At 63.2% G+C, this 56,703-nt stretch carries 51 protein-coding genes and 1 riboswitch (2 of these 52 only partly in view); of the genes, 30 read left to right on the forward strand and 21 right to left on the reverse strand.

All coding sequences use genetic code 11. The annotated features are described in order from the left end of the window. From LNV08_RS05535 to LNV08_RS05580, 10 genes are all read left to right on the forward strand, one after another. A protein-coding gene (locus LNV08_RS05535) for a hydrogen peroxide-inducible genes activator (RefSeq protein ID WP_263532671.1) crosses the window boundary here: on the forward strand, window positions 1-906 show its 3' portion. The gene continues 15 nt to the left of window position 1, outside the view; 906 of the gene's 921 nt are visible here — the last part of the coding sequence; its start codon lies beyond the left edge, outside the window; the stop codon is at window positions 904-906. After that, the gene (locus LNV08_RS05540; protein ID WP_263532672.1) at window positions 903-3,737 is read left to right on the forward strand and encodes an ATP-binding protein; all 2,835 of its coding nucleotides are present in this window, start codon (window positions 903-905) and stop codon (window positions 3,735-3,737) included. The genes LNV08_RS05535 and LNV08_RS05540 overlap by 4 nt, the downstream gene beginning before the upstream one ends. A gap of 47 nt (window positions 3,738-3,784) precedes the next feature. Further along, complete coding sequence (locus LNV08_RS05545; RefSeq protein WP_263532673.1) at window positions 3,785-4,261, forward strand: DUF1203 domain-containing protein; 477 nt, start codon at window positions 3,785-3,787, stop codon at window positions 4,259-4,261. A gap of 16 nt (window positions 4,262-4,277) precedes the next feature. Next, window positions 4,278-5,120: a methylated-DNA--[protein]-cysteine S-methyltransferase gene (locus LNV08_RS05550; RefSeq protein WP_263532674.1), complete on the forward strand. Its 843-nt coding sequence runs from the start codon at window positions 4,278-4,280 to the stop codon at window positions 5,118-5,120. 124 nt (window positions 5,121-5,244) lie between these two features. Further along, window positions 5,245-5,931, forward strand: coding sequence for an OmpA family protein (locus tag LNV08_RS05555; RefSeq protein WP_414858685.1), 687 nt, complete (start codon window positions 5,245-5,247; stop codon window positions 5,929-5,931). Between the two features lie 33 nt (window positions 5,932-5,964). Continuing rightward, entirely contained in the window at window positions 5,965-6,609 is a 645-nt protein-coding gene (locus tag LNV08_RS05560) for a DUF3011 domain-containing protein (protein WP_263532675.1), read from the forward strand. A 12-nt stretch (window positions 6,610-6,621) separates the two neighbouring features. Next, window positions 6,622-7,524: a transporter substrate-binding domain-containing protein gene (locus LNV08_RS05565; protein WP_263532676.1), complete on the forward strand. Its 903-nt coding sequence runs from the start codon at window positions 6,622-6,624 to the stop codon at window positions 7,522-7,524. Between the two features lie 31 nt (window positions 7,525-7,555). Further along, the gene (locus LNV08_RS05570; RefSeq protein WP_263532677.1) at window positions 7,556-8,023 is read left to right on the forward strand and encodes a hypothetical protein; all 468 of its coding nucleotides are present in this window, start codon (window positions 7,556-7,558) and stop codon (window positions 8,021-8,023) included. Window positions 8,024-8,068: 45 nt separating this feature from the next. Further along, window positions 8,069-9,037, forward strand: a complete 969-nt coding sequence (locus LNV08_RS05575; RefSeq protein WP_263532678.1) for a hypothetical protein — start codon at window positions 8,069-8,071, stop codon at window positions 9,035-9,037. A gap of 115 nt (window positions 9,038-9,152) precedes the next feature. After that, window positions 9,153-11,885: a diguanylate cyclase domain-containing protein gene (locus LNV08_RS05580; RefSeq protein WP_263532679.1), complete on the forward strand. Its 2,733-nt coding sequence runs from the start codon at window positions 9,153-9,155 to the stop codon at window positions 11,883-11,885. 75 nt (window positions 11,886-11,960) lie between these two features. Here LNV08_RS05580 and LNV08_RS05585 read toward each other — a convergent pair whose 3' ends face one another. Beyond that, complete coding sequence (locus tag LNV08_RS05585) at window positions 11,961-13,646, reverse strand: pre-peptidase C-terminal domain-containing protein (protein WP_263532680.1); 1,686 nt, start codon at window positions 13,644-13,646, stop codon at window positions 11,961-11,963. 152 nt (window positions 13,647-13,798) lie between these two features. Continuing rightward, a riboswitch (cyclic di-GMP riboswitch) is annotated at window positions 13,799-13,887 on the reverse strand. Between the two features lie 184 nt (window positions 13,888-14,071). On the opposite strand from LNV08_RS05585, the gene LNV08_RS05590 reads away from it, so the two are divergent. After that, complete coding sequence (locus LNV08_RS05590) at window positions 14,072-14,572, forward strand: Dps family protein (protein WP_263532681.1); 501 nt, start codon at window positions 14,072-14,074, stop codon at window positions 14,570-14,572. Between the two features lie 115 nt (window positions 14,573-14,687). Here the strand turns inward: LNV08_RS05590 and LNV08_RS05595 are convergent, their stop codons facing one another. From LNV08_RS05595 to LNV08_RS05605, 3 genes are all read right to left on the reverse strand, one after another. Further along, entirely contained in the window at window positions 14,688-18,614 is a 3,927-nt protein-coding gene (locus LNV08_RS05595) for a CHASE domain-containing protein (RefSeq protein ID WP_263532682.1), read from the reverse strand. A gap of 130 nt (window positions 18,615-18,744) precedes the next feature. Then, complete coding sequence (locus tag LNV08_RS05600; protein ID WP_263532683.1) at window positions 18,745-19,734, reverse strand: GNAT family N-acetyltransferase; 990 nt, start codon at window positions 19,732-19,734, stop codon at window positions 18,745-18,747. Continuing rightward, a complete protein-coding gene (locus LNV08_RS05605) occupies window positions 19,731-21,788 on the reverse strand; it encodes a S9 family peptidase (protein WP_263532684.1) in 2,058 nt (685 codons plus the stop codon). Before LNV08_RS05605 ends, LNV08_RS05600 begins: the two co-directional genes overlap by 4 nt. A 156-nt stretch (window positions 21,789-21,944) precedes the next feature. Here LNV08_RS05605 and LNV08_RS05610 point away from each other — a divergent pair, with 156 nt between their 5' ends. Together LNV08_RS05610 and LNV08_RS05615 are read left to right on the forward strand one after the other, a co-directional pair. Further along, window positions 21,945-23,573, forward strand: coding sequence for a peptide chain release factor 3 (locus tag LNV08_RS05610; RefSeq protein ID WP_263532685.1), 1,629 nt, complete (start codon window positions 21,945-21,947; stop codon window positions 23,571-23,573). An 81-nt stretch (window positions 23,574-23,654) separates the two neighbouring features. After that, the gene (locus LNV08_RS05615) at window positions 23,655-23,840 is read left to right on the forward strand and encodes a hypothetical protein (RefSeq protein WP_263532686.1); all 186 of its coding nucleotides are present in this window, start codon (window positions 23,655-23,657) and stop codon (window positions 23,838-23,840) included. A 4-nt stretch (window positions 23,841-23,844) separates the two neighbouring features. Here the strand turns inward: LNV08_RS05615 and LNV08_RS05620 are convergent, their stop codons facing one another. Next, window positions 23,845-24,420: a hypothetical protein gene (locus LNV08_RS05620; RefSeq protein ID WP_263532687.1), complete on the reverse strand. Its 576-nt coding sequence runs from the start codon at window positions 24,418-24,420 to the stop codon at window positions 23,845-23,847. A gap of 186 nt (window positions 24,421-24,606) precedes the next feature. On the opposite strand from LNV08_RS05620, the gene LNV08_RS05625 reads away from it, so the two are divergent. Further along, entirely contained in the window at window positions 24,607-24,828 is a 222-nt protein-coding gene (locus LNV08_RS05625) for a heavy-metal-associated domain-containing protein (protein ID WP_263532688.1), read from the forward strand. Between the two features lie 188 nt (window positions 24,829-25,016). Here LNV08_RS05625 and LNV08_RS05630 read toward each other — a convergent pair whose 3' ends face one another. Together LNV08_RS05630 and LNV08_RS05635 are read right to left on the reverse strand one after the other, a co-directional pair. After that, entirely contained in the window at window positions 25,017-25,796 is a 780-nt protein-coding gene (locus tag LNV08_RS05630) for a substrate-binding periplasmic protein (RefSeq protein ID WP_263532689.1), read from the reverse strand. A 47-nt stretch (window positions 25,797-25,843) separates the two neighbouring features. Continuing rightward, on the reverse strand, window positions 25,844-26,818 hold the full coding sequence (locus tag LNV08_RS05635; RefSeq protein WP_263532690.1) for an MBL fold metallo-hydrolase: 975 nt from the start codon (window positions 26,816-26,818) through the stop codon (window positions 25,844-25,846). Window positions 26,819-26,932: 114 nt separating this feature from the next. Here LNV08_RS05635 and LNV08_RS05640 point away from each other — a divergent pair, with 114 nt between their 5' ends. Both LNV08_RS05640 and LNV08_RS05645 read left to right on the forward strand, forming a co-directional pair. Then, complete coding sequence (locus tag LNV08_RS05640) at window positions 26,933-27,451, forward strand: GNAT family N-acetyltransferase (RefSeq protein WP_263532691.1); 519 nt, start codon at window positions 26,933-26,935, stop codon at window positions 27,449-27,451. 27 nt (window positions 27,452-27,478) lie between these two features. Beyond that, window positions 27,479-28,378, forward strand: coding sequence for a hypothetical protein (locus tag LNV08_RS05645; RefSeq protein ID WP_263532692.1), 900 nt, complete (start codon window positions 27,479-27,481; stop codon window positions 28,376-28,378). Between the two features lie 18 nt (window positions 28,379-28,396). On the opposite strand, the gene LNV08_RS05650 is transcribed toward LNV08_RS05645, so the two are convergent. Then, window positions 28,397-30,601 (reverse strand): D-(-)-3-hydroxybutyrate oligomer hydrolase, encoded by a 2,205-nt coding sequence (locus tag LNV08_RS05650; RefSeq protein ID WP_263532693.1) that lies wholly within the window; start codon window positions 30,599-30,601, stop codon window positions 28,397-28,399. Between the two features lie 120 nt (window positions 30,602-30,721). Here LNV08_RS05650 and LNV08_RS05655 point away from each other — a divergent pair, with 120 nt between their 5' ends. From LNV08_RS05655 to LNV08_RS05680, 6 genes are all read left to right on the forward strand, one after another. Continuing rightward, window positions 30,722-31,330 (forward strand): helix-turn-helix transcriptional regulator, encoded by a 609-nt coding sequence (locus LNV08_RS05655; RefSeq protein WP_263532694.1) that lies wholly within the window; start codon window positions 30,722-30,724, stop codon window positions 31,328-31,330. A gap of 244 nt (window positions 31,331-31,574) precedes the next feature. Continuing rightward, a complete protein-coding gene (locus LNV08_RS05660; protein ID WP_263532695.1) occupies window positions 31,575-32,345 on the forward strand; it encodes an ABC transporter ATP-binding protein in 771 nt (256 codons plus the stop codon). Next, entirely contained in the window at window positions 32,345-33,058 is a 714-nt protein-coding gene (locus LNV08_RS05665; RefSeq protein ID WP_263532696.1) for an ABC transporter ATP-binding protein, read from the forward strand. Before LNV08_RS05660 ends, LNV08_RS05665 begins: the two co-directional genes overlap by 1 nt. A 75-nt stretch (window positions 33,059-33,133) precedes the next feature. Further along, entirely contained in the window at window positions 33,134-34,336 is a 1,203-nt protein-coding gene (locus LNV08_RS05670; protein WP_414858690.1) for an ABC transporter substrate-binding protein, read from the forward strand. 39 nt (window positions 34,337-34,375) lie between these two features. Next, window positions 34,376-35,263, forward strand: a complete 888-nt coding sequence (locus LNV08_RS05675; protein WP_263532698.1) for a branched-chain amino acid ABC transporter permease — start codon at window positions 34,376-34,378, stop codon at window positions 35,261-35,263. A gap of 2 nt (window positions 35,264-35,265) precedes the next feature. After that, on the forward strand, window positions 35,266-36,273 hold the full coding sequence (locus LNV08_RS05680) for a branched-chain amino acid ABC transporter permease (RefSeq protein WP_263532699.1): 1,008 nt from the start codon (window positions 35,266-35,268) through the stop codon (window positions 36,271-36,273). Between the two features lie 8 nt (window positions 36,274-36,281). Here LNV08_RS05680 and LNV08_RS05685 read toward each other — a convergent pair whose 3' ends face one another. Further along, window positions 36,282-36,656 carry a response regulator transcription factor gene (locus LNV08_RS05685; protein ID WP_263532700.1) on the reverse strand — a complete coding sequence of 125 codons (375 nt, stop codon included), beginning with the start codon at window positions 36,654-36,656 and terminating at the stop codon, window positions 36,282-36,284. Between the two features lie 186 nt (window positions 36,657-36,842). Between LNV08_RS05685 and ubiA the strand changes: the two genes are divergently transcribed. Then, on the forward strand, window positions 36,843-37,748 hold the full coding sequence (gene ubiA, locus LNV08_RS05690; RefSeq protein ID WP_263532701.1) for a 4-hydroxybenzoate octaprenyltransferase: 906 nt from the start codon (window positions 36,843-36,845) through the stop codon (window positions 37,746-37,748). Window positions 37,749-37,762: 14 nt separating this feature from the next. Here ubiA and LNV08_RS05695 read toward each other — a convergent pair whose 3' ends face one another. From LNV08_RS05695 to LNV08_RS05740, 10 genes are all read right to left on the reverse strand, one after another. Further along, window positions 37,763-38,779 carry a Gfo/Idh/MocA family protein gene (locus LNV08_RS05695; RefSeq protein ID WP_263532702.1) on the reverse strand — a complete coding sequence of 339 codons (1,017 nt, stop codon included), beginning with the start codon at window positions 38,777-38,779 and terminating at the stop codon, window positions 37,763-37,765. 27 nt (window positions 38,780-38,806) lie between these two features. After that, window positions 38,807-39,343 carry a hypothetical protein gene (locus LNV08_RS05700; protein WP_263532703.1) on the reverse strand — a complete coding sequence of 179 codons (537 nt, stop codon included), beginning with the start codon at window positions 39,341-39,343 and terminating at the stop codon, window positions 38,807-38,809. 43 nt (window positions 39,344-39,386) lie between these two features. Beyond that, a complete protein-coding gene (locus LNV08_RS05705) occupies window positions 39,387-39,959 on the reverse strand; it encodes a chorismate--pyruvate lyase family protein (RefSeq protein ID WP_263532704.1) in 573 nt (190 codons plus the stop codon). Between the two features lie 15 nt (window positions 39,960-39,974). Further along, window positions 39,975-40,790 carry a pyrroline-5-carboxylate reductase gene (proC, locus tag LNV08_RS05710; protein ID WP_263532705.1) on the reverse strand — a complete coding sequence of 272 codons (816 nt, stop codon included), beginning with the start codon at window positions 40,788-40,790 and terminating at the stop codon, window positions 39,975-39,977. 18 nt (window positions 40,791-40,808) lie between these two features. Continuing rightward, window positions 40,809-41,258 carry a hypothetical protein gene (locus tag LNV08_RS05715; protein ID WP_263532706.1) on the reverse strand — a complete coding sequence of 150 codons (450 nt, stop codon included), beginning with the start codon at window positions 41,256-41,258 and terminating at the stop codon, window positions 40,809-40,811. Window positions 41,259-41,287: 29 nt separating this feature from the next. Beyond that, the gene (locus LNV08_RS05720; RefSeq protein WP_263532707.1) at window positions 41,288-41,893 is read right to left on the reverse strand and encodes a DUF4136 domain-containing protein; all 606 of its coding nucleotides are present in this window, start codon (window positions 41,891-41,893) and stop codon (window positions 41,288-41,290) included. A 97-nt stretch (window positions 41,894-41,990) separates the two neighbouring features. Then, window positions 41,991-44,273: a patatin-like phospholipase family protein gene (locus LNV08_RS05725; RefSeq protein ID WP_263532708.1), complete on the reverse strand. Its 2,283-nt coding sequence runs from the start codon at window positions 44,271-44,273 to the stop codon at window positions 41,991-41,993. Window positions 44,274-44,291: 18 nt separating this feature from the next. Next, entirely contained in the window at window positions 44,292-45,347 is a 1,056-nt protein-coding gene (locus LNV08_RS05730) for a DUF4105 domain-containing protein (RefSeq protein ID WP_263532709.1), read from the reverse strand. Between the two features lie 66 nt (window positions 45,348-45,413). Further along, window positions 45,414-46,010 carry a hypothetical protein gene (locus LNV08_RS05735; RefSeq protein WP_263532710.1) on the reverse strand — a complete coding sequence of 199 codons (597 nt, stop codon included), beginning with the start codon at window positions 46,008-46,010 and terminating at the stop codon, window positions 45,414-45,416. Window positions 46,011-46,140: 130 nt separating this feature from the next. Then, entirely contained in the window at window positions 46,141-46,941 is an 801-nt protein-coding gene (locus LNV08_RS05740) for a c-type cytochrome (protein WP_263532711.1), read from the reverse strand. A 219-nt stretch (window positions 46,942-47,160) separates the two neighbouring features. Between LNV08_RS05740 and LNV08_RS05745 the strand changes: the two genes are divergently transcribed. Together LNV08_RS05745 and LNV08_RS05750 are read left to right on the forward strand one after the other, a co-directional pair. After that, window positions 47,161-48,186, forward strand: coding sequence for a hypothetical protein (locus tag LNV08_RS05745; RefSeq protein ID WP_263532712.1), 1,026 nt, complete (start codon window positions 47,161-47,163; stop codon window positions 48,184-48,186). A gap of 68 nt (window positions 48,187-48,254) precedes the next feature. Next, entirely contained in the window at window positions 48,255-49,211 is a 957-nt protein-coding gene (locus LNV08_RS05750) for a sulfite exporter TauE/SafE family protein (RefSeq protein ID WP_263532713.1), read from the forward strand. A 69-nt stretch (window positions 49,212-49,280) separates the two neighbouring features. Here the strand turns inward: LNV08_RS05750 and ppk2 are convergent, their stop codons facing one another. Both ppk2 and LNV08_RS05760 read right to left on the reverse strand, forming a co-directional pair. Beyond that, entirely contained in the window at window positions 49,281-50,093 is an 813-nt protein-coding gene (gene ppk2 / locus LNV08_RS05755; RefSeq protein ID WP_414858691.1) for a polyphosphate kinase 2, read from the reverse strand. 137 nt (window positions 50,094-50,230) lie between these two features. After that, window positions 50,231-50,560, reverse strand: coding sequence for a hypothetical protein (locus LNV08_RS05760; protein WP_263532714.1), 330 nt, complete (start codon window positions 50,558-50,560; stop codon window positions 50,231-50,233). 91 nt (window positions 50,561-50,651) lie between these two features. Between LNV08_RS05760 and LNV08_RS05765 the strand changes: the two genes are divergently transcribed. From LNV08_RS05765 to LNV08_RS05785, 5 genes are all read left to right on the forward strand, one after another. Then, window positions 50,652-51,230 (forward strand): DUF3302 domain-containing protein, encoded by a 579-nt coding sequence (locus LNV08_RS05765; protein WP_263532715.1) that lies wholly within the window; start codon window positions 50,652-50,654, stop codon window positions 51,228-51,230. Further along, a complete protein-coding gene (locus LNV08_RS05770) occupies window positions 51,230-52,450 on the forward strand; it encodes an HlyD family secretion protein (RefSeq protein WP_263532716.1) in 1,221 nt (406 codons plus the stop codon). The genes LNV08_RS05765 and LNV08_RS05770 overlap by 1 nt, the downstream gene beginning before the upstream one ends. Window positions 52,451-52,464: 14 nt before the next feature. After that, complete coding sequence (locus LNV08_RS05775; protein ID WP_263532717.1) at window positions 52,465-53,850, forward strand: TolC family protein; 1,386 nt, start codon at window positions 52,465-52,467, stop codon at window positions 53,848-53,850. 133 nt (window positions 53,851-53,983) lie between these two features. Further along, complete coding sequence (locus tag LNV08_RS05780; protein ID WP_263532718.1) at window positions 53,984-54,661, forward strand: DUF4386 domain-containing protein; 678 nt, start codon at window positions 53,984-53,986, stop codon at window positions 54,659-54,661. Window positions 54,662-55,183: 522 nt separating this feature from the next. Beyond that, on the forward strand, window positions 55,184-56,703 hold the 5' end (the start) of the coding sequence (locus tag LNV08_RS05785; RefSeq protein ID WP_263532719.1) for an EAL domain-containing protein. 1,603 nt of this gene lie beyond the right edge of the window; the window shows 1,520 of its 3,123 coding nt (coding positions 1-1,520); it begins with the start codon at window positions 55,184-55,186; the stop codon falls past the right edge of the window.

Consider the following 56,703-nt stretch of genomic DNA (forward strand, 5'->3'; position numbering starts at 1 on the left):
TTGCGCTACATCGTTGCCGTTGCCCGCGAACGCCACTTCGGCCGCGCCGCCGAGGCCTGCCATGTGTCACAGCCTACGCTCAGCGTGGCGATCAAGAAGCTCGAGGAAGAGCTGGATGTGCGCATCTTCGAGCGCGGGGCCAATGAGATCAGCGTCACGCCGCTGGGCGACGAGATCGTGCGCCAGGCGCAGTCGGTGATCGAGCAGGCCAGCGCTATCAAGGAGATTGCCAAGCGCGGCAAAGACCCCTTGGCAGGCACCTTGCGGCTGGGGCTGATCTACACCATCGCCCCCTACTTGCTGCCGGCGCTGGTCAAGGGCGTGATCGAGCGCTACCCGCAGATGCCGCTGATGTTGCAGGAGAACTTCACCTCCAAGCTGCTGGAGATGCTGCGCACCGGCGAGCTGGACTGCGCGGTGCTGGCCGAGCCCTTCCCCGATGCGGGCCTGGCGATCGCGCCGCTGTATGACGAAGACTTCATGATTGCTGTGCCGGCCGGCCACCGCTTGGCCGAGCGCAGCGAAGTCAGCGCCGAGGAGTTGAAGCAAGAAACCATGTTGCTGCTGGGCGCCGGCCACTGCTTTCGCGACCATGTGCTCGAGGTCTGCCCTGAGTTCGCGCGCTTCTCCAGCGATGCCGAAGGCATACGCAAGAGCTTCGAGGGCAGCTCACTGGAGACCATCAAACATATGGTCGCCTCGGGCATGGGCGTGACCGTGGTGCCCAGCTTGAGCGTGCCCAAGGAAGCGCAGCCGCATCTGCGCTACATCCGCTTTGCCGCGCCGGTGCCGACGCGCCGCGTTGTGCTGGCCTGGCGCAAGACCTTCACCCGCTACGAGGCGATTGCCGCGCTGCGCAATGCGGTCTATGGCTGCGAGCTGGCCGGTGTGAAACGGCTCTCATGAACGAGCACGACGAGACCCCTGCGCTGTATGCGCTGAACAGCACCGTCGAAGCGCTGGCCGCAGCCCTCCCGACGCTGCCCGCGCCTGAGCAAACTCGCCAGCTGGCGAATCTGGCCTGGCACCAGCGGGAGCGCAATTCGGCTTTGGCGCTGACCCTGGCGGACCAAGCCGAGCTGGGCTTGCAGCATTTGCCGGCCCATCAAGCCTTGCGCAGTGCTTGGCGCTTGCAGCTGACGCGTATTGACGTGCGCCGCCTGCGCAATGAAGCCGCCCAAGGCGAAGCGCTGGCCAGCGCTGTCTTGAATGCCGCCGAGGCAGCGGGTGACTGGATCAGTGCCGCCGACAGCTGCTGGGTTTTGTCGCAACTGGCCACTGCGGCCGGCAACACCCCAGGCTGCTGCACCTGGCTGGCACGCGGCGTGGGCTACGCCGCCCGAGCCGGGGACAGCAGCCGAGAGCAAATTCTGCAATGCAGCCAAGCCCGTTTCGCCGGCTTTATCGACTCCGATGCGGCGGAGCAGCAGTGGGGCGACGCCTTTAACCAAGACAGCGCGGCACAGCCGGCGCCGGTGGCCGCCGCCATGCAGCTCTACACAGCCTTGCGCGCCATGCGGGCCAGCAAGCCCAGCGAGTCGGTCCAGGCTTTCTCATCCGTGATCGAGCCGCTGCTACAAGCCGGCTACATCCGTGAGGCCATCATTGCTCAGGTCAATCTGGGCAGCATCTTCAACGATCTGAACGACCCACAGGCCGCGCTGGTTTGGATGGAGCGCGGGCTTGATCTGGCCCAAACCCATGGCTGGCCCAGTAGCATCGCGAGTTGCCAAATGCAGCTCGGCGAGACCCTGCGCCTGCTGGGCCGCCTTGATCTGGCCGAACAGCAGTTGACGGCCGCCAAAGACTGTCTGGCCGCGTGGCCCGAATCACGCAATTTCGCGGTCGTCTTGAACTATCTCGGCAAGCTGGCCCTCGCCAAGCAGCAGCCCGAGGAAGCACGGCGGCTCTTCACCGAGATGCAAGTGCTGGGCACCCATGTCGATCTGCGCCTGACCGCACAGCGCGGCCTCGCACATGCGCTGCTGGATTTGGGCGACTTGGCACAGGCCGAGCAATGCGCGCAAGACGCGCTGAACAATGCCGTCGCCCGGGGTGCGGGTGAGTCCGAGGTGGAACTCTTGCTGCTGCTGGCACGCATTGCCCAATCTCGACCCGGCGCGCCCGAAGGCGCGGGCTTGCCGCAGCTTGAACTGGCGCGGGAACGCGCCAAAACCATCGTCGGCTACAAGAACACGAGTGAGCTGCTGAACGCGCTGGCCAAAGCCTATGCCGCCGCCGGACGTTATAGCGAGGCCTTCGAAACCAGCCAGCTCGCGGCCAACTCGCGCGCCCAGTCGCTGAGCCGCGAATCTGCCAATCGGCTCGAATCGATTCAGCTGCGCAATTTGAGCGAGAGCGCACGCGCCCAGGCCGCACATTTGCAGCAACTCGCCGAGGCCGAGCGGCAAAAAGCAGCGCTGATGCAAAGCAATAACGCGACGCTGGAAAAGCTCGGCGTGATCGGCCAGCAGCTGACGCAACATCTCGATATGGCGTCGGTGTTTGCGGCCTTGAGCCAGCACATTCCGGCGCTGCTGGACGCGCGTGCCTTTGAGATCTATTTGCTCGACGAAGAAGGCCAGGGCCTGCAATCGGTGTTTGGCCTGGAGGACGGTGAGCCTATCCCGACCAGCCATATTGCACTCGATGCGCCCAGCTCCAACGCCGCCCGTTGCGCGCGCGAACGCGCCGAGCTGTCTATGCAATTGGCTGCCGACGGCAGCGACCCCAGCCAAGTGCCCGGCACCATGCGCACGCTCAGCGCCTTGTTTGCGCCGCTTTTGATCGGCGAACGCCTGCTGGGCGTGGTGACGGTGCAGTCGCCGCAGGCCGAGGCTTACGGCGAACATGAGCGCATGGTGTTCCGGACCCTGAATGCTTACGCCGCCATCGCACTCGATAACGCGCGCGCCTACCGGCACTTGCAGCTGGCGCAAAGCCAGCTGCTGGCGCGCGAGAAGCTAGCTGCCCTGGGCGCGCTGGTGGCCGGCATCGCGCATGAGCTCAACACACCACTGGGCAACAGCCTCTTGATGGCCAGCACGCTGGAGCAGAGAACCGTCGAAGTAGAACGTGCCGCCACCAGCAAAGCGCTGAGGCGCAGTGAACTGGAGAGTTACTTCAGCGAAGCCAAGGCGATGACGAGGCTGATCACCTTGGGCCTGGAGAATGCTGCGAGGTTGATAGGCAGTTTCAAGCAAGTGGCGGTGGACCGCACGGCCGAACAGCGCCGGCCCTTCGACTTGGCTTTGTTATGCGAGCAGGTTGCCGCGACGCTGCAGGCCAGCATACGCAAGCGCGGCCACAGTCTGACGCTGGACATCCCACCCGACATCCTGCTCGACAGCTTCCCCGGCCCCTTCGGCCAGATCTTGAGCAATTTGATCGAGAACTCGATGGTGCACGGCTTCGGTGAGCGCCGCGACGGCGAGATGCGCTTGAGCGCGCGGCTGTTGAAGTCGGAGCAGGTCGAGCTGCGTTTCCAAGACAACGGTCTCGGCATCAGTGCCGCCCATGCCGCGCGCATTTTCGAGCCCTTTTTCACCACCAAGTTCGGCCAAGGCGGCAGCGGGCTGGGGCTCTCGGTCAGCCACAACATCGCCAGCAATCTGCTCGGCGGCAGTCTGACGCTGGACAGCTCGGCCGCTGCAGGCAGCTGCTTTGTGCTGAGTTTGCCCTTGCGGGCGCCCAGGCTGGCCGAAGAACAGGCGCAAGAAGCGGGTGGGCAAAGTTAGCCTTGTTTTTGACAATGCCGACACTTCAACAGCCCTGGACTTCCGCCATGTCAGCTCGCCAATTCCAAATCGACGGCCTGCCCGCCGCCAACTTCTCAGCCTTGTTCGCCTTGCCCGATACAGAGCTGCAAAGCCGCCACATTCAACGCCGCATCGTTGCCGAGCTGCATGACGCACCTTGCCGTGTCAGCCTGATGGACGCCGAGCCGGGCGAGGAAGTGCTGCTGCTGCCCTTTGCCCATCACACTCTGGCCACCCCTTACCGCAGCAGCGGGCCGATCTTCGTGTGCCAAGACGCCAGCGAGGCCATGCTGCAGCCCGGCGAAGTGCCCGACTCGCTACACCGGCGCTTGCTGGCATTGCGCGCTTACGACGCGGCCGGCTGGATGCTGGCCTGCGATGTCAGCGAAGGCCAGCAGGTGGAGGCCTTGATCGAACGCCTGCTCCAACTGCCGGGCAGCGCCTTCGTCAATATCCACTATGCGCGCGCGGGCTGCTATGCCGCCCGGGCCCGTTGGGCCTGAACTCAGCACCGCCATCATGGACGAAACAAACAGCGGCTATCGCCGCATTCGCAGCGCCATTGAGCGTTTGGCCGGGGCCGATGAAGCGCCCCCCTTGCAGACTCTGGCCGACGAAGCCGGCCTCAGCCCTTTCCATTTCCAGCGCAGCTTCGTCAGCCTGGCGGGCGTCACGCCCAAGGAATTCAGCCAGGCGCTGGCGCTTGAGCGTGCCAAGCAAAGCTTGAGTCAAGCGGCCTCGGTGATGGAGGCAGCCTGGGGCGCGGGCTTGTCAGGCCCGTCGCGACTGCATGATTTGTTCATAGGCGCTGAGGGCATGACGCCGGGGGAGTTCAAGCAAGGCGGCGCCGGCCTGCGCCTGCGCTGGGCCATGGCCGAGACCTTGCTGGGAACAATCTGGCTGGCGGCCAGCGAGCGCGGCGTGACGTCCTTGGTATTCAGTCACGGCGCCACGGCCACGCAGCTGATCGCCTCGGCTTCCGCAAAGCTGCCGCTAGCGCAATGGAAGGAAGACGCCGCCGGGCTGGCGCCCGTCATCACCGAACTGCAGCGCCGCATGCAAGGCCTGGGCCCGAGCCGGCCCCTTGGCTTGGCCTTGTCGGGCACAGCGCTGCGTTTGAAAGTTTGGCAAGCCTTGATGACCGTGCCCGAGGGTCAGGTCTTGTCCTATGGGCAGTTGGCCCAATTGGTCGGCGCGCCCAAGGCGGTGCGCGCGGTGGCAAGCTGCGTGGCAGCCAATCCGATTGCCTATCTGATCCCCTGCCACCGGGTGATACGCGCGAATGCGGACTTTGGCGAGTACCGCTGGGGGCCGCAGACCAAGCGGGCGCTGCTGGGGCTGGAGCTGGCAAGAGCTGGCTAGCTGAGGGCGGCGTCGGGCGCATCAAGTTCGCGCATCGAGACCGTCATCTTATGGCGTTACGTTGGTGATATGCTGAACTCGCCCCGGTACCCATAAGTGCAAACCAGCCAGATTGGACTCAGCGATGCAGCACAAAACGCGCCCCTTTACCCTCAAGGCCGGTTTGCTGGCCTGCTTGGCTGCCGGCGCAGGCAGCTTCTCAGGCTGCGCCAATATGGATCAGCAGCAGCAAAGCACGGCGCAGGGAGCGGCGATAGGCGCCGTGGCCGGCGCCATCATCGGCTCGGCCACCGGCGGCAAGGCCGGTACCGGGGCGGCAATTGGTGCAGTGGCAGGTGCAGTCGGCGGCAACCTCTGGTCCAAGCATATGGAAGACAAGCGCCGCGCGATGGAACAGGCCACAGTAGGCACCGGCGTGCAGGTCACGCGCACACCGGACAACCAACTCAAGCTGCAAGTGCCCAGCGACATCTCCTTCGCCACCGGTAGCGCCGCACTCGAGCCCAAACTGCGCCCGGTACTCGAAGCATTTGCGAACGGACTGGAGCGCGATCGCAACAACACCAAAATCCGCATCGTGGGCCATACCGACAACACCGGCAACGACGCCATCAATGACCCGCTGTCCTTGCGCCGCGCCGAAAGCGTGCGCAGTTTCCTGGAGGACCGCGGCATCAAGGGTGAGCGCATCGAGGTGGCCGGGCGCGGCGCGCGTGAGCCGCTGGTGTCCAACGATTCGGCCGAAGACCGAGCACGCAACCGCCGGGTTGAGATCTTCTTGCGCGAGGTCCAGCCCAGCAACGGCTACTGAGGCTCGGCTGCAAACGATTCATTGGAGAGGCAGATGATTCGACATTTCCTGACGCGGCCCTTGAGCGGGCTGATTTGCGTGGCGATGGTGGCGACGCCGCTGCCGGCGCGGGCCGAACAAACCATACGCTGTGAGTCGCGTGGCTACAACTACCGCTATTGCCGGGTTGACACCGATGACCGGGTCGAGCTGACGCGGCAGTTATCCAGCATCAGCTGCCGCGAAAACCGTTCATGGGGCTATGACCGTTATGGCGTGTGGGTGGATCACGGCTGCGCGGCCGAGTTCCGTGTCGGCAAGGATGATCGCCGCCACAGCCGCGACAAGGCGATTGGCATTGGCGTGGCAGTGGTGGGCTTGGCAGCCCTCGCGGCCATGGCTTCCAGCCGCAATCAGCAAGCCACGCAAGAAGGCAGCGAGGTACAGAACTGGTCGGTCGGCAGCTTCAGCGGCTATGACGAGGTCGAGCGCACCAATGTGCAGCTGACCATCCTGCCCGGCGGGTCGGTGAAAGGCCGCGCCGGCAACAACGAGTTCACCGGCCAGCTCAGCGGCGACCAACTGCAAGCCGGCCGCCAGCGCTTCAAGATCAGCCGTCAGGGCCAGGGCTTTCTCGCCGTTGACGTCAACAACCCCCAGCACCGCGTCCAGTTCAATCTGGCCGGCGGCGGCTACTGAAACGAGGCCAGCATGCTGAACAACTTTCTACGCAAAGCTGCCTTGCTATGCATCGGTCTGAGTCTGGCCGTTCAGGCCCACGCTCAAGCGCAAAGTCAGCCCGCAGCGTCGGCACCCGAAGCTTCCGCCTTCTTTGACCCCACCGGCCTCGCCCCACGCCCTGCGATGCAGGAGCTGGCGCCACCCGTGATGCGCCCGCCCGCAGTCGACACCCTCGCCACCTTGCGCCTGCGCGGCGTCTTGCGTGTTGGCGTGGTGCCGGTGGTGCCCATGGTGATGCGCAATGCCAAGGGTGAATTCAGCGGCTATAGCGTCGACATCGCCCGGCGCTTGGCCGATGACATGGGTGTGGCGGTCGAGTTTGTGCCCACCACTTGGGCCGACATCATCCCGGATTTGATCGATCAGCGTTTTGATCTGATTGCGAGCGGCTTGTGGGTCACGACGCCCCGTGCGCTGGTGGTTAATTTCACCCAGCCGACGGCGACCGAGAGCGTGCATATCGTCGCCAGCAAGCGCCACGCCAACAAACTGAACAGCGTCCTCGACGTCAATCAGCCCAGCGTGACGGTCGCCGTCGGCGCGGGCACACCCGAGGTCGCGCTGGCCAAGCGTTTGTTTCCGCGCGCCAAGCTCTTGCAGGTCGAGGGCGAGCCCTTCGGCCCGGTGCTCAAGGGCCAAGCCCAGGTGGCGCTGCTGGCAACCTTGACGCCAGCAGCGATTGCGCGCGCCGTGCCCGAGCTCTATTTGCCTTTCCAGCTGCCGGTCGGCAGCACGATGGCAGCCCTGGCGGTGCGTAAGGGCGACCCCGATTTCCTGAGCTTTCTGAACACCTGGATCGCCATCCAGCGCCAAGCCGGCTGGCTCGATGAGCGCCTGCTGCACTGGAGCCTCGCGCCCGAACCAACACCCTGAAGACCCAATCCATTTCAAACGAGAAATTGCAATGAACACGAAACCATTTGCATTGGCCATCTTGGCCCTGTCCATTCAGTCCAGCGCCTTCGCCATCAGTGCCAAGTACGCGCAGCAGCTAGATCGCTCCGGCTGCACACAGATCTCTGAAGGCCAAGGCTGCGACATCACCAAGACCAAGGCCGAGAACGCCAAAGCCGGCTTCGTCAACGAAGCTGCCGCGCCTGCACCTCAAGCCAAGCCCACTGCCGCCAACCCCTACGCCGGCCAATGGGTCGCCAAGTCGGACAGCGGCGCCACCGTGGCCGCCATACGCATCGATGCCAAAGAGCATGTCTGGGTCAACGGCAAAAAGGTCAAAGCCAAACGCAGTGACGGTGGGCTGATGTTCAAAACCGGCACCATCACCTTCCTGATTCAGGGCGATCGCCGCTTGCAAGGCGAGGACGTCTGGAACGACTCGGATGCCGGCACCAAGGGTCAGATCGTCAGCGAGTAGATTGAGATCAAATCAAGCCCCGCGATGGCAAATCAGGAGACTCCCGTGAGTTTAGAAACGCGAACCCGTGGCCTGCTTCAGGCACTTCTTTTGACCGCTGCCGCATGCGTCGGCTTTGCCGCGCCTCAAGCGGCCCAGGCCTACGAAGACGGCTGGCGCACTTGCGCCGAGGAGAATGAGACCTGCCGCGTCTCCGGCCGGGCGATGGTGCGCTACGGCGCCGATGGCCGCTGGACGAACCGCACGGTCTCCAACAATGTGGACTGCAATAACGACACCTTTGGCGACCCCGCTCCGGGCGTGCCCAAGCGCTGTCAAGTCCGCACCAGCGGCAACGACGGCAATGGCAACTACCCTGGCTCGGCCATGGGTTGGAGTTTTTGCGCCGCCGAAGGTGAGTACTGCCAGTTCAAGGGCTCGGCCGAGGTGCGATTCGGGCAGGGCAATAGGTTTGTCAGCCGCACCGCTTACGGCGGCGTTCGCTGCGATGTTTCGGATTTCGGTGACCCGGTGCGCGGCGTGACCAAGTTCTGCGAAATTCGCCGCTCCGGTAACCAAGGCCATGAAAACAGCAACCAGGGCTCCTGGGCGGGCTGGGGCTCGGGTTCATCCAGCAAGGGTTGGCGTTACTGCGCGGCGGAAAACGACACCTGCCGCATCAAGGGCAACGGCCAGGTGCGCTTCGGTGATGGCCACAACTGGAAGATGCGCTCGGCGAGGAGCGATGTGGCCTGCAATGTGCGGAATTTTGGTGACCCGGCAGACGGCGTCTTGAAGCATTGCGAGGTGCAGGTCGGCAACTACGGCGGCGACGGCGACAGCGACTCGGGCAGCTGGACCCGCTGCGCGGCGGAAAATGAAAACTGTGACTTCAGAGGCTTCGCGCAAGTGCGCTATGGCGCATCGGGTCGCTACGTCTACCGCGACGGAACCAACGGCATACCTTGCCGCAACAACTATTTCGGCGCCGACCCCTACCCCGGCCGCGTGAAGGCCTGCGAAATCAAGCGCTGAAGGCTCAAGCCACCAAGCCCGACTTCTGCTCGCATAGCGAGGGATTTCGGGCTTTTCTTCGCGCTGCTCGGCGCCGCCAATCCGCTATGCTGATCCAGTGGAGAGGAATGCGCCGATGGATCTTTTTTTAAGCGACGAAGAATACGCCAAGCTCGACGCGGCGGTCGTGAGCGCAGGCGCTCGGGCCGGCATCGCGGAGCGCGTTGCTTTGGCCTGGCATTTGCGTGAGCGCGACAGCGGCCGGGCACGCCGCTTGGCCGAGCAGGCCCTGGCTGAATTGTCTGAATCGAACGATCAGCGAAGTGCCCGGCTGCGCCTGCGCCTGCAGCTGCTGCTGGCCGAATGTCACTGGCTGTTTGCCCAGCTAGACTTGGCCGAAGCACAGGCCCGCACCATCATTCCGGCCGCACGGACGCTGTCCGATGTCTTGATCTTGGCCGATGCCCACCTGCTGCTGGCCCATATCGCCGGCGATCGGGGCGACCTCCCGGGGCGCTGCGCCGAGCTGGATGCGACGGCCGCCATGGCGGTAGGCAGCGGCGACGACTTCCGCATGGAGTTCGCCCAGCTCTGCATCGCGCACGCCGCGCTACGGCAAAACATCGCCTCCGCCTCTGCGCAATGGGGCGCACATGTGCGCGATCTGCTGGCCAAGCCGGTGCACCCGGCCCTGCATGTGATGTGCAATGAGTTCCTGACCTTCGAAGCGCTGCAAACGTCTGACTTTGCGACCGTGTTTCGCGTCTGCAGTCACACCGTCAGCGCGCTCAAGCGGGCCGGCATGGTGCGCCAGATTGCGCTGTCGATGACGATGCTGGGCGTTGCTTTCGCCAACCTCAACGACGACACCCAGGCGCTGGAATGGATGCAACGCAGCCTGGAACTGGCACGCCCGACCGGCTGGCCATTGGTGCTGGGCAATGCGCTGCTGCAGGTCAGCAGCGTGCAGCGCTCGCTGGGCCAGTTTGAAGCGGCGCAAGCCGCCCTGGACGAAGCCCTGCCCTTGCTCGCGCCGCTGCAGAGCTCGCGCACCTATGCGCTGGGCCTGGTCTATATGGCCGAGCTGCAGCGCGACCTGAAGCAGCCCGCTGCCGCGCTGGAGGCTGCGCGGCAGTTTGATGCGCCCTCGGCCGCGCCGCGCCCGCTGGATTTGCGTCTGAATATGATGGCGGTGGAGGCGCTGTCCTTGTCCAAGCTGGGCCGGCCGCATGAGGCTTTGGTCGCCGCCCATGCGGCGCTGCAGCTGGTCCGGGAGGCCGACCTGCCCTTGCATCTGTCGGATGCGCTGCAAACCTTGGCCACGCTGTACAGCCAGCATGACTTGCCGGCGCCGCCGGACATGCAAGCAGCCAGCCCCAGCCTGCACTATTTGCTGCTGTCTTTGGCGGCTTTTTCGCCCGAGCAACAGTCCAGCGTGCCGCCCAGCGTGTTTGACGCGATCGCGGCCGAATACGCCAAGCTCGGCGACCACGCGCAAGCCTATGCCTATGCTCAAAAAGCGCGCGCCGCCAGCGAAGCCGTGCACAAACAAGACGTCAGCAAACGCCTGATCTTGCTGGAAACAAAGTTCCACACCGAGCGCGGTGAGTTGCTCAGTCAGACCAGCGCCACGCTGGAACGGCTGAGCCAGATCGGCCAAGAAATCACCGGCCACCTGCAAGAGCAGGCGGTCTACGACACGCTGGACCACAATGTGCACGGGCTCTTGCGGGCCAATCATTTCAGCGTCTATTTGCTCGACGCGGCGGGCGAGAACCTGCTCTTGGCCTATGGTGCGGAGGATGGGCGGCGGCTGGCGAGCTTCAGCGCGCCGATGTCTCACCCGACGGCCAATATCGTTCGCTGCGCTGCGCAGCGCCGCGAGGTCTTTATCGAGGTCGATCCCTCAAGCGGCAAGAACAATCCGATTCCGGGCACGCTGCAGACGCTCAGCGCGATGTTCATGCCCTTGATTTCGGGTGAGCAGTTGCTCGGCGTGATGTCTATCCAATCGACGCAAGCCCATGCCTATGCCGACCGCGAGCGCTTGATCTTCCGCAGCCTGGCGGCCTATGGCGCGATCGCGATCGATAACGCGCAAAACTATCGGCGCCTGGAGGCCACGCTGGTCAGCCTGCATCAAGCGCAGGCTGAGGTGCTGGACAAGAACCAGGAGCTGGAACGCGCTTACCAGTCGCTCAAGGACATCAGCCTCACCGACCCGCTGACCGGCCTGCGCAACCGGCGTTTCCTGGAACAAAACCTGGCAGGCGAAATCAGCCAATGCCTGCGCCACTACGAAGACTGGCGGCGCCACCCCGAACAGCCCGCGCCGCAGGATGCCGACCTGATCTTTTTGCTGGTCGACATCGACCACTTCAAGCGCGTCAATGACGACTGGGGCCATCCGGCAGGCGACGCGGTGCTGGTGCAGATGCGCGCACGCCTGCAACAGGCCTGCCGCGACTCGGACTATCTGGTGCGCTGGGGCGGCGAGGAGTTCTTGGTGGTGGCAAGGGCGACCAACGCCAGTGCAGCCCCGGACTTCGCCGAACGCATACGCGCGGCGGTGGCGCAGCAGCCCTTCGACATCGAGGCCGCCGCGCGCTTAGCACTGACATGCTCGGTCGGCTTTGCGACCCTGCCCTTTGTTCCCTCGCAGCCCGAACGGCTGGATTGGCAGCAAGTGGTCGGCCTGGCGGATCAGGCGCTTTATATGGCCAAGCGCAGCGGCCGCAACACCTGGGTGGGTTTAAGCGCCACGGCGCAAACCCCGACCGTGGGCGATATCAGCGAACTTTTGCTGTCACCGCAGGCCAGTGCTAACGCCGGATGGCTGCGGATCGAATCGATGCGGCCCATGGCCTGAGCCGCCACGAAAACAGCCGCCAGGATTGGCGGCTTGTTTTTTTGGCCCGTGGCCCGGCCAACGATGGGGCTCGCTTTACTTGAGCTTCAAGGGCGCCTTACCGCTGATGCTGTACTGGCCGATAGAGCCGTAATTGCTGTAACCCGTGGTCTTGGGGTCGCCCTTGCCGGCACCTTTGACAAAGAGGTAGTAGGTGCCTGCCGTGGCCAGCTTGGCGGAGATGTTGGCGTCCAACTTGTCCAGGGTGTTCGCCGTGGCCACGGTCTTGCCGCTGGCGTCCCTCAACTCCAATGCCACGTCCAGGTTGCCGCTCCAGTTGGAGGGTGCTACGGTCAAGCTGATGGCGCCGGCACCGGCGACAAAGCTGAACACATCGACATCCGTGGGCGTTTCGATCACGCCGGTGCGGCTGAGGTTGGCCAGGCCGTTGGCTTGGCTCAGCAACATGGCGCTGGCCGTGGCCGTGGTGTTGCCGTGATCATCGACGCGCGCCGGCAGGCCTTGCTTCTTCATCACCGCATAGGCGTCTTCGGTATTGGTCGCGCCGGCATACTCGCCCTTGGCCCATTGCGTGAGGTTTTTGTAATAGCTCACGCCCATGATCGGCGCCCAGCCAGTGTCACCGTCACCGGCGCCACCGTAATAGGTTTGGGCGCTGGTGCTTTGGTGATGCAGGCCCAGGGTGTGGCCCAACTCATGCGACAGGCATTCGGCGATCGGCTTTTCGGCATTGGCCAGATTGTTCTGGAAGCAAAACGCCGGTGCCGGACTGGCCTTGAAGGCCGCGAAAGAATTCAGATAGGCATAGCCACCCGAAGCGCTGGTTTCACTGGTGATGAGAATGGTCACGCCGGTCTTGCCCACAACGCTGCTGGGCGCCTCGGTGGTGATGTCGACATCGAAGCTGGCATAGTCTTCCGCGACCCGCAACCAGATCTTCTGGATCATCGCCTGCTCGACCGCGCTGAAGCTGCGCGGCAGCTTGTCCAGATCGAAGGCGGGCTTGGCGCCCTCGCCCTTGAAGTTCAGATAGATGATGCGCGAAGCGCTGCTGCGCGAATGCAGCGCGAAGGTCTGGTCAAGCGGGAACGGTGCGCCGCCGGTCGAAGGCACGCCGATGGTGGCCTTGTCTCCCGCCTCGGTGACGCCCATATTCGCGTCGCTGACATGATGGGTGTGAGCGTCCTTGAGGCTGACATCGGCCTTGCCCGCGCCAGCGTCAATGAACAAGAGGCGGCCCCTGGTGTCAACGAACACGGTGTTGTCGCTGCGCAGCAGTGTGGTCAATTCTTCGGGGCTCTTGCCGTACCAGGCTGCAACGGCTGGCAGATTGCCACCGAGCCCATCAATCGCCTGCTGCCCATTGCTCAGCGCCGCCAGCTTGATACGTCCAAAGGGCGCGTTCTCGGTCGAGCCTTCGCTGTTGGCGGGGATGAAATCGGCCGGCATCTCGAAACCCTTGATCGCCTGCGGCGCCGGCGCGGCCAGCGCAGCGGTTTGAACGTCTGGGGCCGGTGCTGCAGGAGCGGCGTCAGCCTTGCCACTTGCGAGCGGCAGCGCGATGGCGGGGCTCGATGGTGCTGCGGCCTGAGCCAGCTGTACGGCCTCTCTTTGCGGCTCAGCCACCACGCTCAAGGTAACACCACCGACCAAGGCGATCACCGCGGTGCCTGTCAAGGTACGCGCCCACAGAGGCGCTTTGCGCAGCTGCACCTGCAGGGATTTGAAGGCGTTTGGCTGGCGAGTAGGCTGCTGAGACATGAGGTGAGCGCTCCGGCTTTGAGGGTAGAACTCAAGGCACAGCTTGGAGCGGCGAGGTCAGTCAAAGCGGGGAGATCAGCAGTATTGCTGCCAGCACGGTGGAGTGGTGCTCAAGCCCCTCGCTGGGAGTGCAGGCTTGGTGCCCGCTTTGGCTTGGCAACCCCGCTGTCTTGGCTGATGAATAGCTGTAGACCGGAAGCTTTGCGACCCCGGCTTTCGCTCGGGTGTGCCCTGAATGACTGCAGTTTAGGGGGCGCATCGACGCCTGGATAGCGCTATTTGCGGGCAAGCTCTACAGCGCCGGGGCTGATGTGATGAATTGCTCAAAAGCCCTGGCCCTCGCGCCACGCCGGCAGGCGTTTTTGCTGGCCTATAGTGCTGCCTATTGCCTAAGACCTTGTACCAACCACCGAGAGGAGCCTCCTATGGCCAAGAAATCTGCCGCCAAGTCTGATGCCATCAATATCGGCATCAGTGCCAAGGACCGGGAAGCCATTGCCCTGGGCCTGTCCAAGCTGCTGGCCGACACCTACACCCTCTACCTGACCACGCACAACTTCCATTGGAACGTGACCGGGCCTATGTTCAACACCCTGCATCAGATGTTCATGCTGCAGTACACCGAGCTGTGGAACGCGGTCGACCCGATCGCCGAGCGCATCCGCTCCCTCGGCCATGTGGCGCCCGGCTCCTACGCGCAGTTCGCCGCCTTGAGCTCGCTGCCCGACGCACCGACCAAGCCGCCGAAGGCGCTGGAGATGGTGCGCATCTTGGTAGAGGGCCATGAAGGCGTGGCGCGCACCGCTCGCGCCTTGTTCGCCGTCGTTGGCGAAGCTTCGGACGAGCCGACCGCCGACCTGCTGACTCAGCGACTCACCATTCACGAACAAACAGCCTGGATGCTCAGGAGTCTGTTGGAAGACTGAGCATCCAAGCACTGCCTGCGCAGCAGGTGGTGCAGGCGCGCAGCGCCGGTCGTGTGTCGGCGCAGCCAACAAACAGCGTGGATGCTCAGGAGTCTGCTGGAGGACTGAATAGCAGCTAGCCCTGCTGCGCCAGCAAGACCTCATGCAGGCGCAGCAAGACCGGCCGCGCTGTGGTCATCAGCGCACAGCTGGCCTCGCAGACCTGCGCCGGCTCGGCGGCATCGGCGGGCGGCTGCTGGCGCCAGGCGCCCAGGCGCGCTTCGGCCTCGCCCGCCTCGCCCGCCATGCCAGTCGCACCGAGCGTGGCCGCAGTGCCCTTGAGCGTGTGCAGCAGCCGCGTGGCCGATTCAAAGTCACCCTGCTCGACTTGGCTGCGCAGCTGCTCCGGCAAGGCGGCCAAATCACGCACAAAACTGCCGAGCAAGCGGATATAGCTGGCCCGCTTGCCACCAAGCCGGCGCAGCGCCAGCTCCAGGTCCACGCCGGCCTCCGAGGCCGCTGACTGCGCCGGGTCGATCTCGGCAGGCGCGGCCTCCACGGTCACAGCAGGGCTCGCTGGCATGGCCTCGGCCGGCCCCTGCTCCAAGCCGCCCAGTCTGCGCAGCACGCGCACCAGTTCATCCAGGTTGAAGGGCTTGCCAATATGGTCGTTCATGCCGGCGGCCAAACAGGCCTCGCGGTCGGAGCTCATCGCATTGGCGGTCATCGCAACAATGGGCAAACGGCTTAAACCCAAGTCCTGGCGAATGAAGCGCGCGGCGCTGAGGCCATCCATCACCGGCATTTGCAGGTCCATCAAGACCACATCGAAGGCCTCCGGCGTCGCCACCAGCAGCTCGACCGCCTCGCGGCCGTGGTTGGCAATCTCGACCACAGCGCCTTCGTCCGTGAGCAGCTCGGACGCGACCTGCTGATTGTTCGGGTTATCTTCCACCAACAGCAGGCGCAGCTTGGCGAGCCGCTGCTCGCCCGGCGCGGTGCCGGCACGGCGCTTGGGCTGAGCCTGGGTGCGCGCCTCGCGGGCGGCCAGCGCAGCGTCAAACAGCATGGACGCCGTCAGCGGCTTGAGCACAAAGCCGTCCACGCTGTCTTGCTCGGTTTGGACTTGCTGCGCATAGAGGTCACGGCCCTGCGCCGTCACCATCAGCAGCACCAGCGCATCGCCCTTGAGCCCGAGATGGGCAATGCGCTGACAGGTCTGCCAGCCGTCCAGCCCCGGCATCTGCCCATCCACAAACACCAGCTGATAGGGCATGCCCGCCCGCGCTGCGGCCTGCATCAAGCTCAGAGCTTGGGCGCCGCTGGCCGCCTGCTCGACCTGCCAGCCCAAGGATTGGCCCATGCTAGCCAGCAGCACGCGCGCATGCGTGTTGTCTTCAACAATCAGGGTGCGCCACGCCGCCCCCTTCGCCGGGGCGTCGCCCTGCTGCTGATCGGGCGCCAGCGGCAGGCTGATGGTGAAAGCGAAGCGGCTGCCACGCCCGAGTTCGCTCTCCAGCGTCAGCTCGCCGCCCATCAGCGCCACAAAGCGCTGGCTGATCGCCACACCCAGGCCCGTGCCGCCAAAGCGCCGCGTGGTGGATGACTCGGCCTGCGTAAAGCCGCTGAAAATACGTGTCTGGTTTTCGGCCGCAATGCCGATGCCGCTGTCGCGGACGCTGAATTGCAGCGTCACTTCCGCCGCGCTGCGCTGCAGGAGCTGCACTCGCAACAGTACCTCGCCGCTGGGCGTGAACTTGATCGCATTGCCGCCCAGATTGATCAACACTTGCTGCAAGCGCATCGCGTCACCGATCAGGCGCTGCGGCAGGGCGGGGTCAATATCGAACAAAACTTCGACCGGCTTGGCGCCCACATTGGCCGCCAAGATCACCGCCAAATCGCGCAGCAGCTGGTCGAGGCCGAAGGGCTGCGGGTCCAGCTCCATCTTGCCGGCCTCGATTTTGGAGAAGTCCAGAATCTCATTCAGCAGCCCCAAGAGCTGGCGCGCCGCGCCGTCACTCTTGGCCGCATAGTCGGCCTGGCGCGGCGTCATCTCGGTCTTGCGCAAGAGCGTCAACATGCCCAGGATGGCATTCATCGGCGTGCGGATTTCATGGCTCATATTGGCCAGGAATTGGCTCTTGGCGGTCGAGGCAGCCTCCGCCGCAGCTCTTGCATCTTGCAGCGCCAGCAAGGCCTGCTTGCGCTCGGTGACGTCTTCGAAAATAAAGAAGCGGCCGAAGTAGCGGCCGTCGTCGCCGCGAATCTGGGTCGAGAAGCGGCGTATCGTGCGGCCGTCCTTGAAGGCGATTTCGTCCTCGAACTGCGCTTGATTGCCCTCATCCTGCAAGCTCAGATACTTGCTGGTGAAGCCCGCTTCATCCACCACCAAGGCGCGCCGGGTCGGCATGGTGTCGATGTTTTTGAGCTCGCCGCGGCGTATCGGCTCGGCCAGATGCGCCATGCCCCAAAGCTCGCAAAAGCGCTGGTTGAAGTACAGGATTTTGTCGCTGCGGTTGTCCACCACAAAAAAGGCCAGCGGCGAGCTGTTCGACATCATCTCCAGCAGCGACTCATTCCAGCGCAGCGCCTCCTCGGCCTTCTTATTGGCCGTGATGTCGGTGCGGATGGCGATGTATTTTTCGATCTGCTCGTCCGCCCCCAGCACCGGCGCGATAAAGGTGTCGACCCAGTAGAGCGAGCCGTCTTTGGCGCGGTTGCAGACCTCGCCACGCCAGGCAAAACCAGCGCTGATGGTCTGCCAGATCTCGGACCAAGTCTGCGCCGGCTGCAGGCCCGAGTTCACGATTTGGTGAGTTTGGCCGATCAACTCTTGCTGTGTGTAGCCGCTGATCTGACAAAAGGCCTCGTTGGCCATGGTGATGCGGCCGGCTCTGTCGGCCACCGAGACAATAGCGGCCAGATTCAGCGTGCTCAACAAGGCCTGGTTGTCGCGCTGCGCTGCCTCGAGTTCGACCGTCTTGGCCGCCGCCTTGGCCTCGGCCAGCTCGCGCCCATGGCCGAGTTGACGCAGCATCGCGGCCAAAAAACCGGTCGCCAAGGCACCCACAGCAAACAAGAGCCAGGGCGTGCTGCGGTCCAGGCCCGCATCAAACTGCGGCGTGCTGTTCATGCGCAGCGTCATCTCGCGGTTGACAAGCTTGAGGCTGCGTTGATGGCTGAAGCGCCGCCCGACGGAATCGACCTGACCCGGCCCCAAGGCCGCGACATGTCCGTCACCATCAAAGATCGGCGCACCCAGGGGGGTGCCGGGGCGCGCGTCGTAAAGCTCAAAATCGATACGGCCCGACTTCACATCCGGCATATCGCCCAAGAGTTCGTTCAGCACGATGGGTGCGGACAGCAGGCCCAACAAGGCAGCGGTGCGCTGCTCGGCATTGTCGAGCGGCACGCCGCGCCGGTAGACCGGCACAAACAAAAGCACGCCGGCGGTCTGCTTCTGATCCTGCACCAAGGCGATAGCGCCGGTGATGGTGGGCAGGCCGGTGCCTGCGGCCAACTCGGCGCCGGCGCGGCGCAAGGCTTCGGAGCCGATATCCAGACCCAAGGCCCCGCTATTGTTGGCCGCCGGCTCGATCCGCTTGATCACGAACAGGTCGGGGTGGTGCGTGTCCGCCATCTGGCGAATCGCGAAGTCGGCGGCACCATCGGCCCGCTCGGCGGCCACAAAGCGCTCCAGCTCGGAGCGAAACACATGCTCGACATAGCCAAAGCCGCGCACTCCGGGAAACTCGGTGGCCAGATCGCGCGAATCCACATGGGCGCGAAACTCGGCCCGTGTGAGTTGCTGACGCAGGGCTTGGCTGGACGCATAGGCGCCGCGCAAGCCCTTCAAACCGTAGATAGGTTGAGCAAAGCGACGCTCAAGCTCGCTGCCTGTACGTTCCACATTGCGCAAGAACTCGGCCTCAGCATCGGCCCGAATCGCTCGCTGCTGCCACAAGCCGCCCGCCGCCGATAAGCCCAGGCCGAGCAGCAAAACGAGCCGCGTCTGCCCTTTGCCACCGGAACGCGCCAAAAATCGCTGCCACAACGCCATGCGGGTTTCCGTTCTCGGCGATGCCGGTCGGTCAAAAGGTCATGCCTGCCAGATGCTAGCCCAAGTCGAGCTCGGCGAGCGGCTTGAAACACTTGGTTTTCGCCCAGCAAATGCCTCGGACCCCGCTGAATCAGATGAGTATCTTCTCCATAAATACCCCCGTTTCGTCGGCCTCATGAGCACCATACGGGCCGCAGCGCTGGTAGCCCAGGGCGGCATACAAGGCCAAGGCCTCGGGCTGGCGGATGCCGGTCTGTAAGCGCGCGAGACCGATGCCGCGTTCGACCAAGTCCCGCTCCAGGTGCTGCATCAGCAGCTTGGACAGGCCTAGTCCGCGCAGCTCCGGGCGCACAAAGACCCGCTTGATTTCACCGTAAGCTTGGCCGCCCTCAACCGCCGCCATGCGTTTGACCGCGCCGCAGCCGGCCAGCTCGGTGCCGACCCAAGCGCCAAGAAACAGCACGTTCGATGGCTTGAGGCCGGCCGCGCTTTCGAGGTGATTGCTATCCAGCGCCGGATACAGCTCGGCCATCAGCCGATTGGAGGCGTCCAGCAAGGCCTGAGCGGCGGCGCTGTCCGGGTCCAGCGCCTTGATCACGGTCCGCTGCGGCGCATAGCCGGGGTGACGATAGACATGCCAGGCGCTAGCGCGAAACTCGCGCCGCTGCTCCAAGCTGGCTCCGACCGCCAGCGCCAAGTTGATCGAGGCGCTGTTCTCGGCCTTGATGAAGCTGATCAGCGGCATGTCCGGGGCCTCGCGCAGCGCCATCGCCTGCACCGCACGCACCGCCTCGCTGGCGAAACCCTGGCCCCAATACGCGCGGCTCAAGGCCCATTTGATCTCGGGCTCGGGCCAATCGTTGGGATACCAAAGCCCGGCCGCGCCAAGCACTGCGCCGCTAAGCTTGTGCTCCAGCGCATAAGGTCCATAGCCGCGCAAGGCCCAATGCCCGGCCATGCTGGCCATCGCCCGCCAGCTCTCGCCCTCGCTCAAGGAGCGGCCAAAGGTGAAGCGGGTGCATTCGGGGTCGCTGTAATGGGCATGCAGCGCGGGCCAGTCGCTGTGCACAAAGGGGCGCAGGATCAGGCGCTCGGTTTCGAGTTGGGTGGGGATGTTCAAGGCTTGTCCGCCTTTAAATGCTGACCCAGAAACTTCTCGACCCGACGGGCAAAGTCCACATGCGTCTCGACCTTGCGCCAGCTGTGACTCTCGTTTTCATAAGTCACCCATTCGGGTGGCCGGCCGGCCTCCGTCAAGGCTGCACGCAAGCGCGTGCCGTGCACCAACGGCACGCGTTTATCGCTCTCGCCGAAGGCCAAGAGCAGCGGCGCTTTGATCTGCTTGGCTTGCACCAGCGGCGAGTTGACCTTGAGCATCTCGGCGTCTTGGTCGGCGTCGCCCACCAACTGCGGCAACATGTGTTTACGCACCAAGCCGTTCGAATCATCGTCGACCCACCAAGAGCCTTCGAGCAACAAGAAGGGGTCGGTCACCGCCACCCAGGCGACGCCGCAACGGTAGAGCTCGGGCTGCTTGATCAAACCCATCAGCGTGCTGTAGCCACCATAGCTTGCCCCGGCGATGCAAGCCTTGTCACTGGCCAGGCCTTGCTTTTGCGCCCACAGCAAGGCGTCGGCCACATCGTCTTGCATTGCCTGACCCCATTGCTTCCATCCGGCGTGAAAATGCGCACCCCCATAGCCAGTGCTGCCGCGGAACTCGGGGCTGATAACAAGGTAGCCGCGCGAGGCCAAAAACTGCTCCATCGCGTCCCATTGCCAATGACCACCGCGCACCCAGGGCCCGCCATGCACCAGCACCACGGCTGGCAAGGGCTGGCCCGCTTTGCTGCCTGCCGGCTGCGTCAGCCAGACCGGCAGGTCGCGTCCATCACGTGCCTTGATGCGATGCAGGTCCACCATGGCCATCTGCTGAGCGTCAATATCATCCAACACACGGCTGACGAGCTGCCAGCGCTGGGTCTCGGCTTCATACAAGTACAGGCGCCCGGGCTCGCGGTCGGAAAAGCTGCGAACCAGGACCACCATGTCTTCGGCGCCGCAGCGACGGCAACTTAGCCGATTGGTGCGACCCGGCAAACCCTCATCGGCCAGCGCCTGCATGCGCTTCATGCCGGCATCAAACCACACGGTCTGCTCGCCGTCGGTGTCGACCCGCACGCCCAGAGCGCGCGCACCGGCGCGGTCCATCACCAGGCTGCCGCTGAAATCAAAGCCAGGCGTGGTGACCAGCGCCGGCGTGAGAGGCACTCCCTTTTCAAAGTCAAAGCGACTCAGCACCGCATAGCCCTCGGGCCCATCGCTGGAGCTGACATAAAGGTTGCCGGCGTCGTCCACTGCCGAGGGTATGAAGGGTGCGCTGAGCACATCGCTCTCGGCCAATTGCCGCCATTTGCTTTCACCCGGTCCGCGCCAATGCAAGGCTTGGCGGCCTTGGTCCAGCGTGGCTGCGACACGGGCTTCACCCTTGCTGTCGAACATCCAGCTCACCGTATGGGGTGGTGAATTCAGCTCGATGCTGCGGGTACGGCCGCTGCGGGTGTTTAACCAGATCGGCACGATGGACACGATCTGGTCGCGGCCAAAGTTCATCTTGCCGACCACCACTTCTTCGGGCGTGACGCCGTCTTGCTGCAAGGGCACATGCAGCAAGAGATGGTTCCACTCCAAGGCGCGGCTGAGTGAAGTTCCGTTGCTGACAAAGGGCGTGCCTTGGCGCCGCACCAATTGGCGCAGGTCCTTGCCGTCCGGGTTGACCGCATACAAGCCCGGCGCATAACGCCTATCTTCCCCCCCACCGGCTTGCAGGTCATGCACGCTGAATACCAGGCGGTTCTCGCCCACCCAGTCAAACTGCGTGATGTCCGCGTCGGAGAAGGACACGGCGCGCATGGCCGAGGCCTCGCCGCCGACCAAGTTAATCACGACCAAGCCGATGCGAGTGGCGCCGCGCGAGGTCGTCACGGCGAGTTGCTTGCCTGAGGGCGAGAGCTTGGCCTCCAGCACCGCCGGGCGCTGGAAGAAGCGCTCGATCGGGATGGGCACAACAGGCGCCTCGCTTGCGGCCGCAGCCGCCATCGTTGCGCCAATCAAGGCAAGCCCGGTGAACATGCGTCGCCAGCCCAGCCCTCCTGCTATCTGTTTCTTTTGCATCCTTGCTCCCCCTGTTTTGTCTTTGAAGCTCGTGCGCAGAATATCAAAGCAAGCGCAAAGCGGCGGGCAGCGCGGCCGCTGCGATAATCGGCGACCTCCTTTTTTCTCGACCCAAGCGTGCGGCTGCCCCAGCTGAGCGCGCCGAGCGCCGCCACCATGTCAGCCGATCTGCCCAGCCAAATTCAAACCGAAGTCAAGCGCCGCCGCACTTTTGCGATCATTTCCCACCCGGATGCCGGCAAGACCACGCTGACGGAAAAGCTCTTGCTGTTTTCGGGCGCGATCCAGATCGCCGGCTCGGTCAAGGCGCGCAAGGCCTCGCGCCACGCGACCTCGGACTGGATGGAAATCGAGAAGCAGCGCGGCATTTCTGTCGCATCCTCGGTGATGCAGATGGAGTACCGCGACTGCGTGATCAACTTGCTCGACACCCCCGGCCACCAGGACTTCTCGGAAGACACCTACCGCGTGCTGACCGCCGTGGACGCGGCGCTGATGGTGATCGACGCGGCCAACGGCGTCGAGCCGCAGACCCGCCGCCTCTTGCAGGTTTGCCGGGCCCGCAACACACCCATCCTGACCTTCGTCAACAAGATGGACCGCGAGGTGCAAGACCCGCTGGCCTTGATGGACGAGATCGAGCGCGAGCTCGGCATGACGGTCGTGCCCTTCACCTGGCCGGTCGGCATGGGTAAACACTTTCACGGCGTGATGGACTTGCGCCAACAGCAGATGCGCGTGTTCTCGCCCGGCGAGGGCAAGGCCGGTGGCGATGACGAGATCCTGCAAGGCCTGAACAACCCGGCCTACGCCGAACGCTTCGGCATGCAGTACGAGCAGGCCGAGGGCGAGATCGAGCTGGTGCAGGACGCGGCGGCCGAGTTCAATCTGGATGATTTCCTGAGCGGCAAACTGACACCGATGTTCTTCGGCTCGGCGGTCAACAATTTCGGCGTGCAAGAGATTCTGGACGCGCTGGTTGAGCTGGCGCCGGCCCCGGCCGAACGCGCCGCGATGCAGCGCGTGGTGCAGCCGGACGAGCCCAAGTTCACCGGCGTGGTGTTCAAGATTCAGGCCAATATGGACCCCTCGCACCGCGACCGGATTGCGTTTTTGCGCGTCGTCAGCGGCCATTTCGAGCGCGGCATGCGGCTCAAAGTGGTGCGCTCGGGTAAGGAGTTACGCCCCAACACCGTGGTCAGCTTCCTTTCGCAGCGCCGCGAACTGCTGGATGAGGCCTATGCCGGCGACATCATCGGTATCCCCAACCATGGCGTGCTGCAACTCGGTGACACCATCACCGAAGGCGAGGCCTTGCAGTTCACCGGCCTGCCCTTCTTCGCGCCGGAAATGTTCCGCTCTGTCGAAGTGGCTGACCCCTTACGCACCAAGCAGCTCAAGGCCGGCCTGACCCAGCTCGGCGAAGAAGGCGCGATCCAGGTCTTCCGCCCAATAGCCGGCTCGGTGCTGCTGCTCGGCGCCGTGGGCCAGCTGCAGTTTGAAGTGGTGGCACATCGGCTGGAGCATGAGTACGGTTGCAAGGCCCGCATCATGCCGAGCCGCTTCCAAGTGGCGCGCTGGGTCACTTGCGATGATGCGAATGAACTCAAGCGCTTCATCGACGCGAATGATCACCGCATGGCCTATGACGCGGTTGACGCGCCGACCGTGCTGGTGGAATACGCGCCCGAGCTACGTGCGATCGAGGCCAACTGGCCCAAGATCAAGTTCCATGCGCTGCGCGAGCATGCGGGCCTGGTGTTCCAGAAGCGACTGGACGGCTAAAGCCACCGAACTTGATTTCATGCGATATTGAGCTCGGCGAACAGGCACTTTGCTTGTTCGCCATCCGAAAAGGAGCTCGTCATGCAAACCCTGAACGAAATGCTGGCGCAAAAGTTCTTGACGCCGGAGCAGCACTTTGAGATTCTGAGCTGGACCACGCGCGCCAAAACCCCCGAGAAGATTCTTGAGATGCCGCCGCATCTATGGCGCTCGCTGGAACTGGCCAGCGTGCTGATGGGCTTTGAAGTCGGGCCGGTCGAGGCCTAGAGTTCTAGAATCCGCGCAACTCCATGCGCACCATCTGAAAGTGCACGTCCTTGGCATTCGCCTGCTTGAGGCTCACCAAGAGAAAGCTCTTGCCGGCGCCGGTTTTGTAGACCCGCTCGCCGGGGTCACCGCTGACCTCGGCGCAGCCTTGTTCGGCACCCTTTTTTCGTTCTGCCTTGGCGGCCAGCGCCGCCGGGCTGCCGTAACTGCAATCCAGTACGGGGCCGTGCTTGCTGAGTGCCTCGCGGTAGAAGGCCGAGATGCTGTCAATGCTGTCGCCGCTCGAGAACTTGGAGACCAGCAGTTTGAAACCAAAAGGGCCTAAGGACAGGCCAACGGTGACGCCGGGCTTGTCGTCTTTGTCATCCTGTTGCGCAACGGCGCCGGGGTAGGCCGGCAGGCCTATGTCTTGCAGCCGGGCTTGCTCCTTGACATTGATGCCAGCCACAAAGCTCTTGCCGGTGTCGGCTGCTGGGTCCGCAGCATAGGCCCAGGCGGGCGACAGCAGTGCCAGACCGAGGCCCAATGTGGCCAAGGTGCGGGGGGCAGAAAAGGGGCGCTTGATTGGGCGTGGCTTCATGGCAGGATCGCTTATAAACAAGTGATGGCTGCCAATGTAGACGCGACTGCGGGCGCGGTGCGGCACCGTTCGACCAACTGCCAAAAGCAAGGCATAGGCCGTCGCGCAAGCGGATCAGGCCGAGACGGGCAAGAACGCAAGAGCGCCCCATGCCAGCTACGATCAGCCCCTCACCGAGCCCAGCCCATGCCAGAAACCACCTTTGAAATCCCCGCCCTGCAAAGCCAAGACGACGCCGATGCCGTCATGTTCGAGCTGCAGGACCTGCCTTGCGTGAACCAAGCCGATGTGGACTTGGGCAAACATCAGGCCTGGGTCAGCCACAGCTCGATGATCGCCGCCGAAGATATCGCTGCGGCGCTGGAGGCTGCAGGTTATCCAAGCAGCGTCTTGCCTCCTGCAGCTTAGAACTTATCCGTAAATAGTCGGGGTCGGCTGCCGGCCGCTTTGAACGCATGGCTGCGTTGCAGATCCTCGCGATACCTACGGGTATCGCTCCGGTCTGCGCCTTGCTCTGCGCTCAGATCGTCTCGCCATCCTCTGACCCGCCTATTTACGGACAAGTTCTTAAGCGGCGACCTGGCCGTTGCGCTCCCTTAACGCCGTATCCGCTCAGGGTCGCGCAAATACTGTTCGCGCAAAGACTCCAGCTCGCCCGAGCTCTGCAAGTCTTCAAAACCCTTGCGGAATTGCGCCAAGAGCTGCGCATCGACCTTGGGGTTAAGGGCAAAGTAGCAGCCATAGCCTGGCTTCAAGGTGTGAAAAGCATACAGCTCCGCCACGTCATAGCCGTTGCGTTGCACCTGGTAGAGACTGGGCAGAAACAAGCCCGCCATCATGTCCAGCCGCGCCGCGTAGAGCATGCGCACCGAGATTTCACTGCGCGGCGTTGCATAGATAAATTGCTCCGCAACGCCGGCATCGCGCAGCAAGGCGGCCGAGGGTGAGCCCCGACTAACACCAATTTGCAGCGGCGGCGCCATCGCTGAGGGATCAAATTTCAGCTCGCTGCGGCGGCGCAACCTCATTAAGACAATGTCGCAAGCGTCGAGTGGCCCGACCCACAAGTACTGCGCCTCCCGTTCAGGCGTGCGCACCGTTATATAGAGCACCGAGTTGGGTTCGGCCTGCGCCTCGCGCAAGGAGCGGGCCCAGGGCATGTTCCGGCGTTTGACGGCGAACCCGGCGCGCTGGGCAATGCGCTCCAGGACTTCGTTGGCCATGCCCCGATGCACGCCATTTTCCTCATATGCATACGGCGGCAGGTCCTCGCTGAAGGCATGCAGCTCAAGCGCTTGCACCGCGCCGTTGGCCAAGCAAATGCCCAGCCCCAAAGCCAAAATTCGTGCTGCCCGACCAGAATAGAACTTGACCATATCGGCCTCGCGATCAATAGGTCTGCCGCCATCGCCCTTCGGCAGGTTCAGGGCTTGCTGCTGTAGTTCAGCGGCAACCAGTCATAGCCCTTCTTGGCGTTCGGCCGCAGTTGGCCCAGACCGGGGAAGGAGACATGGGCAACGCCCAAGTAGTAGCCTTTTTCAGCGGCTTCGGCAAACACCTTCTGGCGCTGCGGCGCGGCCTCCTTGGCATCACTGTCAAACGCAATCGTGACCGCCGGGTTGGGGAACTGCACCGCTGCCACATGGATCAAGTCGCCCAGAACGAGCAGCTTCTGGCCCTGGCTTTCGACCGCATAGACGCTGTGGCCGGGCGTGTGTCCGGGCGTGGCGATGCTGCTGATACCGGGCACCAACTGGGTCGAGCCACTGAAGGTCAGAAGCTTGCCGGCGTCTTGATAGGGCTTGAGAGTGGCCATCGCGCTCTTGAAGCCGGACTGATCCTCGGCGGCCGCCTTGGCCATCTTCTCGCTGCTCAACCAATGGTCGGCCTCGGCCTTGTCCATGCGCAGCACGGCGTTGGGAAATGCCGGCTTGCCCTCCGGCGACACCAAGCCGCCCATATGGTCGCCGTGCAGATGGGTGATGTAGACCTCATCGATCTGCTCCGGGCTGTAGCCGGCGGCCTTCAGATTGCCCATCAAGCGACCCAAGGTCGGGCCGAACAAGCCCGCCGCGCCGGTATCGATCAAAACCAGCTTCGACCCCGTGTTGACCAAAAACGCATTGACCGATGTCTCCAGCGGCAGCTTCAAATAGGCCCGCTCCAGCGCCGCCTTGACCTCGCCCGGCGCGGCTTGCGTCAACAGCTTGTCCATGGGCAGCGCCACCGTGCCGTCGCTGATAGCGGTGATCTCGAAGTCGCCGAGCAGCATCCGGTAGTAGCCGGGTGCCTGGGTTTTGACTTGCGGGGCGGCGGCTTGTGCGGCCATCGGCAGCGCCGAGCTCAGTGCGACGCAAAAGGTGCTGAGGGCAAAACTGAAGGCGGCAATTCGGTTCATGGATCTTCCTTAGGCTGCACAAAATCGGCTCAGCAGCATAGCAAGCACAACGACTTTTTGCTGGCGAGGTCCGACAATCCCGCTTGAGAACACGCCCGCCCAACTGTAGACGCCATGCACAAACCTAGCTGCGCCGGACAAGACGTATCACCCAGATCCAGCTTGGCCCCGGCCCTATCAAGCCGGCCGGCCACCTTGGCCGATTTGCCCTTCTTGCTGCGATTACGGCAGCAGACTTTTCATGCCTATCTGGCCGAGGCCGGTATCCCGATAGACGCAGAAAGCGACCTGGCGCGTGTGATGTTCAAGTTCGAGGTCGCCGAGATCTTGCTGCACGGGGGCGAAGCCGCCGGGCTGCTGAAGATGAGCCGCAGCGAAGACTCATGGCTGATCCATCAACTGCAGATCGCGCCCGAGCTGCAAGGCCAGGGTTTGGGCGCGGCGCTGCTGCGAGCTTTGCAGAACGAGGCGGCAGCGGCCGGCGTAGGGCTTGAATTGGGCGTCTTGAAGCGCAACCCGGCGCAGGCGCTGTACCGACGGCTGGGCTTTGTGGACTACGGCGAAAATGAGCTGGAATACTTGCTGCGCTGGCGTGCTGCCGGCCCCACGCCCATCCCGCCCGCCCAATCGTGACCGACCTTGATGATTGCTTTTACCCCCATGTCCGAGCCGCAAACGCCCCCCTCTTCGCCTGTGCTTGAATTCGCCAATACCCGCTGGCGCGTGCGGCGACCCAAACCCTTCGTGCTGGTGATCGAAGGCGAGGTGGGCGCCGAGGGCAAGGTCAGTGACTATCTGCATGAGCAGCTCTTGCTGCCCGAGTGGCGCGAGGCTTTTTATCAGCTGGTGGACGCTACCGGCCTGGTTGTCTGCCTGAATTTGCACACCCAACACCCGACTTACCGCGATGTGCGCGGCCGCTCCAGCAAGGGCCGGCTGAGCCAGGGCGAGTACTACCACCACGACGGCTGCTCGGGCCCGACCAAGCCGCGCTTTGTCGAGATCCGCTGCCCCGTGCAGCCGCAAACACGCGGCGTGGCGACCGCCGTGGCGCCGCAGCACGCGGTGGTGGCGGCGATGGTGCAGGTACTGCCGGCCGATTTGGCTGCCGCACCGGCACTTGCTGAGCTATTGGGAGGGCAAGACCTGAGTCCCGCCGCCATCCAGCAGATGAGCGACGCCGCGCTCGACCAGTTGCAAGGCCTGATCACACGCACGGTGCGCAAGAAGCTGAACGCCGAGGGCGCGCGCGCCTATTTCCGCCAGGTGGATCTGGCGGCAGATGCCTACTTTGAGCCCTGGGCCTTAGGCGAGAGCCGCATCATCGCTAACGCCAACGCCGGTGTGACGATGCAGCACCGTCGCGCCTACCAAACGCCGCATACCGGCGGCGTCGCCAATGGCCATTTGGTCAAGCGCTGGCCCAACGAAGAGTTATTGCTGCCGGGCCAGGTGCTGGACCCCGCCTTCATCGCCGCGCTGTGCAGCGAAGAGGAAGGCGAGGACGATGCGAAGGCGGAGGCGAATGGGGGCCAAGCCTGCTACTTGCGCCCCCATTGAGCCCAGCCGAGCCTAAGCTTAGTCAGGGATAGTCAACACGCCGGAGGCAAAGCCGATCGCATCCGACGCGGCCGGCGTCGGTGCCCAGACCGGCACATTAGCCAAGGTCACGTTGACGCCGGCCGCACGCGGCGTGGTGTGCACCACCTGGCTCGCCGGCAAGGCCGTGCCGTTCTTCAGATGTGCCCACATCTGATCCATCGCGCGACCGAAGTAGACATGCAGTGGCAGCAATCGACTGTCATAGCCCAGCAGCGCACCAAAGGCGATGAAGGTGTCGAAATGCTGCGCATTGGTGACCTCGTAGTAGCGGGTCTTGGACGTCGCCGCTTCGAGCACCTGGTTCTTGCCGTAATAGGCACGCGCTGCATGATTCACCGGGATCAGCGTGTCACTGCGGCCGGCCACGATGATGGTCGGCAGGCTGCGCAGCTTGGCCGTGAGTTGCACCTCGTTCATGCCGGCGATGACACGGTCGGACCAGCTCTTTTGCGTGCCGAACAAGCCCGCGCCGCTGACCGCATCCTTGCCGGTCACCAGTGAGCGCATGCACAAAGCGCCGTCAAGCGCGAAGTCGGCCGTTCCGCTGGTGGCCGAGGTGGCCAAGAAGTCCAGCTTAGCGCCGCCGACCGAATCGTTGAAGACGACGTTGACGCCGCCGGTTGGCGGCACGCCATTGCCGCTGGAGAACAGCCCTGCTTGCGTGATGGCGCTTTGAGCCACGACATCGCCGGTGGCGTTGGTGTTGGCATAGCTGAAGCCGCAGACGTTGTCGCTGGGCTTGAACTTGCCATAGCTGTTGACATAGGTGACCACGATGGAATTGGTGGCGAAACGGTAGTGCGACTGCTGCAGGAAGTTGTTCTCGGCCTGCCAGCCATAGGCGTTCATCTTGGCCAAGGCTTCGTCGGCCTGATCGGCCAGGGTGGCGCCGCTGAGCAAGCCCCGCGCCTTCAGCGCCGTGCAACGGTTTTGTGCGCTGGCGGTATAGGCTGCCGGCCAGAAGGCCGCGCTCACGGACAGGCCTGCCTGGGCCGACACCGCCGCGCAAGGCTGATAAATATTGGCAAAGGAGAAGTAATCGATCAAAGGCTTGCTATGCGTCGCCACCGCGGCGGCTGCGCCTTGTTTGATCGTCAGGCCGGTGTTGGCGCCGGGCTGGGCATTCGGCTCGGTCACAGCCACGCCGTCGATCAAGCTTTCCGTATCTTGTTCGGCCGCCGCCAGCGCGGCACCGCCACCATTGGACACCGAGGACGCGATCACGATGGTCTTGGCCGGTGTGATGACAACCTCTTTTTTACCCGGTTGGGCGGGGATGTCGGTACCGTACTTCTCGTTCAAGACATAGAAAGCCAACTTGACGGCGCGCAGCGTGTCGCGGCCCCAATCCTTCTCGGGGTTCTGCTGCGAATGCGCGTGCTTGTAGGCCACCCGGTTCGGGAAGGCAGCGTTGTAGCCAATTCGCTCGGCCTCGCTCAGACCCGCATTGAAATGCGCCTTTTTACCCGCAACCGTGGCGGTGGCGATCGTGCCGTCGACTTGGATCACGTTGTCGCTGGACAGGTCATGCAGACCGTTGCCCGAGCCCTTGTCGGCATAGGCCACCGCACAACCATGCTTGAGACCCCATTCGCCGGCAGTGCCGATGGCACCGTAAACGCCGCGCGAGCCGGACGAGGTGGCGGTGACGATGCAGGGGTTCTTGACGTCAAAGCTGTTCGGCACTTGCACCATCAGCACGACGTTCTGGCGGCCCGTGCCGTCATCGGCGACGGCGATGTATTCGGTACCGGCGACCTTGCCTTCGCCCAGCGTGTCGGCGCCGCTGATGTCAATATTGGGGCCGTACAAACGCGTGAAGCCACCGACCACCGTGTAGTCAATCAAGGCGCGGTAATTGTTGTAAATTGCGTTGCGTCGCAACTCGGCCACGGTGGGCGAGGCCGGCACGGCAAAGGCGGGCGCCGCGCCGAGCAAGCCGGTCTTACCCAGGCCGGCGGTCAAGAGGTCGTCGCTGCTGCCGTCATAACTGGCTTGCGCCACGGTGCCGGCCACAAAGGCCGGCAGCACATTGACGACAGGTGCGGGCGGCGGTGGCGGCTCAGGGGCGGGGTCGTCGTTGCTGCTGCAGGCGCTCAGCGCCAGCAAGAGGGGCGTCAGGCCCAGCAGCGCTTTCGGGCGCAAGGGATTCTTACTTGTAAAACGGCGTGAGGTCTTCATGGCTTTGTCTCCTTTGGAATATCGTTGGCTTCGACTTCGAGGGGGCGAATGCCGGGCAGGCGCACGCCCTTGCGCCGCTTTTCATACTGCCGCGCGAATAATCGGTTAGCCTACGCAGCCATGGAAGCAGCAACAAGCCCCAAAACTACGCCAGGGTTTTCCCCAGCAGAAGCCTTTGCGAGCTTGAGCCCGCTAGGGCTGGCTTTGACACATGAGCGCGTGCTGACCTGGGTGAACCCAAGTTTTGCGGCGATGTTTGGCTTTGAGCAGCAAGATTTGATAGGCCAGAGCTTCGCTGTCTTGTTCCCCAGCGATGTGGAGTTCAGACGCATTGGCCAACGCATACAGACCGCGATGCTGGGCTGCGGTAGTTATCAAGACGAGCGCCTGATGCGCCGCCGCGATGGCCGCTTGCAGTGGTGCCGCGTGCATGGCCATGCCCGTGACATGGCTGCGCCCTTTGTCGAAGCGGCCTGGACTTTTGAGCGTGTTTTCACTCAGCAATGCGACTCGGAAGCGCTGACGCCGCGCGAGCGCGAGGTCTTGACCGCCATGGCGGCCGGGCAAACCGCCAAGGAATCGGCCAAGCTGCTGGGCCTGTCGCCCCGCACCGTCGAAAAGCTGCGCGCCGGCCTGAGACAGCGTTATGACGTTCACAACGCCGCCGCCTTGGTGGGCCGGGTGATGGGTGCAAGCAATTCAGGCGCAGCGCAAAGCCAATCCAGTTAAACACTTGAGATAAAGCTGAAACACGTACCTTGCGCAAAGCCCGTCCAGCTAGGCGCGCCGCCGCAGACAGTACGCCAGTACGGCAAGGCGAAGCAACGCCGCTGGGCGGGCTTTTCGCAAGGTACGTCAGTAGTTACCCTAGCGCAAAGCTACGTAGAGGAAGTTCCGGTGCCAGGTCTTGCCTTTACGCCCTATATTGGGCCCTCAACTTCAATCGCGCCCTGATCGGGTGCGCCGATGCACAGTGAGCGAACTCATTCTCGAGACCCGCGGACTCAGCAAGGACTTCAAGGGCTTCACCGCCGTTGACGGGGTCAACCTGCGGGTGCAGCGCGGTGCGATCCATGCTTTGATCGGCCCCAACGGCGCCGGCAAGACGACTTGCTTCAATCTGCTGACCAAGTTTTTGGAGCCGACGCGCGGCAGCATCCACTTCAACGGCGTCGACATCACCGGCGAAAAGCCCGCCGAAATTGCCCGCCGCGGCGTGATCCGCAGCTTCCAGATTTCCGCCGTATTCCCGCATCTGACCGTGCTGGAAAACGTGCGCATCGGCTTGCAGCGCTTCACCGGTACCAGCTTTCATTTCTGGAAAGGCCTGACCGGCTTGAAGCAGCTCGATGCCCGTGTGCTTGCGCTGTTAGAACTGGTGGACCTGCGCGATATGGCGGCGCTGAAGGCGGGCGATTTGCCCTATGGCCGCAAGCGCGCGCTGGAGATCGCCACCACGATGGCGATGGAGCCCACCTTGATGCTGCTGGACGAGCCAACGCAAGGCATGGGCCACGAGGATGTGGACCGCGTCACCGCGCTGATCAAGCGCGTCGCCGAGGGCCGCACCGTCTTGATGGTTGAACACAATATGAAGGTCGTGTCAAAAATAGCCGACCGCATCACCGTGCTGGCGCGCGGTGCCGTACTGGCCGAGGGGGATTACGCCGAAGTCTCCAGACACCCGGCCGTGCTGGAAGCCTATATGGGCAGCGAAGCGGCCGAACTACAGGGAGCACATTGATGAGTGTTCCTGCTTTGGAGATCAGTGATCTCCACGCCTGGTACGGCGAGTCCCATATCCTCCACGGCATCAATCTGTCTGTACAAAAGGGTCAGGTCTTGACCCTGCTGGGGCGCAACGGTGCTGGCCGTACCACCACCTTGCGCGCCATCATGGGCTTGACCGGTTCGCGCAAGGGCTCCATCAAGGTGCATGGCAGCGAGACCATCGCCATGGCCACACACCGCATCGCCCATCTAGGCCTGGGCTATTGCCCGGAAGAGCGCGGCATTTTTGCCTCGCTGACGACCGAGGAAAACCTGCATCTGCCACCGCGTTTGAGCGGGGGCCGTGCCACGCCGATGAGCGATGCGCAGATCTACCAGATGTTCCCTAACTTGGCCGAGCGCCGGCACAGCCCCGGCACGCGGCTGTCGGGCGGCGAGCAGCAAATGCTGGCGGTGGCGCGCATCCTGCGCACAGGCGCCGACATCTTGCTGCTGGACGAAATCTCCGAGGGCCTGGCTCCCGTGATCGTGCAGACCCTGGCGCGCATGATCACCACGCTCAAAGGCCAAGGCTTCACCATCGTGATGGTGGAGCAGAACTTCCGCTTTGCCGCGCCGCTGGCCGACCATTTTGTGGTGGTCGAACATGGCGAGGTGGTGGAATCCTTCGCGGCTGCCGAGTTGCCGGCCAAGCAGGCCAAGCTCGACGAGCTGCTCAGTGTTTGATTGATTGACTTGCTGACTGATTTGTTCTTTGTTCGACCCAAAACCACCGTTCCAGGAGACAAGACCATGACCCCAATGTTCAAGCGCACCGCCCTCGCCTCCATCGCCGCCGTTGGCTTAGCCGGCGCGGCTCAGGCGCAGATCTCCGGCGACACCGTCAAGATCGGCTTCATCACCGATATGTCCAGCGTCTACGCCGACATCGACGGCGCCGGCGGCGTCGAGGCGATCAAGATGGCGATCGCCGATATGAAGGGCATGGCTGCCGGCAAAAAGGTCGAGCTGATTTTTGCCGACCACCAAAACAAGGCCGACGTCGCCGCCAGCAAGGCGCGCGAGTGGATTGACACCCAAGGTCTGGACATGCTGATCGGCGGCACCAACTCCGGCGCCAACCTGGCCATGGCCAAGATTGCGGCGGAAAAGAAGCGCCCCTTCATGGTGATTGGCGCCGGCTCGGCCCGCCTGACCAATGAAGACTGCACGCCCTACACCATCCACTACGCTTACGACACGGTGGCGCTGGCCAATGGCACCGGCGCTGCGGTGACCAAGGGCGGCGGCAAGAGCTGGTACTTCCTGACCGCCGACTATGCCTTCGGCGCCTCTCTGCAGAACGACACCGCAGCGGTTGTCGCCAAGACTGGCGGTCAAGTGTTGGGCAGCGTCAAGCACCCGCTCAATGCCAGCGATTTCTCGTCCTTCTTGCTGCAAGCGCAGGGCAGCAAGGCGCAAGTTCTGGGTTTGGCGAATGCGGGCGGTGACACCATCAACGCGATCAAGGCCGCCAATGAGTTTGGCGTCACCAAGACCATGAAGTTGGCCGGCTTGCTGATGTTCATCAATGACATCCATTCTTTGGGCCTGAAGACAACCGAAGGCATGTATCTGACCGACAGCTGGTACTGGAACCAAAGCCCCGAGGCCCGCGAATGGAGCCGCCGCTTCTTCGAGAAGATGAAGCGCATGCCATCCTCGCTGCAGGCTGCCGACTACTCGGCCGCGATGCACTATCTGAAAGCTGTCGACGCCATCAAGACCGACGATGCCGACAAGGTGATGGTCAAGATGAAGTCCACGCCAATCAACGACTTCTACGTCAAGGGCAATATCCGCAAGGAAGACGGGCGCGGCATCCATGACATGTTCCTGCTGCAGGTGAAGTCACCGAAAGAGTCCAACGAGCCTTGGGATTACTTCAAGGTCACCACGCGCATCCCGGGCGAAGAAGCCTTCACCAAGCTGGCCGATTCAAAGTGCCCACTTGTCAAGAAGTGATCGCGGAACAGTTACTTACGGTTTGAGCAGGCCCTGAACATGACGGACTTTTTCGGCATCCCCTTGCCCGCCCTGCTGGGCCAGCTCCTGCTGGGCCTGGTGAACGGCTCGTTTTACGCGATGCTGTCGCTGGGCTTGGCCGTCATTTTCGGCATGCTCAACATCATCAACTTTGCCCATGGGGCGCTGTACATGATGGGCGCCTTTCTGGCCTGGATGGGGCTGGAGTATCTGGGCATGAATTACTGGATGATGCTCCTGCTGGCGCCGCTGATCGTCGGGGCTTTGGGCATCTTGATCGAGCGGCTGATGCTGCAGTGGCTCTACAAGCTCGACCATATCTACGGCCTGCTGCTGACCTTCGGCATCACGCTGGTGATGGAGGGCATATTCCGCAGCTTTTATGGCGTCTCGGGCCAGCAATACCAGGTGCCCGAGGCGCTGCAAGGCGCCACCAATCTGGGCTTCATGATTTTGCCCAACTACCGCGCCTGGGTGGTGGTGGCCTCCATCACCGTCTGTCTGGCGGTCTGGGCTTTGATCGAGAAGACTACGCTGGGCGCCACCTTGCGCGCCGGCACCGAGAACCCCAAGCTGGTGCAAGCCTTTGGCATCAATGTGCCGCGCATGATCACGCTGACCTATGCCGGCGGCGTCGCTTTGGCAGCCTTTGCCGGCGTGCTGGCTGCGCCGATCTTGCAGGTGAGCGCGCTGATGGGCAGCAACTTGATCATCGTCGTGTTCGCGGTGGTGGTGATCGGCGGCATGGGTTCCATTCTCGGCTCGATCTTGACCGGGCTGGGCCTGGGAGTGATCGAGGGACTGACCAAGGTGTTCTACCCCGAGGCCTCAAGCACGGTGGTGTTTGTGGTGATGGCCATCGTGTTGCTGGTGCGGCCGGCCGGTCTGTTTGGCAAGGAAAAATGAACATGACCGCGCTCGTTTCGACATCAAAAGCTTCACTCAACCCCATTTACGGCTATGCGCTGCTGTTCGGCGCCATCGCCCTGCTGCCGGCCCTGGGCGTGTATCCGATCTTCGTGATGAAGGTCTTGTGCTTTGCGCTGTTTGCCTGCGCCTTCAACTTGCTGGTCGGCTTCACGGGCCTGCTCAGCTTCGGCCATGCCGCCTTCCTGGGCACCGCAGCCTACGGCGCCGGCCATGCACTGAAGGTCTGGGGCTTCTCAGCCCCGGCCGGTTTGATTTTTGGCGCCCTGGCGGCCGGCGGCGTCGGGCTGGTCATCGGCCTGCTGGCCATCAAGCGCGCAGGCATCTACTTCTCGATGATCACGCTGGCGCTGAGCCAGATGCTGTACTTTTTCTTCCTGCAAGCCTCGTTCACTGGCGGCGAAGACGGCCTGCAGTCGGTGCCGCGCGGCAGCTTCTTAGGCCTTGATCTCAACAACGATCTAACGCTTTACTACGTCGTGCTCGGCGTCTTCATCGCGGGCTTCTGGTTGATTTACCGCACCGTGCATTCGCCTTTCGGTCAAGTGCTGACCTCGATCCGCGAGAACGAGCCACGAGCCATTTCTCTAGGCTACGACGTCGACCGTTTCAAGCTCTTGGCCTTTGTGCTGTCGGCCACATTGGCCGGCCTGGCCGGCGCCACCAAGACCTTGGTGCTGGGCTTTGCGACGCTGACCGACGCGGTCTGGACCACCTCGGGCCTGGTGATTCTGATGACCCTGGTCGGCGGCATGGGCACCTTGGTCGGCCCCATGGTGGGCGCGCTGATCATCATTGCGCTGGAAAACAAGATCGGCGACCTCGGCAAGGCCTTGGCCGACCTCACCGGCGTCAACTGGTTCAACGGCCTGGGTGAATCGGTCAGCTTGGTGACCGGGCTGATCTTTATCGTTTGCGTGCTGGCCTTCCGGCGCGGCGTGGTGGGCGAGGCGATCGCCCTATGGGATAAGGCCCGGGCTAAGCCTTAGCCACTGGGTCAGGCGCGGTACAAAGCCGTGATCGCCTCAACCAACTGGGCGGGGCCGAAGGGCTTGGCGATGAAGAGGTCGGCGCCGCAGGTCTTGGCATCGGCCTTGATCTGATCGACCGGCTTGGCGCTGATCAACACCACCTTGGGGGCGTTGGCGCCACCCGCCGCCTTGATGCGCCGGCAGGCCTCGACGCCGTCGAACTCGCCCGGCATCATGATGTCCATCAACACCAGGTTGGGCGCCAATGTGTCAATCATCGCCACCGCGCTTGGGCCGTCATGCGTTTCGTGCAGCTCGAAAGCATCCGCCAGATCCAAGGTCGCATGCAGCAGGGCGCGAATCTCTTCGTTGTCATCGACGATCAGGATTTTCAGTTTCATGCGTTCGAACTCCGGTCTTGCGAAAATTCGGCAAATAGCGGCAACAGCCCTATGAGACGGCTGTCTGAGGGTACTCCAAAACTGGCCTGCTCGCCTAGCTAAAGCGCCGCCCCAAGCCGTCGAAGTAAGCCCCTAGCAACGCTGCCCTGCCCTGCCCAGGCCAACAAGGGTGGCTAAACTGCGGCCATGCCCTCGACTCGTTTTGCCTCCGGCCTCGCCCCTTATTTCAACTTAATCCGCTGGGACCGGCCCACCGGCTGGCTCCTGCTGCTGTGGCCCACGCTGAGCGCACTATGGATCGCCGCCGACGGTTTTCCCGGCTGGCATCTCACCATCGTATTCACGCTGGGCACTGTTCTGATGCGTTCGGCCGGCTGCTGTGTCAATGACGTCGCCGACCGCGACTTCGACAAGCATGTCAAACGCACCGCCAACCGGCCCGTCACCAGCGGCGCGGTCAGCGTCAAAGCGGCCTTGTTGCTGGGGGCAGGTCTTGCCCTCACGGCCTTTGCACTGGTGCTGACGACCAATGCGCCGACGATTCTGCTGTCCTTCGGCGCGCTCTTGGTCGCTGTTCTCTACCCTTATGCGAAACGGGTGTTTGCCATGCCGCAGGCGGTGCTGGGCGTGGCCTTCAGCTTCGGCATTCCGATGGCGTTCTCGGCGGCTTTGGGTGGCACGAGCTGGAGTTTGGCGGCCATCACCGCTGCCGTGCCGCTGTCGGCCTGGGCGCTGCTGCTGGCCAATCTATTCTGGGTGCTGGCCTATGACACCGAGTACGCCATGGTGGACAGGGACGACGATATCCGCCTGGGGATCAAGACCTCGGCGCTGACGCTGGGACGCTTCGACGTGGCGGCGGTGATGGGGTTTTACGGCGTCTATCTTGCCGCGTGGACGGCCTTGGGCCTGCGCTTCGGACTGGGCAAGGTTTTCCTCTTGGGCATGCTGGCCGCCGCGGCGCAAGTTGTGTGGCATTTTTCCTTGATCCGCACGCGCACAAGGGAGGGTTGCTTCAAGGCCTTCCGGGTGAATCATTGGCTGGGCTTTGCAGTCTTTGCAGGCACAGCCTTGGATCTGGCGCTGCGCTGAACAAGAAGCCAAACTTACTCGAAGGGGTAGCGCACACCCAACTGCCGCCTGATTTCGTCCATCCAGGCCAAGGTCGCTAGCGTCTCGGCATGGGGCACAACCGGACTTTCGATCAGGCCGCCGCGCGCGCAGGCTTGAGTCTCCTCGATCTCGGACTCAAAGCCGTTGAAGCGCAGCGGCGCGTGAACCTGCAGCGGCGGCTCACCGTGGCGGTGCAAGAAGGCCTGCGTGGCAGAGGAGAATTCGCCGTTCAAGCTGATGTGGCCGCGCTCGCCAAAGATACGCAAGCCGTTGTCGGCAAAGCCATCTACCGCGCAAATGAATTGCGAGCTGAGGCCGCCGGGGAAGTTCAACATGCCGCAGACGCGTTGATCGACGCCCGTTGGTGCCAGCAGGCCGCTGGCCTGAATCGAGAGCGGCTCCGGGCAAGCGCCCAGCGCTTGTTGCAAGACCCAGCGCGTCATCGTCAAGTTGTAGATGCCGATGTCCAGCAAAGCGCCGCCGGCCAGGACCGGGTCGTAGACACGGCTGCTCGGGTCAAACGGCGCGTTGAAGCAAAAACTTGATTGAATACCGCACAGGCGGCCGATGGCCTGCTCCTGCAGCCAGGCTTGCACGATCTTGTAGACGGGCAGAAAGCGCGTCCAGACCGCCTCCATCAAGAAGACTTGACGCTGCCGCGCCAGCTCGACCAAAGCCTCGGCCTGCGCCAGATTGGGCACCAGCGGCTTCTCGCACAGCACGGCCTTGTTGGCCAACAAACATTGGCGCACCAAGTCACCATGCTGGGCATGGGGAGTGGCAATGTAGACACCGTCGAGCTCGGGCTGAGCCAACAAACCGGCCAAGTCAGCCACAGCCTGCGCCGGCACATGGCCGGGCTCGGCAGCAGCGTCGGCAAAGCCTTGAGCCCGGGCCATATCGCGGCCCAAAACCCAGCGCAACTCGGCCCCGGCAACATGAGGCAAGGCGGCGGCGAAGCGGCGAGCGATCCCGCCCGGGCCGATCACGGCCCAGCGGAAGGCACTCATGCAAATCCGCTCAAATAACCCGCCAACTCAACTGCCCTTGAGCTGCGCCTTCAGAGCTTTGCCTTCGGCACGCTTGACTCTTGTGGCGGCGCGCTGATAGACCTCTTCGGCCTTGGCACGCAGCTCCACGGCCTTGGCGAGCGCGGCTTGGTACTTCTCGATCGTGTAGGTGTTCTCGGTACCGATGTAGACGCTGCGCCCACTGGGCGTCTGGCCATAACGCGGCAAAGACACGGCGAAGCTGCAATCGCGCACGCGGCTGCTGGCACGTTGCCTGACGATGGGTCCGGAGATACCAACCGGCAGGTCATTGCCCTTGTTGCCACTCGGTTTGCGCTGCAGCCTTGACGGGGCCGGCAGTTTGGCAATCCGACTCAGCAATTCCTTGGTCGCCAAGGCCAGGGCAGCAGCAGCGCCGCTACCGTCTTGCGAATGGTCGGAATAGAGTTTTGTGCCACCGTATCGCAATTGCCAACCATGTGTGCTCTGGTGGTCAATGCGCTGGATGCACTGCGGGACGGCGAATTGTTCGCCGCTAAAAATGACAATATCACGTGTTTTCATGAGATTCCTCAAAACGGCTGATGAACCCCCCTAGTTTGTAATTCTACGGCCTATTGTTCATTTTTGTGCAAGTCATAACGCGATTAATAACCGGTATATCGCGTACTAGTTCCGGAACAAACAACTCCATCACACGTAACTGAGCACCACAACGGCTGAAAACAGAGTTGCGTGACCACAACATTTGCTTGGAGGCAGGCGTGCCGGTGGCCAGCAACCACTGCTTTTCCATCTGCCGGCGCGTGTGCCCGTAACGCGCCAAACGCCGGGGCTGCAACTCGCTGCGATGCACGCGCCTATCGCTGTAGAGCAGGTCTGCAAGTGGTCTTGGGCCAAGGCCCTTCAGAGCTCGCCAGGGGCCGGCCAGGGCGCTGGCATGCAAGCTGGAGCGCGCCCAGACCAAGGGCCGACCATCGACCCGCAGAATGACCTCGCGCACTAGGGTGCAGCCGCGCCGGGGCCGACCCAAGGCGTCAAGCTCACGCGCCCGCAAGGGAGCAATGCGTTGACTCAGGAGTTCGACCTCGAAGCGCTCGCCTAACTGAGCCAAGCGACGGCTCAGTGAACCGGGCGCACGTAGCCAGGCGCGCAGGCTGTTACGACTCGCAATACCCATAGCGGAGCGGCAGACTCAGGCGCCGAACTCGTCACCCAATTCGCGGGCGCGCTGACCGGCCGCCTTGACCCCGCGCTGAATCGCCTCGGCCACGCCGTCGGCCTGCATGCTGCTCAGCGCAGCGTAGGTCGTGCCGCCCTTGGACGTCACACGCTCGCGCAGCGTGGCCGGGCTTTCACTGGACTGCTGCGCAAGTGCCGCAGCCCCTGCACAGGTAGCGAGCGCTAACTGGCGAGCCTGCTCAGCGCTCAGACCCAGCTCAACGCCTGCCGCCATCATCGCCTCGATGAAGTAGAAAAAGTAGGCCGGGCCGGAGCCGGATAAGGCGGTCACCGTATCCAGATCGGTTTCCTGCTCCACCCACAAGACATCGCCGGTCGGGGCCAAAATCTGCTCGACCAAAACCTTGTCGGCGGCGCTGACCTCGGGGCGCGCGTAGAGGCCGGCAATGCCTTGGCCAATCAGCGCCGGCGTATTGGGCATGGCCCGCACGACCCGCGCCGCGCCGGTGGCACGCACCAGCGTCTCACTGCGTATGCCTGCCATCACCGACAGCTGCAAGGCCCGCGCCACGTAAGGGGCGCAAGGGGCGGCAGCCTCGGCAAACAACTGCGGCTTGACGGCCCACATCAGCAAATCGGCCGATGCCAGCGACGAATCCGCCGCCTCCAAGGCCTTCAATCCAAAGTCGGCCGCTAACTTGGCGCGCTGCGGCTCATAGGGCTCGACCACGATCAATCGTTCGAGAGGATGGCCGGCCTTGAGCAGGCCGCCGATGATGGCGCTGGCCATATTGCCGCCGCCGATGAAGGCAATCGCTGGCTGAGTCATAGCGGGTCCGCTTGGCGGTCAGTTCGACGCAGCGGCCGATGCCGCCACAGGCGCTTCGGCCGGTGCGACGGGGTTGCGCTGCACCACCACGCCGGGCGACAGCGAGATGTCATTGGCCACTGCGACCTTGGTGACGAAATGCCGGGTCTCACCGAAGCAGCTGGTCGGCAGGCCGACCTTCTCCTCGTAATGCAGAGTGACGCGCTTGCCCATCACCTCGGTCAACTCGGCCGCGATTGCATCATCCATGGCGGTGAACTGAAACTTCTCCACCGTCGCGCTACCGGGGATGGACACCAGCGCCAGCTCGCCCTCCCAGGTCTTGCAGATCCAGCCCTTTTTGGACAGCTTTTGAATCCAGCCGGCGCGTTCACCCGAGGAGTAGCTCCAGTTCAGCGCGATATAGAAATAGCCAAAGGCCAACAGGCCGAGCAGCAGCAAGGCCAGCAAAATTCTCTTCAAGGTCATGGCTATTCAATCGGGGGAGGGACGGGGTTTCAGGGCGCCTTGGCGGCCGGAGCCGTCGAGCCGATCGGGAATTTTACAAAAGCCGCAGCCAAGGCCCGGTTGATGGCCGCCTCGGTCTGTTCAGGTGTCAGGTGATCGGAAACGGTACCGGTCACAACACCTTCCCAGACCATTTGCTTGCGCACGGCGTCAACGACGTCGATATTGAGCGTGCCTTCGGTGTATTGGGACACGCTATTCATATCGCGGTAGTAAGGCCAGGGCGCATACAGGCCGCCGCGATAGCCGTAATAGCCGATGCCATAGCTGGGGCCGGGCGAGACGCGCAGCTTCTCACTCAGGCTCGCGTTGAAGTTGATCAGCAACTGGGGCGCGGCAGCGTCATAGCGCAGGCCCCGAGCCTCCAGCTCACGTTGGGCCGAGGCTTTCAGCTGGCCCGAAACAATCGTCTGGTAGCCGCTGCGGTCTGTACCCAAGGGGCTGACAAAGGCGAAGGTCTTGTATTGGCCGAAGTCGGCCGACCTGTCCATTTCCACCTGCACCTGCGGGCCGGTCGCGCAGCCACTCAGTCCGAGTCCACCAAGGCCCAGCGTTAGGGCAAAAGTAAGGCGGAGCAGGTTTTTGCAATTCTTCATGGCGATCTCCAAGTGAGCGGTACACGCGCTGGCTGTGGCTCCCCTTTGTCAGGGGGCCGAACCAGCCGGTTTAGATATTAGCGCTTCGGCCAGCGCATCAGAAAGCGGGCCCAAGCAGCAGATAGAAGCTGCTCGGCCCATTGAAGGCGCGGCCATAGCCAAAATAGAGCGGGCCGACAAAGGTATCCGTGCCGACGAAAACAGACGCCGACCGCTTCCAAGCATCCGAATTGCTTTGAATCATGGGGCTGCCGATGCGCCCCATTTCAAGCGACAGGCCGCCATACAGCCCCTCCAGCAACTTGCCCTGAGAGAGGCGGCGGTAATACATCAGACGGCCCAGCGTCATTTCTTGACCCAAGAGCTGGCTGGGGGCGTAACCGGACAAACGCAAGAACCCGCCCAGCTTCAAGCTGTCATAGCCGGGAATCCGCTCGCCGCTCAACTTGCCGCCGCCATACAAGCCAAGGTTGAAAGTGTCCTCTCCGAAGGAGTACGCCGCAATGACGCTGCTCTCCCATTTCGAGTACGCAAAGTCGGCGCCGAGACTGGGATTGGAGTTGTACAGATTGGCGCGAAAATGCCAGCCATTGCGCGGAAACAGCACGCTGTCCAAGCGGTCCATGACCAAACTGGCCTGTACGCCGCCGGTCTTCACACGGCTGGGCTTAGGGCCCAGCAAATCATCGCCGGTATCGAGATCTTGCCGCAGGCGGCCGCTCACCATACCCAGTCTGAACGTCCCGTACTGGTAAAAATTACGCCCGATGTCGAGGCCGACCTGCCCCGAAACGAGCGAATAAATGGCCCGTTTACGGTCGCCCTCGTAGATGGATACCAAGCGTTGGGACAGGTCCAGCGTCGGCGCAACAAACCAATTCTTGCCGGCCTCAAACGGTTGATAGAACTCGGTACGCAGCCGGTTATTGCCGCCCATGCTGATGTCGGTACGCCATTCCGCGCCCATGGTGTTGATCCAGGTCTTGCGCACCGAGGCCAAGAGATTGGCATTGGTCTCGCTACCAAAATCGCTGTCAAGGGCAATGCCGACACGCAGATAGGTCGGCCCCCAAGACTTCTCCATGGCATCGATCGCCAGCACGCGGCGCTCGCCATCTCTGAGGGTTCGGTAATTCACATGCTCGAAGTCGCCGGTGCCATAGAGCCGGCGCATATCGGCATCCAGCTCTTCCTGGTCGATCGGCTCCTTGACGGTCGTCTGCATCACCTTTTGCGCTTCCGCCGGATTGACGCGCTTCAGATTGACAAAGCGGATCTCGTCCACTGGCATCAGATCGGCGGGTACCGGCGCACTTTGCTTGCGGCGCAGCGCAGCATATTCTTCCGCCGGCACGGAGTAACGGCTCAACTGCTCGGCTACCTTGCGAGCCGCCGCTTCGCCGAGCGGCGAAATCTTGGGCAAATTATCAAAGTCGCCGGTCGAATAATCCCCCAGCTCCGGCGAAATCAAGATGTCACCGGGCTTCAGCGAGGCAATCGAGGCCTGCACGTTTTGCTCGGTCAAGATGCTCAACATCTGCCCGGCCACACCGAAGATGCTGCTGAGCTGCTCGCGCTTGAGCAAGGGTGTGCCGACGTTGACGGCGATCACCACATCGGCACCCAGCTCGCGCGCTGCGGCGACCGGCAGATTGCTGGTCAGCATGCCGTCCACCAGCATCATGCCGTTGATCTCGGCCGGCGCCACCGCGCCGGGCACCGACATGCTGGCCCGCATCACATTGGCCATATCGCCTTCGCCGAACACCACCGCCTTGCCCGTCACCAGATCCGTGGCGACGGCGCGAAACTGAATCGGCAAGTCGTCAAAGCTGCGATAACCGCGCACCTTGGAGAGCTGCCGCAACACCGTTTCCAGTTGCACGCCCGAAACCGCACCCTTGGTCAAGGAGGCCTCGGCCGAGCCCAGGCCGATTTCCGGGCCGATGTAGTTGGCATGATCATCGGCCTTGCGGCGCATCGTCATTTCCAGCCGAGGAGGCTTCTCCTTGAACAGCTTGGCGACCGTGATGTCGGCATTGACCGCGTCCATTTCATCCACGCTCATGCCGGTCGCATAGGCGCCGCCCACCAGCGCACCCATGCTGGTGCCGGTGATGCAGTGGATAGGCACATGCAGCTCTTCCAGCACCTTCAGCACGCCGGTATGCGCGGCCCCGCGCGCGCCGCCGCCGGACAGCACCAGGCAAATCTTCGGGCGTTTGACCGGCAAGGCGTCGGCCGCAACAAGCGGCGTGGCAAGCGGAGTTTCAAGCGGAACAACAGCCGCTTCGGCGGGCTGAGCGAGGGCCAAGCCCGGCGCGGCAAGCAAGGTCAGTGCTGCGGCGATGGCCAAGGGATGACGCAGGGCTGGACTCATAAAGAACAAGGCTCTAGGTTAAGGCTTGGCGGCCGAGGATGCGGCGGATGTCGGCTCGGACTTGGCTTCGGCAATTCGAATGCGGCGCGAGAAATCGGCCGCAGTGTCGGCCGCCTGGGCGCGCCGGTTGACATGAGCCCGCGCCTGCAACTCTTCCAGGCTCAGCCCGTCCGTCACCAAGCGGTCTTGCTCATACAAATATTCGGGCACATGACCGCTGGCCAGCACTTTCCAGTTGAAGGGCAAGGTGTTGGGGTTGATGCGGGCATTGACCCACATATTGGTGGTGCAGTTGGTCGTCAGGCTGTTGTAGAAGGCCGGCGTTTCCTTCAACTCATTCATCTGCCTGATGTACTCCAGGAACAGGCGCCGCACGCCCTCGGGGCTGGCCTTGACCCGGTAGACAAAAACGTCCTCGGGCGGGTCCTTGCGGTAATTGGTGCGCAGCCGGATCACATCGCGCTCATCGGCCACGACGTAAAACAATTCGTACTGCCGGAAGAAGCCCTTCAGCGTCGAGTAGCCCTCGCCCTTCTCGGTACGGGTTTCGATCGAAAACGCCAGATGCTGATCGTCGGCAAAAGCAAAGCTGAGAAAGACATGGGCAATATGCGGACCCATCCAATAGGTGCTGACGACGTCCACACCCTCGAGCTTGTTCAGGTCAAAGCGCCGCTCATAGTGAGCCGGCGTGAAGTCATGCTCGCTACGGTAGTCAAAATTGCGGATGTTGTGCACGGTGACGAAATTGCCGTCGACCGTGGCAAAAGGCAAGACCGCGACCTCAGGCCGCCAATCCCTGTCGTTAGACGGCTGCAGATTGACATACCAATACAGCTGCGCCGCAAACAGCAGCCCAAAGCCGGCCACCGCCCACCAACGCAGGCGGTGCCAAGCCGGCAGCAGTTGCGCCGTCAGGGTCAGCAAGGTGACCAGGCACAGCACCGCCAACAAGGCATAGCGCTGAGATGCCGGCGCCGGGCCGGCAAACCAAAACGCCATCGCGCCCCAGGCGGCGCACAGCAGCAGCAGCAAGGCCAGCAAGCCGCGGCCCAGATTTTCAATGACGGTCATCGCCAGGCTCCGATGAAGAAAAGCTTCGTACCTGGCGAACCCTTGCGCCGCACTTGCAAAAAAAGCTTACTTGGCAGCTGCGCGCTCGACGTTGATGGCGATCGCTTCGGTGAAGGCAGCCCGCACTTCATCACCGACCTTCAGCTTGGAGATGTCAATGCCTTCGGGCACGGCCAGCGAGAAAGTGCGAGTAGCGCCGCGCAGCGTCGCGATGCGATCCTTCTTGTTCAATCCTTTCAACACGGCCAGCACTTCGACAGTCCGACCGGCGGCCATGCCTGGCAGAGCACCGGAAGCGGCAACAGCGGCGCTGCTGGACTCCACGCGCTGGCGAATGCCGGTAGCCTCAACCTTTTCCAGCTTGGCCGCTACGGCGGCCATATAGCGCACCACCAACTCGTCGCCGGCGCGCACCTGGTCAAAATTCTTGATCTCGGCCGGCACCGAGATGGTCTGGGTCTCGCCCTTAGGGCCACGCAGCGTGGCCGTACGTGCAGCTTGGTCAACCTCGATCACGGTGGCACGAACCACCACTTCACCGGCCATCAAACGAGCACCGGGAGCGCTGGCAGCGATGCCGGCGGCGGCAACTTGCGCGTTAGCGGCAAAGGGCAGAGCCAGGGTCAATGCGCAAGCCAAAGCGATACGTGAAAGACGAGTCATTGCAAGTTCTCCAATAGGTTGACGGGTTTGAATCCAAGCTCATGGCAGCAGCGCTGCGTCCCATGAGACAGCGCATTCTAGGCATTAGCTTGTGACATGTTTGGCGGGCCCGCCAAAAAACTGCTGCACTTTAATTGCGTGCGTCCTTAGGTTTATTACCCGAGGCATAGTCATTCTTCGCGCCGGCGAAGGCCGGGCGTGGCTGGTGCGTCATGAACTCAGCCACGTCGATGGCGTCTTGATCGCTGAGCGAGCCGCCCTGACCGAGCGGCATATTGTGTTTGATGAAGCCGGCCGCCGTGTAGGTGCGCGCCAAGCCGGCACCGATGTTGTAGGACGCTTCACCCCAGACCGGCGGGAACACATAGCCACCGGCCGGGTTTTTGGTGCCGGCGCCGTCCACCGCGTGGCAGACAGCGCATTTCTCGGCATAGATCGCCTTGCCATGAGCAGCATCGGGGATCAGCTTGGTGTCAACCTTGCCCATGCCCCGCCCGGCCACCTCGGTGCCGGTAGGTACGCCGTTAGACAGCCAGCGCATATACATCAGGATGGCGTTCATTTCTTTCGAGTCAAAGGCCAGGGCCTTGCCATTCATCGAGCGCTCAAAACAGTCATTGACCCGCTCCTGCAGCGAATTGATGCGGCCGCCGCGCGCGCGGAACTCCGGGAACACACCCCACAAGCCCACATAGGGCGCGGCCCCCGGCGTGGTGCCGGCCGCCAAATGGCAGTTGCTGCAGTTCAGGCCGTTGCCGACATGTGCGGGCAACAACTTCTGGGTGTCGGTGATCAGCGTCTTGCCCAGCTTGATCGCGTCGCCGGCCGGGCCGCTAGGGATGCTGGCCTCGTCGGGGAGCTTGAAGGCCGGCGGCTGGGCTGCGGCCTGCGCGGCTGCGGTCAGCAGCAAACCCATGAACAGCGCGCTCATTACAGGGGCGCGACAGCGACGGGTCGAGTAAGCAGTCATGGCTAAACCCCTTTTGGCAGTGGCAGGCACAGCATAAGCGCGTTTGTTGCGCTTTGGCGGCGAATCGTAAGGGGCAAGCTTCACGGAAACCCGGTTTGAACCGCTGGCGCGCACAGGCCCAGCGGCGACAATCCGTCGCCCATTGCCAAGCCCAAGACCAAGCCAGCGCCCCCGTTCCCGATGAGCCAAGACGACCAGCATTTTGAGATGTGGTGGGACTGCCCCCACTGCCACGCCACCGGCCTGCTCGGCCTGACGCACCGCCACTGCCCTCATTGCGGCGCGGCGCAGGATGCCAGCCGGCGCTACTTTCCGCCCGAAGGCAAAGAGATCGAAGCCAAGCATCACCGCTACGTCGGCGCTGATTGGCAATGCGGTTACTGCGGCAGCCCCAACGCCGCCAGCGCCAAGTTCTGCATCAACTGCAGCGCGGGCCAAGATGGCAGCAAACCGGTGGCTCTGGTTCACGAAGGCGCCGACCAAAGCAGCCCACGCCCCTTGGCTGGCAGTGGAGCCAGCGCCGGCGCTGCTGCGACAAGCTCAGCGCCGCGCGCCCGGCATTGGCCCTGGGGCTGGCTCTTGGGCGCTGTGTTGCTGGCCCTGCTGGCCAGCGCCATCACCGCTTATCTGATGACACGCGACAATGAGGTCAGCCTGGTGGCCAAGTCCTGGGAGCGCAGCATCGCCATCGAGCGGCTGAACGAGCTGCGCGACTCCGATTGGTGCGATCAAATGCCCAGCGACGCCTATGGAGTGTGGCGCTCGCGTGAGCTGCGCTCGCACCGACAAGTGGCCGATGGGCAGACCTGCAGCAACGAAAGGGTCGACAACGGCGACGGCAGCTTCCGCTACCAAAAATCATGCATCACCAACTACCGCCAAGAGCCGGTCTATGACATGCGCTGCAGCTACAAAGTGCTGCGCTGGCGCACCGATAGGCAGGTCGTGGCCAATCAACTCAGCCATCCCGAGCCCACTTGGCCGACAGTCGATCTGCCCAGCCGTTTGTTTCAAAGCAAAAAAGTCGGCACCGAACGGCAAGGCGCTCAGACCGAACGCTATATGCTCAGCTTGCAAGGCCAAAGACTGCAAGACAGCTGGACTTGTACCGTCAAACCGGAGGTTTGGGCCAAGCTGAGCGTGGGCGCGCAGCTGACGCTGCCGGTACGGCTGCTTGGCGGCGCCGCTTGCGAGCGCCTGCATTGATAGCGGGCGCATAAGCTTCTAACAACTTTGTTGTTTAGAAAAATCCGCGCACTCTTTACAGTGCGCGGATGCCATCAACGCCTGCATCCATATCGGCCATCTCGGCCATCAAAAGCCCTGGCCTCGCCTCGCGCGGCTGGGTTGCGCTAGCGACTGGCCTGCTCTTGGTCGAGGCGCTGCTGGTGTTCGCTTGGACCCACCCGGTTCAGGAAGGCCGGCCGGCTCAAGCGTGGGCTGCGCTGCAGGCGCTCTGGATGATGGAAGTGGGCGGCGTGACGCTGGGCACGGTCGTGATGGTTGGCTTTGCGGCGCAGATCGTCGACGGCGCGATGGGCATGGCCTACGGCTTGTTGTCCACCAGCTTCTTGCTCAGCATCGGCGTGCCGCCGGCGGTCGCTTCGGCCAGCGTGCACATTGCCGAAATGGGCACCACCGGCGCCTCAGGCCTGGCGCACTGGCGTGCCGGCAATGTCAACGGGCGCCTGTGGCGCCGCCTGGTGCTGCCGGGTGCTGTTGGGGCGCTGCTCGGCGCGGCCCTGCTCTCGCAAATCGACGGCAAGGCCTTGCGACCCTTTATTGATGGCTATTTGCTGCTGGCCGCCTTGTGGCTGTTGGCCCAGGCGCTGCTCAAGCACAAGGTGCCGGCAAGCGACGCCAGCCCTTCACACAAGGCCACCGGCCTGGCGGCCAGTGCGGGCGGCTTTTTGGACGCGGTGGGCGGCGGCGGCTGGGGTCCGGTCGTCACCGGGAGCCTCTTGAGCCGCAGCGCCGACGCGCGCCGCATCATCGGCACCGTCTGCGCCGCCGAGTTTGTGATTGCCACCGTCACCGGCGTAGCGCTGGCCTTTGCGGTAGGCCTGATGCACTGGCAAATCATCGCCGCTCTGCTCTTGGGCGGCGTGATTGCCGCGCCGCTGGCGGCCCGCATGTGCGGCCTCTTGCCGCAGCGTGCGCTGCGCATCGCCGTCGGCCTGCTTTTGCTGGGCCTGTCGCTGCGGTCTTTGTGGAAAAGTTTCGCCGCTTAGGATGCTCTGCATAACTAAGCGCGAGTGGGTGCACACGCCGCTCGGAGCTATGCAGAGCCTCCCTTAGCGTCAATACACCTCGTGAATCAGGCGGAACGGGTAGTCGGGCTCCACATAGTCACCGCGCTTTTGGCGCTTGGGCAGTTTGACCTTTTCCTGCGGCAAGGTCTCGTGCGGGATGTTGCGCAGCACATGCTGAATGACGTTGAGCCGGGCGCGGCGCTTGTAGTCCGAGGGCACCACATACCAAGGTGCCCAAGAGCTGTCGCTGGCCTTGAACATATCGTCACGAGCGCGCGAGTAGTCAAACCAACGGCTATAGGACTTGAGGTCCATCTCAGTCAGCTTCCATTGCTTGCGGCCGTCTTCGATGCGGTCGGTCAGGCGGCGTGTCTGCTCCTCGGGGCTGACCTCCAGCCAATACTTCAGAAGAATGACGCCGGACGAGACCACCGCCTTCTCGAACGCCGGCACCGTGTTCAGGAACTCTTGCGTCTGCTGCTCGGTGCAAAAGCCCATCACCCGCTCGACGCCGGCGCGGTTGTACCAGCTGCGGTCAAAGATCACCACCTCGCCGGCCGCCGGCAGATGCTTCACATAACGCTGGATATACATCTGACTCTGCTCGCGCTCGGTCGGCGCGGGCAGCGCCACCACACGGAACACCCGCGGGCTGACCCGCTCGGTCAGCGCCTTGATAGTGCCGCCCTTGCCGGCGCCGTCGCGGCCCTCGAACAAGATGCAAACCTTCAAACCCTTGTGCTGCACCCATTGCTGCAGCACCACCAACTCGGCGTGCAGCTTTTCAAGCGCGTCGTCATAGTCGCGTGCGCCCATGGTCTTGGGTTTGCTCTCGGCTGGCGTGTCGGCCAAAGCCGCCATGGCGCTGCTCGCCACGACCTCGTCAAGCGCAGCGCCGCTCGCATGGCCCGCGGCGCTTCTGATTCTCTTCTTGCTTGCCATCTTCATTCCCTGCTGTTGGAGGTCACGGCTCAAAGGCCATGGCCAGGACGGCCTCATCAAGCCTCGGGAGCGCCCAGGCGGTCACCAAAGCGCTCACGTAGACGTTCCACCACCTGGCCCACCAGGGCGAGCGCCTGCTCGGGGCCAAGCGCCTCAATGGCCTTGGCTTGATCCGAGTAATGCAGCATCAAGAGCCCACGCAGTTTGCCAAAGGCGGCCGGCTTCTCCTTGCCGCAGACACTGATGTCACCGTGCAAGACACGCTCCAGCGCTCCCGGCGTTGCCAAGGGCAGCTCGCACATCAAAGCCAGCGTGACGATCTCTTTGTCGATCTCTTCGAAATGCATGGCCCAGCGGCCGCTGCGGTAGTCGGGTTCCAAGCTCATTGCTAACTCCCATGCTCATCGCTACACGTTGATCAGAGCCTCTACTGTAACGGCCAATACCGATGGCGCTACGTTGAGATGCTGAGGTAGCATGCGCCGAAATAAGTCGCTGGAGAGTATCTTGCCCAATATCCGGATGAAGTTATCGCCCGCTCAAGCGGCAACAATCTCCGCGCTTTGGCTGCTGGCCCTACCGGCCCAAGCCTCGGGGGCTCATAGTGGCCCCATGGTGGACACGATCGCCAACGCGATGTCCTGGTTCGTGATCTGCGTGATCCCGATCGCAGCCTTGGCGGCGTTCTGGATGGTGCATGTGATGCCGGAGAAGATTGCGCACAAGCGCCACCACCCGCAAACCAAAGCGATCCAGGTCTTGTGCCTGTTGTCGCTGGTCTTCGGCGGCTTGTTGTGGCCCTTGGCTTGGCTGTGGGCCTATACCAAACCGGTGTCTTACCGCGCGGCTTACGGGACCGACAAGCATGAGGACTACCACTTGGAGATGGCCCAGAAGCTGCGCGACGGCCTGCTCTCGGAGGACGAACGCCGCCATCTGCGCGACGAGCTCGACGTGATGCACAGCAAAGGCGCACTGGCACCTGAGTTGAAGAGCTTGCGCGACGAGCTGCACGCCCTCGAGGCCGGCCGCGTGACTACGGAGGCTAAAGCCTGATGGACGCCCTGCTGCTCGGCATTTACGCCTTCTTCGTCTGGTTGATTTTCTTCAAGTTCAAGTGGCTGCCCTGGACCACCACCTCGCAAGTGATCGTGGTGACGATTCCCATCGTGGCCTTGACCACTGCCATCATGCTGCTCAATGTGTTCGCGCCGTCGAGCAGCGATGTGCGGGTGATCAAGTACGTGATCAATGTGGTGCCGCAGGTCGGCGGGCGGGTCATCGACGTCCCCATTGAGCCGAACCGGCCGGTCAAAAAGGGCGATGTGCTGTTCCGCATCGACCCGACCAATTACGCGCTGACCGTGCGCGCGCTGGAGGCCCAACTGGCCAATGCCCAGGCCAACTCGCGCGAGTTGGATGAGCAGGCCGGCGGCGCAGCGGCGGGCGTGGACGCCGCACGCGGCGGCGTCAAGCAGGCCGAGGCACGCATCCGCGAGGTGCAGGTGCGCATGGAGCTGGCGCGCCGGCGGGTCGCCGAGAACACCGAGCTGGTGAAGACCGGCGCCGGCGACCGCTTCACGCTGGAAGCCGCCGAAACCGACGCCAAGGCCTTGGAGGCGCAACTCGACACCGCGCGCGGCGTGCTGGCCCAGTCACGTGCCGCCGAGGCACAGGCCTTGGCCAGCCAGCGGCAGATTCGCCAGCGCATCGGCGGCAAGGTCGGCGATGAGTTTGCACCAGTGGCGCAGGTGCGCGCCCAGCTGGAAAACGCGCGCTGGCAATTGGCGCAAACCGTCGTAACGGCCCCCGCCGACGGCTACGCCATCAATGTGCAGCTGCGCCCGGGCAGCTTCACCGCCGCCTTCCCGATCACGCCGGCGCTGACCTTTGTCGAAAACACGACCCAGGTGATCGCCCTCTTCCATCAGAACGAGCTGCATCAGGTGCAGCCCGGCAACGAGGCCGAGTTCATCCTTCCTACCCACCCCGGCCATGTCTTCAAGGCCAAGGTCGATTCCATCGTCTGGGCGCAGGGCCAGGGTCAGGTCGGCAACAGCACCCAACTGCCAACCACCGGCTATGGCCCGATCGCGCCAGGGCGCTTTCCGGTCAAGTTGATCGTGGATGCGGCCGATGCCGACACCTTCCTGGCCGCAGGCGCGATCGGCGACGGCGCCATCTTCACCGACGGCATGGCGCCACTGCACATCTTGCGCAAGGTCTTGCTGCGCGTCAGCACCAAGGTCAACTACCTTGTGTTGAAGCTGCATTGAACGGGCTGCCCGCGATGAAATTCACCCTCACCGGCATCACTTCAGCAGCCGCCGCTCTGCTGCTTGGAGGCTGCACACTGCAAAGCCCGCCCAGCAGCAGCCAACTCGCCGAACTCGAACTGGCGCATGCCAAAGCTCCGCAGGAATGGCGCGCAGGTGGTTCGGCGGGCAAGCTCGAAGCCGGCTGGTTGGCAAGCTTCAATGACCCGCGCTTGAACGCCTTGGCCGACGAAGCGCTGGCCTATAACCAGGACTTGCGCGTGGCGGCCAGCCGGGTCGAGATCGCCGCTGTGGCGCTGCAAGCGGCCGGCGGTGGGCTCTACCCGGAGGTCAATCTGCTCGGTCGCAGCGGCGGCAAGGTCAATAACGGCGGCAGCCAGCTGTCCGGCCTGATCTTGCAGGGCTCCTGGGAAATCGACCTTTGGGGGCGTTTGCGTTATGGCCAGGCCGCCGCCGATGCGCAATACCAGTCGGCCCAAGCCGACCAGCGCTTCGCCAGTCAGTCGCTGCTGGCCACGCTCGCCAAGGCCTGGTTCCTGGCCGCCGAAGCGAGCCGCCAGCTGGGCCTCAACACCGAGATGCAGCAAGCCGCTGAAAAGCTGGCCCAGCTGGCCGAGGACAGGCGCCGTGTCGGCGTGGGCTCCGAGGCCGAAGTGGCTTTGGCCCTGGCCAATCTGCACGGCCTGCGGGATGGTGGCGAGCAGATCAAACTGTCTTTGAGCCAATCGAAGCGGGCCTTGGAAATGATCTTGGGCCGCTACCCGGCGGCCGAGATCGAGCTGCCGACCGAGCTGGCCAGCCTGCCGCCGTTGCCGCCAACAGGTCTGCCGTCCGAGTTGCTGGAGCGCCGGCTGGATGTGATCGCGGCCGAACGCAAGGTCGCAGCCGCCTTTGCGCGCAGCGGCGAGGCGAGCGCGGCGCGCCTGCCCAGGCTGTCGCTGACGGCGGCGTTGTCCACGGTGTCGAGCAGCATCTTCGTGCTGCAAGAACGCGACCAACCCAGTTTTGGCGCCGGCGCCTCGGTGCTGGTGCCGCTCTTGAACGGCGGCCAGCTGCAGGCCCAGGTGGAGCTGCGCGGCCTTGAACAAAAGCAGGCGGCAGCGGCCTTTGCCGCAATAGCGCAACGAGCCTTCAATGAGGTCGAGACGGCGCTGGCCAATGAGGCCGCGCTGGCCAAACGCGAGCCCTTGCTGCGCCAGGGCTTGAGCGAGAACCAGCGCGCCCTGGGTCTGGAACATGAGCGTTATCAGGTTGGCTCGCGCGATCTGCGCAGCGTCCAGCAGCAGCAACTGGAGACGCTGGGCGCCAGCATGAGCTTGCTGCGACTGCAATCGGAGCAGCGCCTGCAACGCGTACAGCTGCATCTGGCGCTGGGCGGCGAGGTGTTGGGGCCTAAGTAGGCCGCAGTTTGCGGCCGCGTCGATCGGGTCTTGCCGTACTTCGTCAGACGCAACCGTACTTCATCGGTCGGCCGCGCCCTGGGCCCACAGCGGGACGGATGATGCGGCCATCTACCAACAGCTGGAGCGCTTGATGAGGACCGAAAAACAGACAGGCCGATTGATGGGAGGGCTCTTGTTGACCGCTATGTTGCTGGGCCTGTGGAACAACTTCGGCCTCACCACTGCTATCTTCGCCGAACCGGGCTGGCTCCAAAACGGCGCGCAAGTGCCCGCGCTGTTTGGCGCCAGCGCGGTGCTGGGCATCGTCACCAGCCTGATGATCATGGCCGCCGCCATTCTGGCCTGGCCCATCCTGCGCCAGACCAGCCCTTCGCTGGCGCTTGCCTATGTCATGCTGAGCGCCATCGTCGTCGCGACCAGTGCGGTGGAACAGGCGAACTTTCTGGCCATGCGCGCCCTGAGCCTGCAATACGCGAAGAATCCGGGGCTGGACCCGGCGCTGTTCGAAGTGATGCGCGGCATGGTCGGGGCCGCCCGCCACGGCATCCACTACATCGACAAGCTGATCGGCGGCACTTCGGTTTTTGTGTTGTTCCTGGCCCTGTTCCGCTCCAACTTGGTGCCGCGCATCATCCCGGCAATCGGGCTGGTGGCCGCACCCATTCAGATGGTGGGCATTTGCTCGGCGCTGTTCATGCAGCCCATGAACCTCGCCGTGCTGGCGCCGATCGCCTTGATGCTGCTGGTCTTGAGCCTGACGCTGCTGCTCAGAGGCTTCACGCCCAAGGCGCTGGCTCGCCCCGCCTAAGCTCGGCTCACAGCAAGGCCGCCAAGTAACGCAGGCCTTGCTGCGTGATGAAGGCAAAGACATAGGGCGGTTCCTGCAGGACGAAAAGGCTCTGAACCACCTTAGCCCGTCCACGCCGAAGCGGCATGAAACGGCGGCGGCGATGCGGGCTATGGCCTGGCTGTTGCTGACGACTGCGTTCCTTGTCGTTGGCGTTCTTGAGGTCGGCGCAGCCCACCTTCATGGGCCCAAAGCCACCTCGGATGGAATGCAGCTGGCTTTTGAAAATCTAGTCGAGCAGCCACCTAAAACGAGCGTGAGCGGATATGCTGAAACAAGCGCCGTCATGCAAAACCCCTGTGACCTGCAACACTGAAATCAGAAGTCGCTGTCCACGCGATGCACCGCACTCTGCCGCGTTGCGAATGCTTGCGATGCCACTTGGCATCGCTGTGCTTCGCGCCTTGCATTGCACGCTGCCTCGCGCGTCCCTCGACTCCCATTTCAGCGTTCCAGGCCACTAGCCGTCTCGACTTCATGGACATGCAAGCAAGCCAAAGTGCCAGGGAAACGCAGCCACAGCAAGGCAAGACCACGACATTTCGGCTCTATGCCGGCGCCAGCACCATTGTCCTGATCGCGCTGCTGGCCGCCCTCTATGCCGCTTGGCATCTGCGCCAGGAGATGGAGGCCCGGCTGAACGGCGGCACCCAGCATCTGGCTCGGGCGTTGGAGGGTACGTTTGATGGGCTGATCGACACCTTGGACGTTGCCCTGCAGGCCGCAGCCGATGAGATCGAGCATCAGCAGGCCGGCGGCACGCCGGACCCGCAAGAGATTACCGCGCTGCTGAGCCGCCAGCAGCAGCGCGTGCCCCATGTGGCATTCTTGCGAGCCACGGACGAGTTCGGTCAGGTGATCTACGGCCTGGATGCCCCGTCGACCAAGGCCTCCATGGCCGACCGCGAGTTTTTCGTTCACTTGCGTGATGACGCCAGCCTGGGCCTCTATGTCGCCAAGCCCGTCGTCGGCCGCATTGACAAGCGCTTGCTGTGGACCTTTGCGCGCCGCATCAAGCGTGCGGACGGCGGCTTCGGCGGCACCGTTTACGCGTCCATCGCACTGGCTGACTTGGAGCAGATGCTGGCGCAGATCAAAATGGCGCCCGGCGGATCGATCGCCTTGCGCGACCGGGATTTGGGCTTGATGGCGCGGCAGACCTTTGGCCACGACAACCCGATTGCCTTGGGCACACGACTATTGTCTGAACCCGCCTTGCAGGCAATGCGGCTCAAGCCCGAAGAGGGCAGCTATATCAGCGATGGCTCCAGCCTCGATGCACTGAGCCGCAGCTATTCCTACCGGCGCAGCCAGAAGTATGGCTATCTGGTCAACGTCGGGCTGGCGCGTGAGCAAGAGCTGGGACATTGGCGCACCCAGGCCTTGATCCTCGGCGCGCTGGTCGCGGCCCTCGCCTTTGCTTTGTTCAAGCTGGTGCGGCAGATGAATCTGACCATGCGGCAGCAGAACGAATTCATCGCTTCGATGCAGGCCAAAGAAGCCGCCTTGCGGGCTGAACACCAGGCCTTGATGGATGCCGAAGCGCAGCATCTCAATTTGCTGAGAAAGCTCGATGCAGGCATCGTCGTCCACGCCCCCGACACCCGCATCCTTTTCAGCAACGCCCGCGCGGCCGAGATTCTGGGTCTGTCCGATGAACAGATGCAGGGCCGCATGGCGATTGATCCGGCCTGGTGCTTTCTGGACTTAGCGGGCGTGATCTTGCGGCCCGAGCAATACCCGGTCAGCCTGGTGATCCAAACCGGTGAACCCTTGCGGGATATGGAGTTCGCCATCAAGAAGCCGAGCCAACAATCACTGACCTGGGTCTCGGTCTCGGCCTTTGCCGACCTGGATGCGCAGGGGCGCATCGACAAGGTGGTGGTGAACTTCTATGACATCAGTGCCCGCAAGGCGGCTGAATTCGTCTGGCGTTTCGCCTTTGAAAGCGCCGGCGATGGCGTCTGGGACCTCAATCTCGAAACCGAGGAGGCCCATTACTC

It is taken from the genome of Paucibacter sp. TC2R-5 (assembly GCF_025717605.1).
Classification (GTDB): Bacteria; Pseudomonadota; Gammaproteobacteria; order Burkholderiales; family Burkholderiaceae_C; genus Paucibacter_A; species Paucibacter_A albus.

Coding starts and splice junctions, on each gene's coding strand:
- LNV08_RS05540 (WP_263532672.1), top strand. CDS start 903: ATGAACGAGCACGACGAGACCCCTGCGCTGTATGCGCTGAACAGCACC.
- LNV08_RS05545 (WP_263532673.1), top strand. CDS start 3,785: ATGTCAGCTCGCCAATTCCAAATCGACGGCCTGCCCGCCGCCAACTTC.
- LNV08_RS05550 (WP_263532674.1), top strand. CDS start 4,278: ATGGACGAAACAAACAGCGGCTATCGCCGCATTCGCAGCGCCATTGAG.
- LNV08_RS05555 (WP_414858685.1), top strand. CDS start 5,245: ATGCAGCACAAAACGCGCCCCTTTACCCTCAAGGCCGGTTTGCTGGCC.
- LNV08_RS05560 (WP_263532675.1), top strand. CDS start 5,965: ATGATTCGACATTTCCTGACGCGGCCCTTGAGCGGGCTGATTTGCGTG.
- LNV08_RS05565 (WP_263532676.1), top strand. CDS start 6,622: ATGCTGAACAACTTTCTACGCAAAGCTGCCTTGCTATGCATCGGTCTG.
- LNV08_RS05570 (WP_263532677.1), top strand. CDS start 7,556: ATGAACACGAAACCATTTGCATTGGCCATCTTGGCCCTGTCCATTCAG.
- LNV08_RS05580 (WP_263532679.1), top strand. CDS start 9,153: ATGGATCTTTTTTTAAGCGACGAAGAATACGCCAAGCTCGACGCGGCG.
- LNV08_RS05585 (WP_263532680.1), bottom strand. CDS start 13,646: ATGTCTCAGCAGCCTACTCGCCAGCCAAACGCCTTCAAATCCCTGCAG.
- LNV08_RS05590 (WP_263532681.1), top strand. CDS start 14,072: ATGGCCAAGAAATCTGCCGCCAAGTCTGATGCCATCAATATCGGCATC.
- LNV08_RS05595 (WP_263532682.1), bottom strand. CDS start 18,614: ATGGCGTTGTGGCAGCGATTTTTGGCGCGTTCCGGTGGCAAAGGGCAG.
- LNV08_RS05605 (WP_263532684.1), bottom strand. CDS start 21,788: ATGCAAAAGAAACAGATAGCAGGAGGGCTGGGCTGGCGACGCATGTTC.
- LNV08_RS05610 (WP_263532685.1), top strand. CDS start 21,945: ATGTCAGCCGATCTGCCCAGCCAAATTCAAACCGAAGTCAAGCGCCGC.
- LNV08_RS05615 (WP_263532686.1), top strand. CDS start 23,655: ATGCAAACCCTGAACGAAATGCTGGCGCAAAAGTTCTTGACGCCGGAG.
- LNV08_RS05620 (WP_263532687.1), bottom strand. CDS start 24,420: ATGAAGCCACGCCCAATCAAGCGCCCCTTTTCTGCCCCCCGCACCTTG.
- LNV08_RS05625 (WP_263532688.1), top strand. CDS start 24,607: ATGCCAGAAACCACCTTTGAAATCCCCGCCCTGCAAAGCCAAGACGAC.
- LNV08_RS05630 (WP_263532689.1), bottom strand. CDS start 25,796: ATGGTCAAGTTCTATTCTGGTCGGGCAGCACGAATTTTGGCTTTGGGG.
- LNV08_RS05635 (WP_263532690.1), bottom strand. CDS start 26,818: ATGAACCGAATTGCCGCCTTCAGTTTTGCCCTCAGCACCTTTTGCGTC.
- LNV08_RS05640 (WP_263532691.1), top strand. CDS start 26,933: ATGCACAAACCTAGCTGCGCCGGACAAGACGTATCACCCAGATCCAGC.
- LNV08_RS05645 (WP_263532692.1), top strand. CDS start 27,479: ATGTCCGAGCCGCAAACGCCCCCCTCTTCGCCTGTGCTTGAATTCGCC.
- LNV08_RS05650 (WP_263532693.1), bottom strand. CDS start 30,601: ATGAAGACCTCACGCCGTTTTACAAGTAAGAATCCCTTGCGCCCGAAA.
- LNV08_RS05655 (WP_263532694.1), top strand. CDS start 30,722: ATGGAAGCAGCAACAAGCCCCAAAACTACGCCAGGGTTTTCCCCAGCA.
- LNV08_RS05665 (WP_263532696.1), top strand. CDS start 32,345: ATGAGTGTTCCTGCTTTGGAGATCAGTGATCTCCACGCCTGGTACGGC.
- LNV08_RS05670 (WP_414858690.1), top strand. CDS start 33,134: ATGTTCAAGCGCACCGCCCTCGCCTCCATCGCCGCCGTTGGCTTAGCC.
- LNV08_RS05675 (WP_263532698.1), top strand. CDS start 34,376: ATGACGGACTTTTTCGGCATCCCCTTGCCCGCCCTGCTGGGCCAGCTC.
- LNV08_RS05680 (WP_263532699.1), top strand. CDS start 35,266: ATGACCGCGCTCGTTTCGACATCAAAAGCTTCACTCAACCCCATTTAC.
- LNV08_RS05685 (WP_263532700.1), bottom strand. CDS start 36,656: ATGAAACTGAAAATCCTGATCGTCGATGACAACGAAGAGATTCGCGCC.
- ubiA (WP_263532701.1), top strand. CDS start 36,843: ATGCCCTCGACTCGTTTTGCCTCCGGCCTCGCCCCTTATTTCAACTTA.
- LNV08_RS05695 (WP_263532702.1), bottom strand. CDS start 38,779: ATGAGTGCCTTCCGCTGGGCCGTGATCGGCCCGGGCGGGATCGCTCGC.
- LNV08_RS05700 (WP_263532703.1), bottom strand. CDS start 39,343: ATGAAAACACGTGATATTGTCATTTTTAGCGGCGAACAATTCGCCGTC.
- LNV08_RS05705 (WP_263532704.1), bottom strand. CDS start 39,959: ATGGGTATTGCGAGTCGTAACAGCCTGCGCGCCTGGCTACGTGCGCCC.
- proC (WP_263532705.1), bottom strand. CDS start 40,790: ATGACTCAGCCAGCGATTGCCTTCATCGGCGGCGGCAATATGGCCAGC.
- LNV08_RS05715 (WP_263532706.1), bottom strand. CDS start 41,258: ATGACCTTGAAGAGAATTTTGCTGGCCTTGCTGCTGCTCGGCCTGTTG.
- LNV08_RS05720 (WP_263532707.1), bottom strand. CDS start 41,893: ATGAAGAATTGCAAAAACCTGCTCCGCCTTACTTTTGCCCTAACGCTG.
- LNV08_RS05725 (WP_263532708.1), bottom strand. CDS start 44,273: ATGAGTCCAGCCCTGCGTCATCCCTTGGCCATCGCCGCAGCACTGACC.
- LNV08_RS05730 (WP_263532709.1), bottom strand. CDS start 45,347: ATGACCGTCATTGAAAATCTGGGCCGCGGCTTGCTGGCCTTGCTGCTG.
- LNV08_RS05735 (WP_263532710.1), bottom strand. CDS start 46,010: ATGACTCGTCTTTCACGTATCGCTTTGGCTTGCGCATTGACCCTGGCT.
- LNV08_RS05740 (WP_263532711.1), bottom strand. CDS start 46,941: ATGAGCGCGCTGTTCATGGGTTTGCTGCTGACCGCAGCCGCGCAGGCC.
- LNV08_RS05745 (WP_263532712.1), top strand. CDS start 47,161: ATGAGCCAAGACGACCAGCATTTTGAGATGTGGTGGGACTGCCCCCAC.
- LNV08_RS05750 (WP_263532713.1), top strand. CDS start 48,255: ATGCCATCAACGCCTGCATCCATATCGGCCATCTCGGCCATCAAAAGC.
- ppk2 (WP_414858691.1), bottom strand. CDS start 50,093: ATGGCGGCTTTGGCCGACACGCCAGCCGAGAGCAAACCCAAGACCATG.
- LNV08_RS05760 (WP_263532714.1), bottom strand. CDS start 50,560: ATGAGCTTGGAACCCGACTACCGCAGCGGCCGCTGGGCCATGCATTTC.
- LNV08_RS05765 (WP_263532715.1), top strand. CDS start 50,652: ATGCGCCGAAATAAGTCGCTGGAGAGTATCTTGCCCAATATCCGGATG.
- LNV08_RS05770 (WP_263532716.1), top strand. CDS start 51,230: ATGGACGCCCTGCTGCTCGGCATTTACGCCTTCTTCGTCTGGTTGATT.
- LNV08_RS05775 (WP_263532717.1), top strand. CDS start 52,465: ATGAAATTCACCCTCACCGGCATCACTTCAGCAGCCGCCGCTCTGCTG.
- LNV08_RS05780 (WP_263532718.1), top strand. CDS start 53,984: ATGAGGACCGAAAAACAGACAGGCCGATTGATGGGAGGGCTCTTGTTG.